This window comes from Cupriavidus sp. 2KB_3, from assembly GCF_052115685.1.
Taxonomy (GTDB): Bacteria; Pseudomonadota; Gammaproteobacteria; order Burkholderiales; family Burkholderiaceae; genus Cupriavidus; species Cupriavidus campinensis.
The window spans coordinates 282,402-338,498 of record NZ_JBFRHD010000001.1 but is presented as its reverse complement, the minus strand read 5'-3'; the positions used below and the strand labels follow the sequence as shown (position 1 = coordinate 338,498).

Annotated in this window: 56 protein-coding genes and 1 tRNA gene (2 of these 57 running past the window's edge); 18 read left to right on the top strand and 39 right to left on the bottom strand. The window is 65.3% G+C overall.

Annotated features, from left to right (window positions below; translation table 11 throughout):
* The 4 genes from AB4120_RS01605 to AB4120_RS01590 form a co-directional block, all read right to left on the bottom strand.
* Positions 1-145: the beginning of a sodium:proton antiporter gene (locus AB4120_RS01605; RefSeq protein WP_149137477.1), read on the bottom strand. Its footprint begins 1,295 nt before the window's first position; only the first 145 of its 1,440 coding nucleotides appear in the window; its start codon is at positions 143-145; its stop codon lies beyond the left edge, outside the window.
* A 122-nt stretch (positions 146-267) separates the two neighbouring features.
* Positions 268-954: a LutC/YkgG family protein gene (locus AB4120_RS01600; protein WP_441641776.1), complete on the bottom strand. Its 687-nt coding sequence runs from the start codon at positions 952-954 to the stop codon at positions 268-270.
* Positions 955-1,035: 81 nt separating this feature from the next.
* Positions 1,036-2,214: a nicotinate phosphoribosyltransferase gene (gene pncB / locus AB4120_RS01595; RefSeq protein ID WP_441641775.1), complete on the bottom strand. Its 1,179-nt coding sequence runs from the start codon at positions 2,212-2,214 to the stop codon at positions 1,036-1,038.
* 84 nt (positions 2,215-2,298) lie between these two features.
* Complete coding sequence (locus tag AB4120_RS01590) at positions 2,299-2,811, bottom strand: hypothetical protein (RefSeq protein ID WP_149135559.1); 513 nt, start codon at positions 2,809-2,811, stop codon at positions 2,299-2,301.
* Positions 2,812-3,189: 378 nt separating this feature from the next.
* Between AB4120_RS01590 and fdxA the strand changes: the two genes are divergently transcribed.
* From fdxA to rpsU, 4 genes are all read left to right on the top strand, one after another.
* The gene (gene fdxA, locus AB4120_RS01585; RefSeq protein WP_149137476.1) at positions 3,190-3,513 is read left to right on the top strand and encodes a ferredoxin FdxA; all 324 of its coding nucleotides are present in this window, start codon (positions 3,190-3,192) and stop codon (positions 3,511-3,513) included.
* A gap of 88 nt (positions 3,514-3,601) precedes the next feature.
* Positions 3,602-4,705, top strand: coding sequence for an NAD(P)/FAD-dependent oxidoreductase (locus tag AB4120_RS01580; protein WP_092290087.1), 1,104 nt, complete (start codon positions 3,602-3,604; stop codon positions 4,703-4,705).
* Between the two features lie 244 nt (positions 4,706-4,949).
* Positions 4,950-5,025 (top strand) — tRNA-Asn (locus tag AB4120_RS01575).
* 505 nt (positions 5,026-5,530) lie between these two features.
* The gene (rpsU, locus tag AB4120_RS01570; RefSeq protein WP_029044331.1) at positions 5,531-5,743 is read left to right on the top strand and encodes a 30S ribosomal protein S21; all 213 of its coding nucleotides are present in this window, start codon (positions 5,531-5,533) and stop codon (positions 5,741-5,743) included.
* 72 nt (positions 5,744-5,815) lie between these two features.
* Here rpsU and AB4120_RS01565 read toward each other — a convergent pair whose 3' ends face one another.
* Together AB4120_RS01565 and AB4120_RS01560 are read right to left on the bottom strand one after the other, a co-directional pair.
* Positions 5,816-6,433 (bottom strand): LysE family translocator, encoded by a 618-nt coding sequence (locus AB4120_RS01565; protein ID WP_149135557.1) that lies wholly within the window; start codon positions 6,431-6,433, stop codon positions 5,816-5,818.
* A gap of 23 nt (positions 6,434-6,456) precedes the next feature.
* Entirely contained in the window at positions 6,457-6,987 is a 531-nt protein-coding gene (locus AB4120_RS01560; protein ID WP_144199378.1) for a PaaI family thioesterase, read from the bottom strand.
* Between the two features lie 127 nt (positions 6,988-7,114).
* Between AB4120_RS01560 and nodI the strand changes: the two genes are divergently transcribed.
* Both nodI and AB4120_RS01550 read left to right on the top strand, forming a co-directional pair.
* Positions 7,115-8,008 carry a nodulation factor ABC transporter ATP-binding protein NodI gene (nodI, locus tag AB4120_RS01555; RefSeq protein ID WP_262389641.1) on the top strand — a complete coding sequence of 298 codons (894 nt, stop codon included), beginning with the start codon at positions 7,115-7,117 and terminating at the stop codon, positions 8,006-8,008.
* 1 nt (position 8,009) lies between these two features.
* The gene (locus AB4120_RS01550; RefSeq protein ID WP_441641774.1) at positions 8,010-8,864 is read left to right on the top strand and encodes an ABC transporter permease; all 855 of its coding nucleotides are present in this window, start codon (positions 8,010-8,012) and stop codon (positions 8,862-8,864) included.
* Between the two features lie 77 nt (positions 8,865-8,941).
* Here the strand turns inward: AB4120_RS01550 and AB4120_RS01545 are convergent, their stop codons facing one another.
* From AB4120_RS01545 to leuC, 17 genes are all read right to left on the bottom strand, one after another.
* Positions 8,942-10,150 (bottom strand): O-succinylhomoserine sulfhydrylase, encoded by a 1,209-nt coding sequence (locus AB4120_RS01545; RefSeq protein WP_441641773.1) that lies wholly within the window; start codon positions 10,148-10,150, stop codon positions 8,942-8,944.
* Positions 10,151-10,174: 24 nt separating this feature from the next.
* On the bottom strand, positions 10,175-11,704 hold the full coding sequence (gene purF / locus AB4120_RS01540; protein WP_144199386.1) for an amidophosphoribosyltransferase: 1,530 nt from the start codon (positions 11,702-11,704) through the stop codon (positions 10,175-10,177).
* 85 nt (positions 11,705-11,789) lie between these two features.
* Positions 11,790-12,287: a CvpA family protein gene (locus AB4120_RS01535; RefSeq protein WP_149135553.1), complete on the bottom strand. Its 498-nt coding sequence runs from the start codon at positions 12,285-12,287 to the stop codon at positions 11,790-11,792.
* Positions 12,288-12,334: 47 nt separating this feature from the next.
* Positions 12,335-13,090, bottom strand: coding sequence for an SPOR domain-containing protein (locus tag AB4120_RS01530; protein WP_441641772.1), 756 nt, complete (start codon positions 13,088-13,090; stop codon positions 12,335-12,337).
* A 50-nt stretch (positions 13,091-13,140) separates the two neighbouring features.
* Complete coding sequence (gene folC / locus AB4120_RS01525; protein ID WP_149135551.1) at positions 13,141-14,451, bottom strand: bifunctional tetrahydrofolate synthase/dihydrofolate synthase; 1,311 nt, start codon at positions 14,449-14,451, stop codon at positions 13,141-13,143.
* Positions 14,452-14,535: 84 nt separating this feature from the next.
* Complete coding sequence (accD, locus tag AB4120_RS01520) at positions 14,536-15,408, bottom strand: acetyl-CoA carboxylase, carboxyltransferase subunit beta (protein ID WP_149135550.1); 873 nt, start codon at positions 15,406-15,408, stop codon at positions 14,536-14,538.
* A gap of 193 nt (positions 15,409-15,601) precedes the next feature.
* Positions 15,602-16,399: a tryptophan synthase subunit alpha gene (gene trpA / locus AB4120_RS01515; protein WP_149135549.1), complete on the bottom strand. Its 798-nt coding sequence runs from the start codon at positions 16,397-16,399 to the stop codon at positions 15,602-15,604.
* 8 nt (positions 16,400-16,407) lie between these two features.
* A complete protein-coding gene (locus AB4120_RS01510) occupies positions 16,408-17,292 on the bottom strand; it encodes a DNA-methyltransferase (protein ID WP_144199396.1) in 885 nt (294 codons plus the stop codon).
* Positions 17,292-18,485, bottom strand: coding sequence for a tryptophan synthase subunit beta (gene trpB, locus AB4120_RS01505; protein ID WP_441641771.1), 1,194 nt, complete (start codon positions 18,483-18,485; stop codon positions 17,292-17,294). Before trpB ends, AB4120_RS01510 begins: the two co-directional genes overlap by 1 nt.
* Before the next feature lie 102 nt (positions 18,486-18,587).
* The gene (locus AB4120_RS01500; RefSeq protein WP_441641770.1) at positions 18,588-19,334 is read right to left on the bottom strand and encodes a phosphoribosylanthranilate isomerase; all 747 of its coding nucleotides are present in this window, start codon (positions 19,332-19,334) and stop codon (positions 18,588-18,590) included.
* On the bottom strand, positions 19,321-20,142 hold the full coding sequence (gene truA, locus AB4120_RS01495) for a tRNA pseudouridine(38-40) synthase TruA (RefSeq protein WP_149135548.1): 822 nt from the start codon (positions 20,140-20,142) through the stop codon (positions 19,321-19,323). Before truA ends, AB4120_RS01500 begins: the two co-directional genes overlap by 14 nt.
* Before the next feature lie 132 nt (positions 20,143-20,274).
* On the bottom strand, positions 20,275-23,118 hold the full coding sequence (locus AB4120_RS01490) for a FimV/HubP family polar landmark protein (RefSeq protein WP_441641769.1): 2,844 nt from the start codon (positions 23,116-23,118) through the stop codon (positions 20,275-20,277).
* Positions 23,119-23,399: 281 nt separating this feature from the next.
* Positions 23,400-24,536 carry an aspartate-semialdehyde dehydrogenase gene (gene asd, locus AB4120_RS01485; RefSeq protein ID WP_144199405.1) on the bottom strand — a complete coding sequence of 379 codons (1,137 nt, stop codon included), beginning with the start codon at positions 24,534-24,536 and terminating at the stop codon, positions 23,400-23,402.
* 288 nt (positions 24,537-24,824) lie between these two features.
* Positions 24,825-25,892, bottom strand: a complete 1,068-nt coding sequence (gene leuB, locus AB4120_RS01480; protein WP_144199407.1) for a 3-isopropylmalate dehydrogenase — start codon at positions 25,890-25,892, stop codon at positions 24,825-24,827.
* A 34-nt stretch (positions 25,893-25,926) separates the two neighbouring features.
* Positions 25,927-26,577, bottom strand: a complete 651-nt coding sequence (leuD, locus tag AB4120_RS01475; protein WP_144199409.1) for a 3-isopropylmalate dehydratase small subunit — start codon at positions 26,575-26,577, stop codon at positions 25,927-25,929.
* A 10-nt stretch (positions 26,578-26,587) separates the two neighbouring features.
* On the bottom strand, positions 26,588-26,719 hold the full coding sequence (locus AB4120_RS01470) for an entericidin A/B family lipoprotein (RefSeq protein ID WP_144199412.1): 132 nt from the start codon (positions 26,717-26,719) through the stop codon (positions 26,588-26,590).
* 47 nt (positions 26,720-26,766) lie between these two features.
* On the bottom strand, positions 26,767-28,176 hold the full coding sequence (leuC, locus tag AB4120_RS01465; RefSeq protein WP_149135546.1) for a 3-isopropylmalate dehydratase large subunit: 1,410 nt from the start codon (positions 28,174-28,176) through the stop codon (positions 26,767-26,769).
* A gap of 359 nt (positions 28,177-28,535) precedes the next feature.
* Between leuC and AB4120_RS01460 the strand changes: the two genes are divergently transcribed.
* The 4 genes from AB4120_RS01460 to AB4120_RS01445 are packed head-to-tail and all read left to right on the top strand — an operon-like array spanning position 28,536 to position 30,418.
* Positions 28,536-29,018 carry an Hcp family type VI secretion system effector gene (locus AB4120_RS01460; protein WP_149135545.1) on the top strand — a complete coding sequence of 161 codons (483 nt, stop codon included), beginning with the start codon at positions 28,536-28,538 and terminating at the stop codon, positions 29,016-29,018.
* Positions 29,019-29,031: 13 nt separating this feature from the next.
* Positions 29,032-29,646 (top strand): peptidoglycan recognition protein family protein, encoded by a 615-nt coding sequence (locus tag AB4120_RS01455; protein ID WP_149135544.1) that lies wholly within the window; start codon positions 29,032-29,034, stop codon positions 29,644-29,646.
* Entirely contained in the window at positions 29,640-30,068 is a 429-nt protein-coding gene (locus tag AB4120_RS01450; RefSeq protein WP_441641768.1) for a hypothetical protein, read from the top strand. Before AB4120_RS01455 ends, AB4120_RS01450 begins: the two co-directional genes overlap by 7 nt.
* On the top strand, positions 30,062-30,418 hold the full coding sequence (locus AB4120_RS01445; RefSeq protein WP_441641767.1) for a hypothetical protein: 357 nt from the start codon (positions 30,062-30,064) through the stop codon (positions 30,416-30,418). Before AB4120_RS01450 ends, AB4120_RS01445 begins: the two co-directional genes overlap by 7 nt.
* A gap of 49 nt (positions 30,419-30,467) precedes the next feature.
* Here the strand turns inward: AB4120_RS01445 and AB4120_RS01440 are convergent, their stop codons facing one another.
* The 12 genes from AB4120_RS01440 to AB4120_RS01385 all read right to left on the bottom strand — a co-directional run bounded on the left by AB4120_RS01440 (position 30,468) and on the right by AB4120_RS01385 (position 42,317).
* On the bottom strand, positions 30,468-31,169 hold the full coding sequence (locus AB4120_RS01440; RefSeq protein WP_092290155.1) for an ABC transporter ATP-binding protein: 702 nt from the start codon (positions 31,167-31,169) through the stop codon (positions 30,468-30,470).
* On the bottom strand, positions 31,169-31,936 hold the full coding sequence (gene livG / locus AB4120_RS01435) for a high-affinity branched-chain amino acid ABC transporter ATP-binding protein LivG (protein ID WP_144199418.1): 768 nt from the start codon (positions 31,934-31,936) through the stop codon (positions 31,169-31,171). The genes AB4120_RS01440 and livG overlap by 1 nt, the downstream gene beginning before the upstream one ends.
* Complete coding sequence (locus AB4120_RS01430; RefSeq protein ID WP_441641766.1) at positions 31,933-33,198, bottom strand: high-affinity branched-chain amino acid ABC transporter permease LivM; 1,266 nt, start codon at positions 33,196-33,198, stop codon at positions 31,933-31,935. The genes livG and AB4120_RS01430 overlap by 4 nt, the downstream gene beginning before the upstream one ends.
* Before the next feature lie 10 nt (positions 33,199-33,208).
* Positions 33,209-34,135 (bottom strand): high-affinity branched-chain amino acid ABC transporter permease LivH, encoded by a 927-nt coding sequence (gene livH, locus AB4120_RS01425; protein WP_144199422.1) that lies wholly within the window; start codon positions 34,133-34,135, stop codon positions 33,209-33,211.
* Positions 34,136-34,273: 138 nt separating this feature from the next.
* A complete protein-coding gene (locus tag AB4120_RS01420) occupies positions 34,274-35,401 on the bottom strand; it encodes a branched-chain amino acid ABC transporter substrate-binding protein (RefSeq protein WP_441641765.1) in 1,128 nt (375 codons plus the stop codon).
* A gap of 576 nt (positions 35,402-35,977) precedes the next feature.
* Positions 35,978-37,279, bottom strand: coding sequence for a citrate synthase (gene gltA / locus AB4120_RS01415; protein WP_144199426.1), 1,302 nt, complete (start codon positions 37,277-37,279; stop codon positions 35,978-35,980).
* Positions 37,280-37,321: 42 nt separating this feature from the next.
* Positions 37,322-37,603: an FAD assembly factor SdhE gene (locus tag AB4120_RS01410; protein ID WP_144199427.1), complete on the bottom strand. Its 282-nt coding sequence runs from the start codon at positions 37,601-37,603 to the stop codon at positions 37,322-37,324.
* 128 nt (positions 37,604-37,731) lie between these two features.
* The gene (locus tag AB4120_RS01405; protein WP_092290164.1) at positions 37,732-38,433 is read right to left on the bottom strand and encodes a succinate dehydrogenase iron-sulfur subunit; all 702 of its coding nucleotides are present in this window, start codon (positions 38,431-38,433) and stop codon (positions 37,732-37,734) included.
* Between the two features lie 34 nt (positions 38,434-38,467).
* The gene (gene sdhA / locus AB4120_RS01400; RefSeq protein WP_144199428.1) at positions 38,468-40,246 is read right to left on the bottom strand and encodes a succinate dehydrogenase flavoprotein subunit; all 1,779 of its coding nucleotides are present in this window, start codon (positions 40,244-40,246) and stop codon (positions 38,468-38,470) included.
* A gap of 3 nt (positions 40,247-40,249) precedes the next feature.
* On the bottom strand, positions 40,250-40,615 hold the full coding sequence (gene sdhD / locus AB4120_RS01395) for a succinate dehydrogenase, hydrophobic membrane anchor protein (protein ID WP_092290168.1): 366 nt from the start codon (positions 40,613-40,615) through the stop codon (positions 40,250-40,252).
* A gap of 11 nt (positions 40,616-40,626) precedes the next feature.
* Complete coding sequence (sdhC, locus tag AB4120_RS01390) at positions 40,627-41,037, bottom strand: succinate dehydrogenase, cytochrome b556 subunit (RefSeq protein ID WP_144199432.1); 411 nt, start codon at positions 41,035-41,037, stop codon at positions 40,627-40,629.
* Between the two features lie 434 nt (positions 41,038-41,471).
* The gene (locus AB4120_RS01385; RefSeq protein WP_149135542.1) at positions 41,472-42,317 is read right to left on the bottom strand and encodes a GntR family transcriptional regulator; all 846 of its coding nucleotides are present in this window, start codon (positions 42,315-42,317) and stop codon (positions 41,472-41,474) included.
* Positions 42,318-42,651: 334 nt separating this feature from the next.
* Here AB4120_RS01385 and AB4120_RS01380 point away from each other — a divergent pair, with 334 nt between their 5' ends.
* From AB4120_RS01380 to AB4120_RS01350, 7 genes are all read left to right on the top strand, one after another.
* Complete coding sequence (locus AB4120_RS01380) at positions 42,652-43,635, top strand: malate dehydrogenase (RefSeq protein ID WP_144199436.1); 984 nt, start codon at positions 42,652-42,654, stop codon at positions 43,633-43,635.
* Between the two features lie 128 nt (positions 43,636-43,763).
* Positions 43,764-44,744 (top strand): HpcH/HpaI aldolase/citrate lyase family protein, encoded by a 981-nt coding sequence (locus tag AB4120_RS01375; RefSeq protein ID WP_149135541.1) that lies wholly within the window; start codon positions 43,764-43,766, stop codon positions 44,742-44,744.
* 228 nt (positions 44,745-44,972) lie between these two features.
* Positions 44,973-45,515: a hypothetical protein gene (locus tag AB4120_RS01370; protein ID WP_149135540.1), complete on the top strand. Its 543-nt coding sequence runs from the start codon at positions 44,973-44,975 to the stop codon at positions 45,513-45,515.
* A 199-nt stretch (positions 45,516-45,714) separates the two neighbouring features.
* On the top strand, positions 45,715-48,420 hold the full coding sequence (gene acnA, locus AB4120_RS01365; protein WP_441641764.1) for an aconitate hydratase AcnA: 2,706 nt from the start codon (positions 45,715-45,717) through the stop codon (positions 48,418-48,420).
* 218 nt (positions 48,421-48,638) lie between these two features.
* Complete coding sequence (locus AB4120_RS01360) at positions 48,639-48,797, top strand: hypothetical protein (protein ID WP_186296886.1); 159 nt, start codon at positions 48,639-48,641, stop codon at positions 48,795-48,797.
* Between the two features lie 80 nt (positions 48,798-48,877).
* Positions 48,878-50,080: a DUF2863 family protein gene (locus tag AB4120_RS01355; RefSeq protein WP_144199444.1), complete on the top strand. Its 1,203-nt coding sequence runs from the start codon at positions 48,878-48,880 to the stop codon at positions 50,078-50,080.
* Between the two features lie 203 nt (positions 50,081-50,283).
* Positions 50,284-51,882, top strand: a complete 1,599-nt coding sequence (locus AB4120_RS01350) for an ABC transporter substrate-binding protein (RefSeq protein WP_149135538.1) — start codon at positions 50,284-50,286, stop codon at positions 51,880-51,882.
* Positions 51,883-51,903: 21 nt separating this feature from the next.
* On the opposite strand, the gene AB4120_RS01345 is transcribed toward AB4120_RS01350, so the two are convergent.
* Positions 51,904-52,806: a spermidine synthase gene (locus tag AB4120_RS01345; protein ID WP_149135537.1), complete on the bottom strand. Its 903-nt coding sequence runs from the start codon at positions 52,804-52,806 to the stop codon at positions 51,904-51,906.
* 40 nt (positions 52,807-52,846) lie between these two features.
* Positions 52,847-53,617: a tetratricopeptide repeat protein gene (locus tag AB4120_RS01340; RefSeq protein ID WP_149135536.1), complete on the bottom strand. Its 771-nt coding sequence runs from the start codon at positions 53,615-53,617 to the stop codon at positions 52,847-52,849.
* A gap of 158 nt (positions 53,618-53,775) precedes the next feature.
* Between AB4120_RS01340 and AB4120_RS01335 the strand changes: the two genes are divergently transcribed.
* Entirely contained in the window at positions 53,776-54,282 is a 507-nt protein-coding gene (locus AB4120_RS01335) for a hypothetical protein (protein ID WP_144199453.1), read from the top strand.
* A 53-nt stretch (positions 54,283-54,335) separates the two neighbouring features.
* Here the strand turns inward: AB4120_RS01335 and AB4120_RS01330 are convergent, their stop codons facing one another.
* On the bottom strand, positions 54,336-54,839 hold the full coding sequence (locus AB4120_RS01330; RefSeq protein ID WP_441641763.1) for a DNA-deoxyinosine glycosylase: 504 nt from the start codon (positions 54,837-54,839) through the stop codon (positions 54,336-54,338).
* A 66-nt stretch (positions 54,840-54,905) separates the two neighbouring features.
* A protein-coding gene (gene htpG / locus AB4120_RS01325) for a molecular chaperone HtpG (RefSeq protein WP_149135533.1) crosses the window boundary here: on the bottom strand, positions 54,906-56,097 show its 3' portion. 710 nt of this gene lie beyond the right edge of the window; the window shows 1,192 of its 1,902 coding nt (coding positions 711-1,902); its start codon lies beyond the right edge, outside the window; the stop codon is at positions 54,906-54,908.

The window sequence follows — 56,097 nt, the reverse complement described above, 5'->3', positions numbered from 1 at the left end:
GCAGGACACCGGCAAACGGCACGCCCCAGAGCGGCGACAGCGTGGCGCCATCGATCTCGGCGGCACCGGCCAGGGACGGAAACAGGGCAATGACCGCAAGCATCGCGGTGGACCACGGTGCCATGGCACGTCGTGCGCGTCGCATCATCGGGCAGTTTCTCCTCGTCTCGAAAGCGGCCAGTGTAAAGCAAACCCTTTTGAGACTGGTCTGAAAATGCTGCCGGAATAACCCGGAATGTGACGCCTGGCCGGGCCCGAGCCCAGCCCTCAGTCCTGGTCGACGAGGATCACGTGCACGCGGTACGGGCCGTGGGCGCCGAGGACGATGGTCTGTTCGATGTCGCCCGTGCGCGACGGGCCGCTGATGACATTGGTGGCGCGGGGCAGCTGGCCGTGCTCGGCACGCATGCGCGCGAAGGCTTCCTCCAGGTTCGCCACGATGCGCGAGACCGGCACCACGGCGATATGGGTCTCAGGCAGCAGCGCCGCCGAGGCAAAGGTTTGCGGCCCCGACAACAGCATCAGCGAGCCGGTCTCGGCAATCGCCACGAAGCAGCCGGTGATGCCGACGAGGTCGCCATGGTCATGATCGACCTGCGGATCGCGCGCCGGCGGCCGGCATGCCACGTCCAGCCCCTGTGCCTGCCACGGCAGGTCACCCAGGCTGTCCCACGCCACGGCGCGGCGCACGAGGCCCAGGCCGTCCAGATAGCGCGAGACGGCGCCCGGCACGTCGGCCAGCGTGGCCACGCGCTCCACGGTGGAGGCCATCTTTTGCGCCTGCAGGCTGAACGCCTCAACGCGATCGGCGGCGATGGCCGGCTGCGGGCCCTGCGGATGGCGTGCGAGATAGTCGTCCACGGCCTCGCGCTCGCCGGGAGTCACCGTGGCCCCCCTGCCCTGGGCGGCGCGGATGCGGGCGAAGATGCGGTCACGGGCGGCGTTGGTTTCCATGGCGTAAGGGGTCCGGTTCCTGAGGCTGGCCGATTATAGAAGGCCGCGCCGGCACGCGGGCGCCGCCGGGCGTGAATGTTGTTAAGCCGGGGGCTGAATCGCGAACACCTGGCGCAGGTAGGCCAGGTAGCCGGGGTCGTCGCACATGGTCTTCTCGGGCGTGTCCGAGAGCTTGGCCACGGGCTGGCCGTTGCATCGCACCATCTTGATGACGATCTGGAGCGGCGTGTAGCCGAGGTCGTTGGTCAGGTTGGTGCCCACGCCGAAGGCCAGCTTGCAGCGGCCGCGGAAGCGCTCGTACAGCTCGATGACCTTGGGGATGTTCAGCGCATCGCTGAAGATCAGCGTCTTGCCGCGCGGATCCACGCGGTGGGAGGCGTAATGCGCGAGCATGCGCTCGCCCCACTCGAGCGGATCGCCCGAATCGTGCCGCACGCCGTCGAACAGCTTGCAGAAGAAGAGGTCGAAATCGCGCAGGAAGGCATCGAATCCATAAGTATCGGACAGCGCGATGCCCAGGTCGCCGCGATATTCCTGCGCCCAGTTGTCCAGCGCGTAGACCTGTGAGTCGCGCAGGCGCGGGCCGAGCGCCTGGCAGGCCTGCAGGTACTCGTGGGCCATGGTGCCAAGCGGGGTCATGTTGTGCAGCCGCGCGAAGTGGACGTTGCTGGTACCGGCAAGCTGCGCGCCGAGGATGCCGCGCGCGGTCAGCAGCACCTCCTCCTGCCAGTCGCCCGAGAAACGCCGGCGGGTGCCGTAGTCGGCGATCACGCAGTCGGCGTAGGGCGCCGCCTTCAGCAGCGCGAGCTTGGCCTCCAGGCGCCGGCGGCCCTCGGCCAGGTCCGGTGCCGGCTGGGTGCGGCGGAAATAGACCTCGTTGACGATGGCCAGCAAGGGCACCTCGAACAGGATCGTATGGAGCCACGGGCCGCGGATCGTGATGTCGATCTCACCGCCACCCTTCTCGGACGGCGTGATCGCGACGTGCTTCTCGCTCAGGTGGAACAGGGCCAGGAAATCGACGAAATCGCTCTTGATGAAGCGCATGCTGCGCAGGTAGTCGAGCTCTTCCTCTGTGAAGCGCAGCTGGCAGAGGCTGGCGACTTCGGCGCGAATCTCGTCGATATACGGGGTCAGGTCAACGCCCGCGTTGCGGCACTTGAACCGGTACTCGACCTGGGCCTGCGGGAAGCGGTGCAGCACCACCTGCATCATCGTGAACTTGTACAGGTCGGTGTCTAGCAGGGAGCGGATGATCATAGCGTGGCGCAAACGGCATGCCGGAGACGAGGCCCACATGCTAACCGAAACTGGCCGAATGGCCAGGGATGGCCCGGGGATGGGCTAGCTGCCATCGAGCCAGCGCAGGTCGGACGGCACCCCCGGCTGCGCGCCCGACTGCAGGCACCAGAGTGGCGGCCCGCCGCCCTCGGCGCAGGTGACCAGCGTGGCCCGCGCGCGGCTGATGGCGGATGGCAGCGGATCGGCGAAATTGCCCGATGGCACCATGATCCGCTCCTGATAGACCTGCTGGCCGGCCCGGTCGAAGCGCAGCACCTGCACCTGCGCGCCCGGCGGCGGATGCAGCTCCGGCCCGCACGGCACCAGGCCCTCGCGGCTGCAGTTGGCCATGCTGTCGCCAGCCGGAGCCCGCACCACGCTGAAGCTGTCCCAGTCGAAGGCGGTTAGCGCGGCCAGTGCCACCGGCTGGTCGGTGCGCGCCCGCCATGCCACGAGCCGCGAGACAACGCTATCGGCCATATTGTTGCCCCGACCCGCGCCCATCGGCTGCGCGCCGGCGGCCGGCGCCAGCGAAATGGCGATCAGCAGGCAGGTCAGGCGGTGCGAAATGGGCATGGCGCGTCCCGGAAATCGAGCAAGAAGGCGAAAAAATGACCCGAAAGCCCCCGGGCCATACAGGGGAATACTAGTCCGTCGCGCGCCTTCCGTGGCGCAACAGGCGGCTGCCAGGGCGATTTTGGGCCGCTTTCGCCCGGCTTGCACCCAAAAGCACATAAAGAAATAAGAAAACTATCTGACCCGGCTATATAGACTCGCTATCCTTGCGGGAAGGCTCGGATACAATATCGGTCTTTGAAAGGCCACGGCCCCCGTGCGCCCCGACATCCACCGATTGACATGCGCGTGCGCGCGTGTCCGGCGGCCGGGCGCGGCGGCACCACAAGTGGCCTGAACTGTTTCCCATCGAAGACCGATCCGCTTTTTGGAACCGAAATGACTCACGTTGTCACCGAATCCTGCATCCGTTGCCGCTACACCGACTGCGTTGATGTGTGTCCGGTCGATTGTTTCCGCGAAGGCCCGAACTTCCTGGCCATCGACCCCGACGAATGCATCGACTGCGCCGTGTGTGTGGCCGAGTGCCCGGTCAACGCGATCTATGCCGAGGAAGACGTCCCCGGCGATCAGCAGAATTTTATTGATCTGAACGCCGAACTGGCCCGTTCGTGGCCGTCCATCACCAAGACCAAGGCCCCGCTGCCCGAGGCCGAGGAATGGAAGGACGCCACCGACAAGCTGCAATACCTGCAGCGCTGAAGCCTGCCGCCAACACAACAAGAAAGCCGTCCCCGCGCGCTTTCCGCAATACCGGGCACAGCGTGCCCACAAACGTATCAGGACGAATATGGACTTGAGCATTCCAAATCCCGTGGCCGACGCGACCCAGCAGGCCGGCGGCAATCCCGGCGGCCAGCCGCTGGAAATCGACGCGCTGATCGTTGGCGCCGGCCCCGTTGGCCTGTTCCAGGTCTTCGAACTGGGTCTGCTCGAAATCAAGGCGCACGTGATCGACTCGCTCAAGGTAGTGGGCGGCCAGTGCGTGGAGCTGTACCCGGACAAGCCCATCTATGACATCCCGGCCGTGCCCATCTGCACGGGCCAGGAGCTGACCGACAACCTGCTCAAGCAGATCGAGCCGTTCGAGCCCACGTTCCACCTGGGCCAGGAAGTCGCCGTCGTGGAGCGCCGCGAGGACGGCCGCTTCTTCGTCGAGACCTCGACCGGCACGCGCTTCATCACCAAGACCATCTTCATCGCCGCCGGCGTGGGTTCGTTCCAGCCGCGTACCGTGAAGGTGGAAGGCATCGACAAGTTCGACGGCAAGCAGCTGTTCTACCGCGTGAAGGATCCGAGCCGCTTCCACGGCCGTAACCTGGTCATCGTGGGCGGCGGTGATTCCGCGCTGGACTGGACGCTGGACCTGGTCGGCAAGGCCGAGTCGGTGGTGATGATCCACCGTCGCGACGGCTTCCGCGCCGCACCGGCATCGGTCGCCAAGATGAAGGAACTGTGCGAACAGATGGAGATGCAGTTCCTGGTGGGCCAGATCAGCGGCTACGAGGAGCGCGACGGCCTGATGACCGAAATCAAGGTCACGGGTGCCGATGGCGTCACGCGCCGCCTGCCGCTGGACGACCTGCTGGTGTTCTTCGGCCTGTCGCCGAAGCTCGGCCCGATCGCCGAGTGGGGCCTCGAGCTGGAGCGCAAGCAGATCAAGGTGGATACCGAGAAGTTCCAGACGAACATCCCGGGCATCTTTGCCGTGGGCGACATCAACACCTACCCGGGCAAGAAGAAGCTGATCCTGTCGGGCTTCCACGAGTGCGCGCTGGCCGCGTTCGGCGCTGCCCCGTACATCTTCCCCGAGAAGAAGATCCACATGCAGTACACGACGACTTCGCCGAAGCTGCACAAGATCCTCGGCGTGGAATCGCCGGTGTTCGACTAAGCTTGTCGATGTGCCGATGCAAAAAGACCGCCTTCGGGCGGTTTTTTTGTTTGCACAAATCCAAAAGCTCGCTATAATGCGGCCTCGCTGTCGAACACGACACGCAGCAAACGGCGGAAACGCCCGCTGCAGGCCGGATTCAAGGCGAACCAGAGTTTTTGCAGCAGGTTTCGATGGATAAGAAAACGTCGAAAAGTTGTTGACGAAACGAAGAGAAGCTGGTTATAATTTCTTTCTCAGCTGTTCCCCGATAGCTCAGTTGGTAGAGCGCCGGACTGTTAATCCGTAGGTCCCTGGTTCGAGCCCAGGTCGGGGAGCCAAGAAATACAGAAGCCAGCAGGTTAGCGCCTGCTGGCTTTTTTGTTTTCTGCTCACCACTCGCAACACCCTGCCGCGTCTGCGATCTTTTGGCGCGGGCCTTCGCGGCGCGTGGCCCCCCCCCTTTGCGGGCGCAGCGCCACCCTTGGCTTCGCACGGCCTATCGGGCACTTTTTCCCGCATTTTTCGCATATATGCGCCCCGTGCGCGCCTTGATCTTGACTCCAGGCTCGTATACCTGTAAAAGCTTACCGGCGTATCATTTGCGCAATATCCAAGGAAACAGGTATCCCGCCAAGTTTTTTACTACGTAGGAAAATTTGGCCCTTCACCCCTGACACTGGCAGTCCGGACCCCGGTCCAAGCTTGCAGGTTCGACGGGGGCGCACCTCGGCATTCGCCGCAGCGTGCAATACCACCGTCGCAGAAGGCTCCGGAGCCCCACGGCGACGACGTTTCCCCCTCGTATGAACCCGCCGCCCCGCGGCATTCCCTCAAAGGACTGAGTTGACTAAGATCGTTCTGAAACCGGGTGAACCCGTTGAAGTTGCAATGCGTCGTTTCCGTCGCGCCATTCTGCAGACTGGCCTGATCGTGGAACTGAAGAGCCGCACCGCCTACGAAAAGCCGACGACCGAGCGCAAGCGCAAGAAGAAGGCTGCCGAGTCGCGTCTGCGTAAGCGTCTGCGCATGCAAATGCTGCCGAAGAAGCTCTACTGATTCGCGCATTGCATAAAAAAACCGCCAGCATGCTGGCGGTTTTTTTTCGTCCCGGCTCACCCGATCAGGTCATCAGGTGCGCGTGGCGATCAGCGCGCCCGCCCCGATGAGTGTTATGCCCCCGGCACGTTGCACATTGGACTGCGCCCGGCGCGTGGTCAGCCGGCCGGCCAGCGAGCGCGCCAGCAGCGCGTAGACCATGGCGTTGGCGCTGGCCAGCACCACGAAGGTCGGGATCAGCACCGCTGCTTGCGGCCAGAATGCCTGATGCGCATCCAGGAACTGCGGCACGAATGCCACGAAGAACACGATGCTCTTCGGGTTCAACGCCGTCACGAGCCACGCCTTGGCAAAACGCTGTCCTGCGCTGCCCGCCTGCGCCGGCACGTCGAGCGCACTGGCGCGGCTGGCCGAACGCAACGCCTGCACGCCCAGATAGACCAGATAGGCCGCCCCGGCCCACTTCAGCGCCGTGAACAGTGTGGCCGAAGCCGCCAGCACGGCACCCAGGCCGGCCATCGACAGCGTGAAGGCCGTGAGATCCCCCGCCGCCACCCCTGCCACCGTGGCAAACGCACTGCGGCCCCGATGGGCGAGTGCATCGCCAATCACGAGCAGAATCGTTGGCCCCGGAATAATCAGCAGCACCAGGCTCGTCAGCGCGAACGCCAACCAGTGTTCAAACGTCATGGTGTTCTCCTCTTAGCTGTCATTCAGGCCGGCAGCGGGAACAGCAGGCATGTGGTGGTGGCGTAGGCGTAGAGCTTGCCCTGCGCGTCCGTGAGCCGCCCTTCAGCAATGCCGATCTGGTTGGTCAGGCTTACGACGTTGCCCTCCGCGCGCACGGGGCCGGTGTTGCTGGTCAGCGGGCGCACGTAGTTCACCTTAAGCTCCAGCGTCGTATAGCCCTTGCCGGCCGGCAACATGCTGTGTACGGCACATCCCACACAGGAATCAAGCAGCGTGGCCGCGTAGCCGCCATGCACGGTGCCAAGGGGATTGTAGTGCTCCGGCCCCGGGGTGCCCTGGAACACCACACGGCCCACCTCGAACGCCACCGGCAGGAAGCCGACCAGATTGCCGATGGGGATCCCCGGCAGCTTGCCGCTCAGGATATCGTCAAAGAACTCCGCCCCGGAGCGCGCGCGCAACTGGTCGCGCGTAATCAGCCCCACCGGCGCCAGTTGCGCACGCACACGCTCCTCGTCGGCCTGCCACTGGGCCAGCACGTCTTCCACGCTCATCTTGTCTCCCCTGTCATCGCGGGGAATTGGCCCCGCACTCCGGAACGATACCTGCAAACCGGCATAATGGCGGGATCGCACTCACCGGGCCTTCGCCTTGACTGCTGCCACCCCTCCCATCCTGCAGATGCGCAACGTGCGCAAGCTGTATGGCGACACGGTTGTCGTCGACAACCTCGACCTCGAAGTCCAGCGTGGCCAGTGTTTCGGCCTGCTCGGCCCCAATGGCGCCGGCAAGACCACCACGCTGCGCATGCTGTTGGGTCTCACCACGCCGGCCTCCGGCACGCTCATGCTGTGCGGGGAGCCGATTCCGCAGCGGGCACCGCAGGCGCGCATGCGCGTGGGCGTGGTGCCGCAGTTCGACAACCTCGACCCGGATTTTTCCGTGATCGAGAACCTGCGTATCTTCGGGCGATATTTCGGCCTGTCATCGGCCGAGATATCGCGGCGCGTGCCGATGCTGCTGGATTTTGCGCGGCTGGAGAACCGGGCCGACGCGCAGGTGCGTGACCTCTCCGGCGGCATGCGCCGCCGCCTGACCGTGGCGCGGGCCCTGATCAACGATCCGGACCTGCTGGTGATGGACGAGCCGACCACCGGCCTGGACCCGCAGGCGCGCCATCTGATCTGGGAGCGGCTGAAGTCCCTGATCGCGGCGGGCAAGACCATCCTGCTGACCACGCATTTCATGGAAGAAGCCGAGCGCCTTTGCAATCACCTTTGCGTGATCGACGGCGGCCGCAAGATTGCCGAAGGCAAGCCCCACGAACTCATCGACCGGGAGATCGGCTGCGACGTGGTGGAGATCTACGGCGACGAACTGGAGCCGCTGCGACACCGTGTGACGCCGCTGGCCGAACGGACCGAGATGCGGGGCGAGACGCTGTTCTGCTACGTGCGCGAACCGGGCCCGCTGCTGGCCGCGCTGCACGGCAATGGCAGCGTGCGCTACCTGCACCGGCCGGCCAACCTCGAGGACGTGTTCCTCAAGCTGACCGGCCGCGACATGAGAGACTGAAATGAGCGAACAGGACCCCCGCACGCCCGACGTGACGGCCAACGCGCCCCGCCCCGCCCCACCGCCCCGCCAGCACTATCCCCAGCCGCTGCTGCCGCGCAACGCGCGCAACTGGATGATGGTCTGGTATCGCAACTTCATGGTGTGGAAGAAGCTCGCCATCCCGTCGATGATCGGCAACCTGGCCGACCCCATGATCTACCTGTTCGGGCTCGGTCTGGGGCTGGGCCTGCTGGTCGGGGAGGTGCATGGGGTGTCGTATATCGCCTTCCTGGCAGCGGGCACCACGGCGTCGAGCGTGATGATGTCGGCGAGCTTCGAGTCGATGTACTCCGCGTTCTCGCGCATGCACGTGCAGCGCACGTGGGAGGCCATCATGCATGCCCCGCTGACGCTGGGTGACGTGGTGCTGGGCGAGATACTCTGGGCCGCCAGCAAGGCCGTGCTGTCCGGCGTGGCGATCATGCTGGTGGCGGGCGCGCTGGGCTATGCGCAGTTCCCGGGCGCGCTGGCGGCGCTGCCGGTGATCGTGCTGGCGGGCATCGCCTTCGCGAGCCTGGCGATGATCGTCACGGCGCTGGCACCAAGCTACGACTTCTTCATGTTCTACCAGACGCTGGTGATGACGCCGATGCTGTTGCTCTCGGGCGTGTTCTTCCCGCTCGAGCAATTGCCGGCCGGCGCCCAGGCCGCGACGCAGGTCTTGCCGCTGGCCCACGCGGTGGCGCTGATCCGCCCGCTGATGCTGGGCCGTCCGGTGGAACATGGGGGATTGCACTTGGCCGTGCTGGCGGTGTACGCCGTGGCCGCGCTGCTGGTGGCGCTGGTGCTGCTGAGGCGCAGGATGCTGCGCTGAGGTGCGGGATACGCCCTCTCCCGGCACCGGGAGAGGGGTAAAAACAAAACGATTTACTGGCTTACTGGCTTGCTGGCTTACTGGCCCAGACCGCGCAGCAGGTCGGCCTTGATGTCTACCACCGATTCCAGGCCCACGGCCAGGCGGATCAGCCCTTCGGTAATGCCCGCCGCCGCCTTCGCTTCCGGCGCCACGCGACCGTGCGTGGTGGTGTACGGATGCGTGATGGTCGTGCGCGTATCGCCCAGGTTGCCCGTGATCGAGCACACCTTCGTGCTGTCGATCACGCGCCAGGCATTGGCGCGCTGCTGCTCGGGCGTGGCGCCCTTCAGCTCGAACGAGACAATCGCCCCGCCGCCGCTCTGCTGGCGCATGGCGATGTCGTACTGCGGATGGGACTTCAACGCCGGGTGGTACACCTTGGCCACAGCCGGATGCGCCTCCAGGAACTCCGCCACCGCCAGCGCGCTCTGCGAATGCCGCTCCATGCGGATGGCCAGCGTCTCCATGCCCTTGAGCATCACCCACGCGTTGAACGCGGACAGCGTCGGGCCGGCCGTGCGCACGAACGGGAAGACCTTGCCCATGATGTAGTCGCGCTTGCCGACCACCGCGCCGCCCAGCACCCGCCCCTGTCCGTCGATGTGCTTGGTGGCCGAATGCACCACCACGTCCGCGCCGAACTTGATCGGCTGCTGCAGCGCCGGCGAGCAGAAGCAGTTGTCCACCACCAACAGCGCGCCCGCATTGTGGGCGATGTCGGCAATCGCCGCGATGTCCGAGACCTCGGTCAGCGGGTTCGACGGCGTTTCCAGGAAGAACAGCTTCGTGTTCGGCTTGACGGCGGCACGCCACGCGGACAGGTCGCCCGTGTCCACGTACGTCGTCTCCACGCCGAACTTGGCCAGGATTGTGTTGAACAGCGTCATGGTCGAGCCGAAGATCGACCGCGAGCTGACCAAGTGGTCACCCGATTGCAGCGACGCCAGCGCCACGGACAGGATCGCGCTCATGCCCGATGCCGTGGCCATGCACGCCTCGCCGCCTTCCAGCGCCGCCAGCCGCGACTGGAACATCGACACCGTGGGATTGGTGAAGCGCGAGTACGTGTAGCCCTCTTCCGAGTTGGCAAACCGCTCGGCCGCCTCGGCGGCGCTGTGGAAGCAGAAGCTCGAGGTCAGGTACATCGCCTCGGAATGCTCCATGAACTCGCTGCTGCGCAGCGTGCCGGCACGCACGCCGAGGGTATCGATGCCGAGGGACTCAGGTTGGAACGGTTCGCTCATGCTGCTGGCTGTCTTCTGATCGGATTATTCGTGGTTGCCCGAGCGCTGCAGGTGCAGTTGCGAGCGCTCCGTGTCGGCGTTCGTGCCGTCGCGGTCAGCCTGGCTGCGCGCGGTCTCCAGGCGCACCAGGTATTCCTCGTCGATATCGCCGGTGATGTAGCGGCCATCGAAGCACGAGGCGTCGAAGTCGCGCAGCGCCGGGTTGATGTCGCGCACGGCCTGCTTCATCGCTTCCACGTCCTGGTACACGAGCTTGTCGGCGCCAATCATCTGCGCCACTTCCTCGTCGGTGCGGCCGTGGGCCACCAGTTCGCTGCGCGTGGGCATGTCGATGCCGTACACGTTCGGGTACTTCACCGGCGGCGCTGCCGAGGCGAAGATCACCTTGTTGGCGCCGGCGTCGCGGGCCATCTGCACGATCTCGAACGAGGTGGTGCCCCGCACGATGGAATCGTCGACGATCAGCACGTTCTTGCCCTTGAACTCCACGCCCATGGCGTTGAGCTTCTGGCGCACCGACTTCTTGCGCACGGCCTGGCCCGGCATGATGAAGGTGCGGCCCACGTAGCGGTTCTTGAAGAAACCCTCGCGGTAGTCCACGCCGAGCGAGTTGGCTACCTGCATGGCGGCCGGACGGCTCGAGTCGGGAATCGGCATGACCACGTCGATGTCGCCGGTGGACACTTCGCGGCGGATCTTCTCGGCCAGGTAGTCACCCATGCGCAGGCGCGCGTCGTAGACGGGCACGCCATCGATGCACGAGTCCGGGCGGGCCAGGTACACGTACTCGAAGATACAGGGCGTCAGCACCGGGTTCTCGGCGCACTGCTTGCTGTAGAACTTGCCGTCCATGTCGATGAAGATGGCCTCGCCGGGCGCCACGTCGCGCTCCATGCGGTAGCCCATGCCTTCCAGCGCCACGGACTCCGACGCGATCAGGTATTCCTTGCCGGTCGGGGTGTCGATGCTGCCGATGCAGAGCGGGCGGATGCCGAACGGATCGCGCACGGCCAGCAGGCCGTAGCCGGCGATCTGGGCGGTGATCGCATAGGCGCCCTTCACGCGGCGATGCATGCCGGAGACGGCCTTGAAGATCGCCTCGGGGTCCAGGGACAGGCCGTCGCTGCCGCGCTGGAGTTCGTCGGCCAGCACGTTCAGCAGCACTTCGGTGTCCGAATGCGTGTTGATGTGGCGACGGTCGCGGCGGAACATTTCCTCGCGCAGCTGTTCCGAGTTGGTCAGGTTGCCGTTGTGGGCCAGGATGATGCCGTACGGCGCGCTCACGTAGAACGGCTGGGCTTCTTCCTCGCTCGAGGCGGAGCCGGCCGTCGGGTAGCGCACCTGGCCGATGCCGGACGTGCCCGGCAGGCCACGCATGTTGCGGGTGCGGAACACATCGCGCACGAGGCCGTTGGCCTTGTGCATGTGGAAGGTGCTGCCGTTGGCCGTGGCGATGCCGGCTGCATCCTGTCCGCGGTGTTGCAACAGCAGCAGGCTGTCATAGATCAATTGGTTGACAGGGCTGGTGGAAACCACGCCGACGATACCGCACATGCCGAACTCCCAGGAAAGGCAACTTTGATTCAGGGGGCGCGGTCCCGGCTGCACCCGGTTGGAGGGGACGGGACCCGCGTTGACTTCAGGTCTTTACATACTTGGCCAGGTCCGGCGGCAGCCATTGCCGCAGCTCGTCCATGGCCTGCATCACATAGGGGCGCGACACCGCGTCGCGCCAGAATTGTTCTTCCGGCAGCTTGGTGAGCCCGGCCAGCACCACGACCAGCATCACGATCAGCACGCCGCGCGCGAGGCCGAATACCAGCCCCAGTCCGCGATCCGCGGGCTTCAGGCCCGTGGTTTCCAGCAATTGGCCGAGGATGGCGCCGGCCAGTGCCGACACGATCCAGGTTCCGAAGAACACCGCCAGGAAGCCCAGCGCGCTCCGCGTAAGCTGCCCGCCGGGCAGCGATTCCGGCATCCACTGAGCCGCCATCGCGCCGAAGTGGTAGGCCAGCAGGAAGGCCACCACCCAGCCCACCAGGGCCAGCACCTCGCGGACCAGCCCGCGCAGGATGCCGATCAGGCCCGAGGCCACGAGGATGAAGGCAACACCGTAATCGAAAAAAGTAAAAGCCATGCGTCTGGCGCTTGTTCCTGGCAGATGACCCGTCAGATGGGGGCGATTTACAGTTCCACCACCTTGGAGGTCAGGCCCACGGCCTTGACCTTCTTGTCGGCCGCATCGGCGGCGTCACGATCGGTGAACGGGCCGGCGCGCAGCAGGATCCGCTCGCCATCGGCAAGCGTCTTTTTCTCAACATAGGCCGGCACCTTGCTGGCCTTCAGCTTGGCGAGCCAGTTCTTCGCACGCTCCTCGGACGAGAACGCGCCAATCAGGATCATGAACTTGCCGCTGCCGGTGGCCTTGTCAGCCGGCTTCTCGGCGGGCTTGGTCTCGGCGACCTTGGTATCGGGCCTGGCTTCTGGCTTGGCTTCGGGCTTGACCTCGGCACGCGGCTTGTCGGCCGTGGCGGGCGCGCTGACGAGTTCCTCGCCAGCATCCAGCGCGGCGTCATTGCGCGCCGCGGCTGGCGTGGGCGGCAGCGGATCGGCCTTGCGCGCCTCGACCTTCGGCTTCTGCGTGGCGCCCTGTCCGTTGGCCACCTTGACCGCCACGTCTTCCGAAACCGGACGCGGCTTGTGTTCGAAGACGATGGGCAGCACGATGACCGCCGCCACAAGCAGCACCACGGCGCCGATCAGGCGGCGCCGCGCGCGTTGCTTCTGCGGGAAGTCGGGGTCGAGGGTGTCGTCGGCGTATTCCTCGTTCAACCGGCGCGACGCGCCGACGCCGGCGCCCACATCCGCGCGCGTACGACGACCGCGCTCCGGTGCCGGGTCAGAGCCCTTGCGGGACGAGAACAGCGAAAGCAGGCCCATGGATGCCGATGCCTAGAGAGTGATTCGGTGCGATGTCATTCCGGCGGCGATCAATTCGCCTGCGTGGCGCGATACGCGAGCACGCCGGCCACCGTGTAGAACGACCCGAAGACCAGGATTCTATCATTCTCGGTCGCTCTCTCGATGGCATCGCGATACGCCAGTTCGGGACTGGAGAAGCACGCCGCCGTATTGTCGGGGCCTTCGCGGAAGCCGCCTGCCTCAAGCTGCTCGCGCAGGTCCGCCGCGCTGGCGGCGCGGTCGGTAGGCAGGTCGCAGAAGCACCAGTGGTCCACCTTGTCGGCCACATGGCGCAGCACGCCGGCAATGTCCTTGTCCGCCATCGCCCCGAACACCGCGTAGGTGTAGCGGAAGAAGCCCATGTTCTCGAGGTTCTGGCCCAGTGTGGCGGCTGCATGTGGATTATGCGCCACATCCAGTATCACCGCGGGGCGGCCCGGCATCACCTGGAACCGGCCTGGCAGTTCGACGAAGGCGAGCCCGTTGCGCACCTCCTGCGCGCTCACCGGCAGGCGCGGGCGCATGGCCTGCAGCGCCGCCAGCGCCGCAGAGGCGTTCAGCAACTGGTTGGCGCCGCGCAGCGCTGGATAGCCCAGGCCGTTCAGCTTGCGGTCCGGGCCAATCCAGTCCCACTGCTGGCGCTCCTGCCCCTTCGCCGCCTGATGGTGGAAATCGCGACCCACGAGCCACAATTCCGCGCCGATGGCCTCGGCATGGTCGATCAGCGATTTCGGCGGCATCGGGTCGCCGCAGATCGCCGGCACGTTCGGGCGGAAGATGCCCGCCTTCTCGAAGCCGATCTTCTCGCGCGTGTCCCCGAGGTACTGGGTGTGGTCGATGTCCACGCTGGTGATGACCGCACAGTCTGTATCGATCACATTCACCGCGTCGAGCCGGCCGCCGAGGCCCACCTCGAGGATCATGGCGTCCAGCCCGGCTGCCGCGAAGGCGTGGATGATGGCCAGCGTGGTGAATTCGAAGTAGGTCAGGCTGACCGGATCGGCAAAGCTCGTGCGGGCGCGCTCCACCGCTTCGAAGTGCGGCAGCAGCTGCGCGTCGGTGGCCATCTCCCCGTTGATGCGCGCGCGCTCGTTGAACGTGATCAGGTGTGGCGAGGTATGCATGCCCACCTTGTAGCCGGCCTCGAGCAGGATGCGCTCGAGGATCGCGCACGTCGAACCCTTGCCGTTGGTGCCGCCCACGGTGAAGACCACCGCGTCGATACGCAGGCCCAGCGCCTCCTTGACGCGCGTGATGCGGGTCAGGCCCATGTCGATGCCCACGGGGTGGGCGCTTTCCAGATGGGTCAGCCAGTCGGGGAGATTGTGGAAGATGGGCATGGGAAAACCAGATTCAAAACGGGAAAAACAAAATGGCGCGGGTGGGGGCACCCGCGCCATTGTCCTGCATTCGCACGAATCGTGTCAGGCTACCGCGTCCGCCGGTTGCTTCTGCAGCAGCGCCAGCAGTTGCGCCAGCTCGGCGCGCAGCTTGCGACGGTCGACGATCATGTCGATCGCGCCCTTCTGCAGCAGGAACTCGGCGCGCTGGAAGCCTTCCGGCAGCTTCTCGCGCACGGTCTGCTCGATCACGCGCGGGCCGGCAAAGCCGATCAGCGCCTTGGGCTCGGCAATCACCACGTCGCCCAGGAAGGCGAAGCTGGCGGAAACGCCGCCCATGGTCGGGTCGGTCAGCACACTGATGAACGGCAGCTTGGCGTTGGCCAGCTGGTTCAGCATGGCCGTGGTCTTGGCCATCTGCATCAGCGACAGCAGGCTTTCCTGCATGCGCGCACCGCCCGTGGCGGTAATGCAGATGAACGGCACCTTCTGCTCGAGCGCCGCCTGCGCGCCGCGCGCGAAGCGCTCGCCCACCACGGAGCCCATCGAACCGCCCATGAACTCGAACTCGAAGCAGCTCACCACCACCGGAATGGTGTGGATGGCACCGCCGATGACGACCATGGCATCGGTCTCGCCGGTGTCTTCCATGGCGGCCTTGATGCGGTCCGGGTACTTCTTGGTGTCCTTGAACTTCAGGGCGTCCACCGGCACGATTTCCTGACCGATCTCATAGCGGCCCTCGGCGTCCAGCAGCGCGTCCAGCCGCTCGCGCGAGCGGATGCGCATATGGTGGTCGCACTTCGGGCAGACGTGCAGATTGGCCTCGACGTCGGTCCGGTACAGCGTGGACTCGCACGCCGGGCACTTGACCCACAGCCCTTCCGGAATGCCCTTGCGGGTGGAGGGGTCGGTCTGTTGAATCTTGGGAGGCAGGAGTTTATCCAACCAGCTCATGAAAGCTCCTTTCGGATAGCCGCCGCCCGCGCGCCAGCCTGCATGCGCAGGCGCTGACGGTGGGACGGCAGGGAATCAGGCCGCGAATTTACCATGCCGGGCCGGTCTGGCCGAAGCAAATCGCATCGATTGTGATATATAGATCACAATCAAGCGATGCCGATGTCGGCATGGCGTCACGTTTTGCCGTCACTCAGGCGTCCAGGGCCTGCCGGATTTCGGCGATGAAGTCGCGCAGCGCGGTCACCGCCTGGTCCCGCGGAGCGTCTTCCAGCAGTTGCACCAGCCGGCTGCCGATCACCACGGCGTCCGCCACGCTGCCGATGGCGCGCGCGGTCTGGGCATCGCGGATGCCGAAGCCCACGCCTACCGGCAGGTTGGCGTGGCGCTTGATCAGCGGCAGGCGGCTCGCCACGCTGTCCAGGTCGATCGTGGCCGAGCCGGTCACGCCCTTGAGCGATACGTAATAAAGATAGCCGCTGGCGACCTTCGCCACCGCCTCGATGCGCGCATCGGTGGAGGTCGGCGCGAGCAGGAAGATGGGATCCATCTCATTGGCGCGCATCAGTGCGGCAAACGCCTCGCACTCCTCGGGCGGATAGTCGACCACGAGCACGCCGTCCACGCCGGCCGCGCGGGCGGCCTTGGCGAAGGCCTCGTCGCCCATCCGCTCGATCGGGTTGGCGTAGCCCATCAGCACGACGGGCGTGCTGGCGTCGGTTTTTCGGAATTCTGCGACCCAGGCGAGCACCTGCGTCAGCGTCACGCCCTGCGCGAGCGCCCGCTCGGACGCGCGCTGGATCACCGGGCCGTCGGCCATCGGGTCCGAGAACGGCACGCCGAGTTCGATCACATCGGCGCCGCCGGCCACCAGCGCGTGCATCAGGTCCACGGTCAGGCCGGGCGCCGGATCGCCGGCGGTGATGAACGGAATCAGGCCCTTCTTCTGCTGCGCGGCCAGGGCCGCGAAAGTCTTCTGGATGCGGGACATGTCAGGAATTAGATAAGGCGTTGGACGGCGGCGTCGGCTTCCGCGGCATCGTCATTGGCTGCGGGGGCGGCGGCGGGAACCGGATCTGGAACGGCGGGCGTGACCAGCGGAATGGCCGCCTCCACCCGCTGCCGCACCAGCTGCGCGTACTCAGGATTCATCTCATAGCCGACGAAGCGCCGGCCATGGCGCACGCAGGCCACGGCGGTGGTACCGCTGCCCGTGAACGGATCGAGCACGAGCCCGCCCGGCGGGCAGCTCGACAGCACCATCCGCTCCACGATCTCGAGCGGCTTCTGGGTCGGATGGTCGGCGCGCTCGGGGTCCTGGCGATGGATGCGGGACACGCTCCACAGGTCCTTCGGGTTGTACCCCACCTCGAGCCACTTCTTGCCCTCGAAGCGCGGCCGGCTGCGCGCCTTCTTGGTCTCGGCGTCGTACGGAATCCGTACCGGGTCGAGATCGAAGTAGTAGTCGCGCTGGCGGGCGAAGAAGCCGATGTTGTCATGCACCGATGAATACTTGCGGGTGGTGCCTCCCATGCTCGGCACGCGGCGGTCCCAGATGATCTCGTTGATCATGGTCAACCGTTGCTTGAGCATCACGAACAGCTCGGGCGAGTACTGCCACGTGCAGAACAGGTAGAGCGAGCCGCGCGGCGCGATTTTCGGCACGATGGCGTCCATCCACCGCTCGGACCATTCAAGGTAGGCCTGGCCCGAGAGGCGGTCGGAATCGTTGCCGTAGTCCTTGCCCAGCCCATAGGGTGGGTCAGCCACGACGAGATCGATGGAGCCGTCGGGGATCTTGGAGATCCCCTCCAGCACGTCTTCCTGGTAGAGCCGCAGCGCGGAGGAGTCCAGCAGGTCGGATTCGGGAGGCAGCACTTGCATCAGAGCTTCAGCCCCGCACGTTCGGCCACGGTGTGCATGTCCTTGTCGCCCCGGCCGGAGAGGTTCACCAGCAACAGCTTGTCCTTCGGCAGCGTCGGCGCCAGCTTGCACGCGTAGGCGATGGCATGGCTCGACTCCAGCGCCGGGATGATGCCCTCGATGCGGCAGCAGTCATGGAAGGCCTTGAGCGCCTCGTCGTCGGTGATCGGCACGTACTGCGCGCGGCCGATGTCCTTGAGCCATGCGTGCTCGGGGCCTACGCCGGGATAGTCCAGGCCAGCCGAAACCGAATGGGTCTCGATGATCTGGCCGTTGGCGTCCTGCAGCAGGTAGGTGCGGTTGCCGTGCAGCACGCCCGGCAAGCCGCCGGTCAGCGACGCCGCGTGGCGGCCCGTCTCCAGGCCGTCGCCGGCGGCTTCCACGCCGATCAGCTGCACATCGGGATAGTCGATATACGGGTAGAAGATGCCCATCGCATTGGAGCCACCGCCCACGCACGCGATGACCGCGTCCGGCTGGCGGCCTGCCAGCTCGGGCATCTGCACCTTGGCTTCCTCGCCGATCACGCACTGGAAGTCACGCACCATCATCGGATACGGGTGCGGGCCAGCCACGGTACCGATGATGTAGAACGTGGATTCCACGTTGGTCACCCAGTCGCGCATCGCTTCATTGAGTGCGTCCTTGAGCGTGCGCGAGCCGGACTCCACGGGCACGACGGTGGCGCCGAGCAGCTTCATGCGGTAGACGTTGGCGGCCTGGCGCTGCACGTCCTCGGCGCCCATGTAGACCACACATTCCATGCCGAAGCGCGCGGCAATCGTCGCCGTGGCCACGCCGTGCATGCCGGCGCCGGTTTCGGCGATCACGCGCTTCTTGCCCATCTTGCGGGCCAGAATCGCCTGGCCGATCACATTGTTGATCTTGTGCGCACCGGTGTGGTTCAGGTCTTCGCGCTTGAGGAAGATCTGGGCCCCGCCGAGCGTCTCGCTCCAGCGTTGCGCATGGTAGATCGGCGACGGGCGGCCGACGAAGTGCTTCAGCTCGCGCCGGTATTCGGCGTCGAACGCAGGATCGTTCTGGGATTGCGCATAGGCTTCGCGCAGCTCGTCCAGCGCGTGAACCAGCGTCTCGGAAACGAAGGTGCCGCCATAGGGGCCGAAATGGCCACGGGAATCGGGCAAGTCGTACATGTCCAGGCTCTCAGGATGGCGCACCGGCCCAGTTCGGGCAGGGGCGCGGAAATTCGGGGATGCGGCCGGCAGGCGGCGGGAACGGGTCCGGGAGGCCCCGGGTCACCCTGCTTCCGCCATGCGCACGGCACGCATGAACGCGGCAATGCGGGCGTGGTCCTTCACGCCCTTCGACGCCTCCACGCCGCTACTTACATCCACGGCATAGGGGCGCACGCGCTCAATCGCGCCAGCGACGTTTTGCGCGTTCAACCCACCACTCAAAACGATGCGAGGAGCGCCGTTTGCGTTCGGGCTGCCCTTGGGGGGCACGGAGGGTGCCGGCTGCGAGGTGGAAACCAGCGCCGGATCGGTCGGAAGCCATTGGCCGGGAATCAGGGTCCAGTCGAAGACGTGGCCGCCACCGCCATAGCCTTCCACGAAGGCATCGAGCAACAGGCCGGCGGCGTCACGGTATTGATCGGCGAATTCTACCAAATCGAGCCCCGGTCGAACACGGGCCGCGCGCACGAAAGGCAGCCGGCAGCGCCGGGCGATCTCCGCGCACTGCTCGGGGGTCTCGTCACCGTGGAACTGGAGTAACGTCAACGGCACCCGCTCGGACACGTGGGCCACTTCCTCGGCATCGGCATTGACGAACAGGCCGACCACCGAGACGAATGGCGCCACGCGCTCGGCCAGTGCCGCCGCGCGTGCCACGTCCACATAGCGCGGGCTGCCGGCGTAGCAGACCAGGCCGATGGCATCGGCACCGGCGTCCACGGCGGCGCGGACGTCGTCCTCGCGGGTCAGGCCGCAGATCTTGACGCGGGTGCGGGCGGGCATCTGGCTGAAATCAGGCGCCGTCATCGGTAAAGACTCCGTGGAAGAAGCTCGCGGACGGGTCCGCGGCGGGCAGCCGGTACGGCTCAGGATACTTTACGCCGGCCAGGTAGAGGCCGTCGGGCATGAAGGTTGGCGCAGCCTGGCGGCGGTCACGGCCAGCCAGCACCTCGGCCATCCAGCTGGCCGGATAGCGGCCCCGCCCGACCGCCACGAGGCAACCCATCAGGTTGCGCACCATGTGGTGCAGGAAGGCGCTGGCGCGGAAGCGCAGGAAGACCCAGTTGCCATCGGCCTTCAGCGTCACGTCGTACATTGTCTTGATGGGCGACTTGGCTTGGCACTCGGCGGCGCGGAAGGCCGAGAAATCGTGCTCGCCCAGCAGGCAGCTCGCGGCAGCGCGCATGGCGTCAACGTCGAGCTGCTGGCCCGGTGGCAGCATCAGGTAGCCGGCGCGGCCGTGCAGCATCGGCACGCGGTGCGGGCCGGTGTAGAGCGCGTAGTAATACTTGCGCTCGAACGCCAGGAAGCGCGCGTGGAAGCCCTCGTCCACCGGCTCAGCCCATTGCAGGGCCACCGACGGCGGCAGGAAGGCGTTGATGCCGCGCACCCAGGAAAACTTGTCGCGCGAGAGTTCGGTATCGAGATGAATCACCTGCCCGAGCGCATGCACGCCGGCATCGGTACGCCCCGCCACCGTGGTCAGCAGGCGAGTCCCCGCAAAACGCTCGATGGCGTCCTCCAGATGGTCCTGCACGGTATTGCGGTGCGGTTGCGACTGCCAGCCCGAGAAGGCCGATCCGTCGTAATGAAGCCCGATGGCGATGCGATTCATGGATCCCAAAAGAAAATGCGCCGGAAGGGACGCTTCCGGCGCATCGCTTCGGGCCGCAACGGCGTGGCGCCGTGCAAGCCCTCCATCATACCGGCCTTTGCAGGCCGTTTTCCGACGCGTGACCGCTTCCGGTCAGGCCACCTCGCGCAGCAGCGTGCGGGCTTCGGCCTGGAGCGGGTCTTGCGACTGATCCACCACTTCCTGGAGCAGCTCGCGGGCCCCTTCCTTGTCGCCGATCTCGATGTAGGCACGGGCCAGGTCGAGCTTGATCTGCATGTCGCGGCCGCCGTCCATGCCGTTGGCGGACAGGGTGCTGGCGGACACGCCGTGGGTGGTATCACCACCGCCCTCGGACGTCACGCGGGTCAGGTCGATCGGCTCGGCCAGACGGCCGTTCTGCAGCATCGTCGGCGCCGGCAGCGGCACCGAGTCGGCCAGCGGGTCGTTGTCCGCCGGCTTGCCGGCGCTGCCGGGGTTCAGGTCGAGCGAGATGCCCGACATGTCGAACTCCAGTGGGCGCGAACGCGTCGGGGTATCGAGTGCCGGCACCTCGGCCAGATGGCGGCTGTCCACGTGGGCCGGCATGTCGAGACCGGCATCGTGGCTTTCGTCGAGTACGTCATCCAGACGTGCCACCGGTTCCGCTTGGGATTCGCTACCGAATACCAGCGAGGCCGACTCCGGTGCCACGATGGGCTCCCCCGGCGCGGGCGCCGGGAAGGCGTCGAGCGGCAGCGCCAGGTCCGCCATGGCGGGCTCGCGCGGCGGCTGCTCGAGGTTGTGCGCGGGGTCCTGCGTGCGCCACTGGTCCGCGACCGGCGTGGTGGTATCCACTTCGGCCGTGGTGTCCGGCGTTACCGACAAATACAAGGCATTGCTCGAGTCCAGCTTGCGACCCATTTCGGCGGCCTGCAGCCAGTCCGCGCCTTGCCCGCCCGTCTGGGCGAACATTTCTTCTGCAATCACTCGGAAACCTTCCACATCCTGACGAGTGTTGTAAATCTCCAGCAGCTTCAGGCGAATGGCCTGACGCTCTGGGTTCTGTTGCAGCGCTTCGCGCAGGATTTCTTCTGCCTGCACGTCGCGCCCGTAGGCGATATACACCTCCGCCTCGGCGATCGGGTCCACCTCGGTGGCTTCCGGCGAGTTGTTGCCAATCCGGAAATCGGCGCCAAACACGCTGTGCTGCGAGGTATCCACGCTCTGGCCACCGGCGGTGCCGAACAGCGAATGGCCACCGGCCATCACCGTGCTTTCCTGCGAGAGGATGCTGTCGCCGAAGCCACCATTGTCGGCGGTCTTCTGCTTCTGGCGGCGGCGATAGACGGCGTAGCCGCCCAGCAGCGCGACCAGCAGGCCGGCGCCCGGCAGCAGCATCGGGTTGCCAAGCAGTTCGTCCAGGAACGAGGTTTCCGGCACCGGTGCGGGCTGCACGCGCGGCGCAGGCTTCTTCACGGCCACAGGGGCGGAAGCCGCGGCAGCCGGCGCGGGTGCGGCGGCGTCTGCCTGCGGTGCCGAAGCGGCGGCCGTTGCAGCCACAGCGGCTGCGGCCGGCGCGGCGGCATCGGCTGCGGAGGCCGGTGCAGCTGCCGTGGCGGCCGGAGCCGGCGTGGGCGTGGCCGTGCTCGTCGCGGCAGTCGCCGTGTCGGCCGGCTTGGCTGGCTCGGCGGGCACCACAGTCGGCGCGGTGCTGGCCGCCGGCGTGGCCGGCGCAGCAGCCGGGGCCGGAGCCGCCTTGGCCTGGTTCAGCTTGGCGATCTCGGCATTCTTCAGCTCCATCAGGCGCTGCATGTCCGTGACGTTCTTCTCGAGCTGGGCCAGCTTCGACTCGGCGTCCTTGAGCTTGCGCTGCGTGGCCACTTCGGCTTCGGCCTGGGCTTGCGCCTTGGCCTGCGCGGCGCGGTCCGCCTTGCTCAGCTTCAGTTCGTCGCGCGGACCAGCGGCAGGCACCGTGGTGTCCTGCACGCGCGCGGTCACGTTGCCGGACTGCTCGCGGCCCGAGCCCGCTTCCACGGACTTTGCGGCGGCGGCGGCGGCCAGACGGCTGCGATAGCTGTCGAAACCCTGCGTGCGCGCCACGACTTCGCGGCGGGCTTCGCGCGGGCTCACGGCCTGCGCCTGCTGGGCGCTCGGCACCTTCAACACCGCGCCGGACTTGATCCGGTTGATGTTGCCGCCGATGAATGCATTCGGATTATTCCGATACAGCGCGAGCAGCATCTGCTCGAGCGACACGTCCTGGCCTTGCGCGGCATCGCCCGCAATGCTGGACAGGGTGTCGCCGCGCTGAATCGTGTATGGCTCGCCGGCGGCGGCGCCGTCGGTCGATGCGGGGGCTGCCGGGGCCGACTGGGCGGCGCGGCGCGGCTGGCGCGGCGCCGGGGCCGGACGTGCGGGCTCCAACGAAGCGGCGGCCGGCACCGGCGCGGCGGGCCTGGCCGCCTGTGCGGGGGCCTCGGCCGGCGACGCATCGGGCGTGGCCGCCTGCACCACCGTGGTCGGGGCAAAGCTCTGGTTGGACTTCGCGCCCGCCGGATCGAGCAGGAACGTATAGGCCCGCGTCACCTTGCCGCTCGACCAGCTCATGTCGACGAGGATGTCGACGAACGGCTCGCTGATCGGCTGGTTGGAACGGACGGTTGCCACATAGCTGCCGTTGGGGCGCTGCTCCACCTGGAGCCGCACGCCGGAAACGGCCGGCAGGTACGTCAGCCCTGCCCTGGCATAGGCGGCCGGCGAGGCGAGCTTGACGTTGAGACTGTCCGCTTCCTCGGCCGAAACGCCGCTGATATCGATTTCAGCCTGGAGCGGTTGCCCCAGATTGGACTGTACCCGTAATTGTCCGAACCCCGCGGCGTACGCGGCCGGCTGCATCAGCAGCAAACCGAGAGCCGTGACGGCCAGCGTTGACCAGCGCTGACGGACAGTAGGCGCATCTTTCCGGCGATGTAGGCTCACACTCACCTCGTGCTCCATTTATGTTTCTAGTAGCGAAAAATAAACCCGACCCCAAATGCCTGGCTGGTGGGCGGACGGCCGGTGCGGACGAAAAACGTCGTGCCCGATTGTCTCACCCCTTCGCCGCAATGACGCGACGGTGACCCCTTGGCCAGGCGAATGCCGGCTGTATTGTGACGCAAGCCCGAGAAAAATAGGGGTCCGAACGTAACAACGCCGCGCTGGGGCGCGGCGTTGGCAGGAAAGCACCGGATTCTGTTGCCTCCCCGCAACGAATGCCGGGGAGACTCAGTACCTGCTTACTTCTCGATCAGAATGCGTAGCATACGCCGCAGCGGCTCGGCGGCGCCCCACAGCAGTTGGTCGCCCACCGTGAAGGCCGACAGGTACTCGCCGCCCATCTGCATCTTGCGCAGGCGACCCACCGGAATGCTCAGCGTGCCGGTCACGGCAGCCGGGGTCAGGTCGGTCATGCTCGCTTCGCGCGTGTTCGGCACTACCTTGGCCCAAGGGTTGTGGGCGGCCAGCATGCCTTCGATCTCATCCAGCGGCACATCCTTGCGCAGCTTGATGGTCAGCGCCTGCGAGTGGCAGCGCATGGCGCCAATCCGCACGCACAGGCCGTCCACGGCGATCGGGGTGGCCCCGGTCGCGCCCAGGAAGCCATCGCCACGACCCAGGATCTTGTTGGTCTCGGCGCCGCCCTTCCATTCTTCGCGCGACACGCCGTTGCCCAGATCCTTGTCGATCCAGGGAATCAGGTTGCCGGCCAGCGGCACGCCGAACTGCTTGGTTTCGTCCGCCGACAGGCCGTGCTGCGTGGCCAGGATGGTGCGGTCGATCTCGAGGATCGCCGAGGCGGGGTTGTCCAGCAGCGGCTTGACCGAGGCGTTCAGGGTGCCGAACTGCGTCAGCAGCTCGCGCATGTGCTGCGCGCCGCCGCCCGAGGCGGCCTGGTAAGTCATGGAGGTCATCCACTCGACCAGGTCGTTCTCGAACAGGCCGCCCAGGCCCATCAGCATGCAGCTGACCGTGCAGTTGCCGCCGATGAAGTTCTTGACGCCCTTCGAAAGCGCATCCTTGATCACGTCCTGGTTGACCGGGTCGAGCACGATGATCGCGTCGTCCTTCATGCGCAGCGAGGACGCCGCGTCAATCCAGTAGCCGTTCCAGCCGGCCGCGCGCAGGCGCGGGAAGACATCACTGGTGTAGTCGCCGCCCTGGGCGGTGAGCACCACGTCGCACTGCTTCAGTGCATCGATGTCATTGGCATCTTTCAGCGTGGTTTCGTTCTTCGCCATGGCCGGGGCCTTGCCGCCGGCGTTGGACGTGCTGAAGAAAACGGGCTCGATATGGTCGAAATCGCGCTCTTCCTGCATGCGTTGCATCAGGACGCTGCCGACCATTCCTCGCCAACCGACGAGACCTACAATCATGACTTACCTCGGATGTGATGAGTACTTCCCCGCCATTTTCCTCGCCCGGCGTACGCTGCGCGGGGAAGACGGGCAGGCACGACGAACGATCTTAGGGGATCGTTTTGGTAGTAATGGTTTTAATCGTCGCGGTATGGTCGCGCGAACCCACGCCGGCCGTGATCACGGCAGCGATGGCAGTAGCGAGGAACTGGGGAATTCGGACCATTCGCGGAGTCTACACGATTTTCTTGCGCCAACGGGGCCCGAAGGCCCCGTTTTTGGCACGAACTGGCAAAAAACGGCCGATTACAGCGCAGCCAGCACGGCTTCGCCCATCTCCCGCGTGCCGACCTGCTTGCAGCCCGGCGTGAGGATGTCGCCGGTGCGGTAGCCCTGAGCCAGCACCTTCTTGACGGCGTTCTCGATGCGGTCGGCCTGCTCGGCCTTGTTCAGCGAGTAACGCAGCATCATCGCGGCGGAGAGGATGGTGGCCAGCGGATTGGCCACGCCCTTGCCGGCGATGTCCGGCGCCGAGCCGTGCGACGGCTCGTACAGACCCTTGTTGTTGGCATCGAGCGACGCCGACGGCAGCATGCCGATGGAGCCGGTCAGCATTGCGGCTTCGTCGGACAGGATGTCGCCGAACATGTTGCCGGTGACGATCACGTCGAAGCTCTTCGGCGCCTTCACCAGCTGCATGGCCGCGTTGTCCACGTACATGTGCGACAGCTCGACGTCCGGATATTCCTTGCTGACATCGATCACGATGTCCTTCCAGAACTGGAAGGTCTCCAGCACGTTGGCCTTGTCCACGCTGCACAACTTCTTGCCGCGCTTGGCCGCTGCCTGGAACGCCACGTGGGCAATGCGGCGGATCTCGGGCTCGCTGTAGCGCATCGTATCGAAGGCTTCGCGGGCGCCCTTGAACAGGCCGTCCGGCGCCTCGCGCATGCCGCGCGGCTGGCCGAAGTAAATGTCGCCGTTCAGCTCGCGCACGATCAGGATGTCCAGGCCAGCCACCAGCTCGGGCTTCAGGCTCGAGGCGCCGGTCAACTCCGGATAGCAGATCGCCGGGCGGAAGTTCGCAAACAGCTGCAGGTGCTTGCGCAGGCCCAGGATGGCCTGCTCCGGGCGCAGCGGACGCTCCAGGCTGTCGTACTTCCAGTCGCCCACGGCGCCGAACAGGATGGCATCGGCCTCCTTGGCCAGCTTCAGCGTGTTCTCGGGCAGCGGATGGCCTTCGGCCTCGTAGCCGGCGCCGCCCACGGGCGCCGTTTCCAGTTCAAATTTCTCGTCGAGGGCGTTGAGCACCTTGACGGCTTCGGCAACGATCTCGGGACCAATGCCGTCACCCGGCAGGACTGCAATCTTCATCTGTCTTCCTGTATTGGAGGTGTGTCTCGGGCCGTCAGCCGACCAGGCGATTGCCCAGCCAGGGCATCTTCGTCAGGCGCTCGGCTTCGTACGCCTTGATCTTGTCCTTGTGGCGCAGCGTCAGCGCCACGTCGTCGAAGCCGTTCAGCATGCAGTACTTGCGGAACGGGGCGATGTCGAACGGATAGCTGTTGCCGCCCGCCGTGACCACCACCTGCTTGTCCAGGTCGATGGTCAGCTGGTAGCCCGGGAACGCGTTGGTCTCGTTGAACAGGTGGTCGACCTGGAGCGCCGTCAGCACCACCGGCAGCAGGCCGTTCTTGTAGCAGTTGTTGAAGAAGATGTCGGCAAAGCTCGGCGCGATGACGGCGCGGAAGCCGTATTGCGTGAGCGCCCACGGCGCGTGCTCGCGCGAGCTGCCGCAGCCGAAGTTGTTGCGCGCCAGCAGGATGCTCGCGCCCTGGTAGCGCGCCTGGTTCAGCACGAAGTCCGGGTTCAGCGGACGCTTGCTGTTGTCCTGGCCGGGCTGGCCAACGTCCTTGTAGCGCCATTCGTCGAACAGGTTCGGGCCGAAGCCCGTGCGCTTGATCGACTTCAGGAACTGCTTCGGAATGATGGCGTCGGTGTCGACGTTTTCGCGGTCCAGCGGCGCCACGAGGCCGCTGTGTACGGTGAACTTGTCCATGAGTATGTCCTTACTTGCGCGCCGCGTTCTCGAGGGAACGGCCGGCGGCCTGCGTGTCCTTGCCGAGGCCGGCCATCGTGTTGCAGCCAGCCAGTTGCAGCATGCCCAGGCATGCCAGGAACGTGATCACGATCTTTTTCATGTTCTGCTTATTCGATTAGCCGTGTACGGATGCCGTTGCGTAACGCTTCAGCCCAGCTTGCGGATGTCGACGAAATGCCCCTCGATGGCAGCGGCGGCGGCCATCGCCGGGCTGACCAGGTGGGTCCGGCCGCCGGCGCCCTGGCGACCTTCGAAGTTACGGTTCGAGGTGGACGCGCAGCGCTCGCCCGGCTCCAGCCGGTCGGCGTTCATCGCCAGGCACATCGAGCAGCCCGGCTCGCGCCATTCGAAGCCGGCGGCCTTGAAGACCTTGTCCAGCCCTTCGTGCTCGGCCTGCGCCTTCACCAGGCCCGAGCCCGGCACCACCATCGCCAGCTTCACATTGCCAGCGACCTTGCGCCCCAGCTTCTGCACCACCCAGGCGGCGGCGCGCATGTCCTCGATGCGGCTGTTGGTGCAGGAGCCGATAAACACCTTGTCGATCTGGATCGACTCCATCGGCACATTCGGCTGCAGGTTCATGTACTCGAGCGCGCGCTCCATGGCGTTGCGGCGGTTCGGGTCCTTTTCCTTCTCGGGATCGGGCACGCGGTCCTCGATGCTGACCACCATCTCGGGCGACGTGCCCCAGGTGACCTGCGGACGGATGTCCTCGCCGCGCAGCTCCACCACCTTGTCGAAGTGGGCGCCCGCGTCCGAATGCAGCGTGCGCCAGTAGGCCACGGCCTGGTCCCATTCCACGCCCTGCGGCGCGTACGGACGACCCTTCACGTATTCCAGTGTCACGTCATCCACGGCCACCAGGCCGGCGCGCGCGCCGGCTTCGATCGCCATGTTGCAGACGGTCATGCGGCCTTCCATCGTCAGGTCACGGATGGCGGACCCGGCGAACTCCATGGTGTAGCCCGTACCGCCGGCCGTGCCGATCTTGCCGATGATGGCCAGCACGATGTCCTTGGCGGTGCAGCCGCGCGGCAGCTTGCCTTCCACGCGGATCAGCATGTTCTTGGCCTTCTTGCCCAGCAGCGTCTGCGTGGCGAGCACGTGCTCCACCTCGGACGTGCCGATGCCATGCGCCAGCGCACCGAACGCGCCGTGCGTGCTGGTGTGCGAATCGCCGCAGACCACCGTCATGCCCGGCAGCGTGGCGCCCTGCTCCGGCCCGATCACGTGGACGATGCCCTGGCGGTGATCGTTCATCTTGAACTGGGTGATGCCGAAGGCGTCGCAGTTGGCGTCCAGCGTATCGACCTGGAGCTTCGAGACGGGGTCCGCGATGCCTTGCGTACGGTCCGTGGTCGGCACGTTGTGGTCGGACACCGCCAGGTTCGCGCTGATGCGCCAGACCGGACGCTCCGCCAGCTTCAGCCCCTCGAACGCCTGCGGGCTGGTCACTTCGTGCAGCAGGTGGCGATCGATGTAGAGCAGCGTCGTGCCGTCTTCCTCGACGTGGACGGTGTGGTCATCCCAGAGTTTGTCGTAGAGCGTCTTGGCCATGATGCAGGGGGGGGCAGACCGTCCGTCCGGGCAGGGACGGCGGAGGTCCGCGCAGTGGTTTGCAGGGATTGTTATTAACCGGATGCCTTCGCGGGTCGGCGCCGCTATTGTGCCGCGCCTCCGGCGTGGCCGGTGATTGCTTGACATCGCAAGCGATTATGCCACGCGGGGCTTCCTCAGGCGGTCAGACGCTATCGATAACCCGGCAGTCATTGACGAAAGGGGGATTTCGCGGTTGGCGAAAAGGGGTGGGTGGCGGCAAGTCCGGGGCGGCGGCGCCTTTCGAACTAGTCCTATAGATCACTTGGCGGGCGATCGATAGGCTCCCGGAGTACTTCTCACCTGAACGGGAGCATGCGATGGCGCAGGACATTTTCTTGAAGCTGACAGGAATCGAAGGCGAAGCGGCGGACGCCAGCCATTCGAAGGAAATCGAGGTTCTGACGTGGGAATGGTCGGTGAAGCAGCCATCGAACATGCACGCAGGAAGGGGCGGTGGCGCAGGCAAGGCGACCGTTGAGGACCTGACGTTCGAACACTATGTCGACCGCGCCACGCCCAATCTGGTTCAGTACTGCCTGACCGGGAAACATATCGGCAGCGCAGTGCTGACGATGCGCAAGGCGGGTGGCAAGCCGCTTGAGTTTCTTAGGATCACGATGGAGGACGTCCTGATCACGCAGGTGAAACCAGCTCACAACATCAATATGCGCGCGCCCCGGGAAGAAGTCAGCCTTTCATTCTCGCGAGTGAAGCAGGAATACGTCGTGCAGAACGCCTCCGGCGGCAGTGCCGGGACGGTCAGCATGGGTTATGACGTGAAGGCAAACAGGGCAATCTGACCGGGAGACACATATGTTCTTTATTGACAAGAATGGCCGGGTGGATGCCGAACGCGTCAAGATCAAGATCTTCCCGAACATTGAGCGGGGGCCGATGGACAGGGTTAATGGAATTATTGTTCACCAGACAGACGGCTCCACAACTGAAAGTACATTCAGCAGTTATCGAGCAAAAGGCGCGCTCGGCGCCCATTTCCTGATTGACAAGGACGGGACGGTATATCAAACAGCTTCGCTGAAGAAAATCACCAGACACGTGGGAAAGCTACAGTCTCGCTGCATTGTTACGCACAAATGCGCGCCGGCTGAATTGAAGCTGACCACTGCAATCCAACTTCAATATACAAAGCTATCGATACACGAACACAAAAAGCCTTGGCCCGAGCGCTACCCTTCCAGCGACGACTCCATCGGTATCGAAATCGTTGGGAAATCCGTGCCGATTGATCCAGCCAGTGACAGCAAGACCGCAAGAATCTACGAGAACGTCACCACCCAGCAAAATGCGTCGCTCCGCTGGCTCATCGCAGAACTGGTTGCAACGTTCAACGTTTCGACCGGAGAGATTTATCGACATCCTCAGGTCTCATACAAGAACCCAACCGAGGCGAGCACCGCAGTATGGTAAAGGTCGGACTGATCTGTGTCTCAATGATGGCCGCATTTTACGCATTACCCGTAACGGCCCAAGAGAGAACCGTAAAAAACGTCGTCATCAAGGAAACGGGCTTAACCTCGCACACTGACGACGCCAGCCTCACGGAAAACTGTAAGACCTTCAAGCCGACAGACAGCCAAGTGAAACGGTATTTCTCCAAGGCTTATCCGATAGAGAGCCGCATTCTGACGCACGAGCGTTATTCCCCATGCTTTGCGATCGGCGAGGTATCGTTCAGCGATAACACTTCCGGCAGATTTCGACTCTACTCAGGAGGGACAGCGACATTATTCTGGTTAGGAGGCAATACGGTCGACCTGCTCTACAAGAGCAACAAATGGCACGACCCTTTCGCTTGCGCATATGGTCTTAGCGACGAGCCGGAATGCTGACGGCCCAAGGCCGCGTGGAGCACTATCCGGACGCTCCCCAGCCGCATTGGATCGTATTCCCGCACATCGAACCTGGTGAACTGGCGCCACATGTCAGGCAAGGCGTAGCCGAACCATGGTTCGACCGGGAATGGAGGCCCTTCTGGACGTCGCTGACGCCGATACAACGGGATCTCTATCTAGACGGCTGGCAGGCCAGCCCTGAATGGCGAGAGGCAATTGCTCTTGTTTTCGAGTCCTTCTCGGAGCTCGATGTCGATCAAGACGCCAAGGAGTCCGAGGAATACCTGAGAGCGAATAGCTCACACCCAAAGAGGTGCTCGCTACTCAACCGACTCTTCAAGCGGTAAGCGATATATGGAGGGCAAAGCCTGGACTCCAAGCTCTGTCCACTCCCCCTCACCCACCCAAATACGCCGCCCGTATCCGGTCATTCGCCAGCAAATTCTCCCCGGTATCCGCCAGCACCACTTTCCCGGTTTCCAGCACGTAGCCCCGGTCGGCCACCTGCAGTGCCTTGTTGGCGTTCTGTTCGACCAGGAACACTGTGACACCTTCGTCACGAATGGTGCGGATGATGTCGAAGATCTGGGCGATGATCAGCGGGGCGAGGCCCAGTGTCGGCTCGTCCAGCAGCAGCAACCGGGGGCGGCTCATCAGGGCGCGGCCGATGGCCAGCATTTGCTGTTCGCCGCCGGACATCGTGCCTGCGCGCTGGCCCGAGCGCTGGTTCAGCCTCGGAAATAGCTTGAAAACGTGCTCGATGCCGGCCTCGATGTCGTGCCGGCTGGCGAAGAAGGCGCCCATCTTCAGGTTTTCCAGCACGGTCAGGCTCGGAAACACGCGGCGCCCTTCCGGCGAGATCGCCATGCCCATGCGCATGATCTCGTGGGTGTTGCGCTGCGTGATGTCCTGCCCCTCGAACGACACGCGGCCGCTCGAGGCGCGCGGCGAGCCGCACACGGTCATCATCAGCGTGGTCTTGCCCGCGCCGTTGCTGCCGATCAGCGTGACGATCTCGCCCTTGTTCACTTCGATCGATACGCCGCTCAGCGCCTCCACGGCGCCATAGTGGGTATGGACCTGTTCCAGCTTCAGCATCAGTCCTCTCCCAGGTAGGCCTTGATTACGCGCGGGTCGTTGCGCACTTCCTCGGGCTTGCCGATGACGATCGGCTTGCCGTGCTCCATCACGAGGATGCGGTCGGACACGCCCATGACGAGGCTCATGTCATGCTCGATCAACAGCACCGAAATGTTGAATTCGTGGCGCAATTTGTCGATCAATTGTTGCAGTTCGATCTTCTCCTGCGGATTCAGACCAGCGGCCGGCTCGTCGAGCATCAGCAGGCGCGGCTTGGTGATCATGCAGCGCGCGATCTCGAGCCGGCGCTGGTGCCCGTAGGACAGCGTGCCCGCCTCACGGTTGGCCACCGAGGTCAGACCCATGCGTTCCAGCCAGACGGCGGCCCGTTCCAGCGCCTCGCGCTCGGCGCGGCGGTAGGCCGGCGTGGCGAACAGCCCGCGCAGCAGGCCGGACTTGACCTGCAGGTGCTGCGCCACGAGCAGGTTCTCCACCACGGTCAGCGACCTGAACAGGCGAATATTCTGAAATGTACGCACCAGCCCGCGCCGCGCCACCTGGTGGCTCGGCAGGCCGGCGATGGCCTGGCCGTCCAGCGTGACCTCGCCGGCGGTGGGCTTGTAGAAGCCGCCCACGCAGTTGAACACCGTGGTCTTGCCGGCGCCGTTCGGGCCGATGATGGCGAAGACCTCGTCGCGACGCACATCGAAATCGATGCCGTCCACGGCCAGCAGCCCGCCAAAGCGCATCTGCAGGCCGGATACTTTCAGCATTTCCGCGCTCATTGCGGCAACTCCACGTGGGGACGGCTCGCGGGCAGCAGGCCCTGCGGACGCCACATCATCATCAGCACCATCACCAGGCCGAAAATCAGCATGCGGTATTCGGCAAAATCGCGCGCCACTTCGGGCAGCACCGTCAGCAGGATGGCCGCGAGGATCACGCCCAATTGTGAGCCCATGCCGCCCAGCACCACCACGGCCAGGATCAGCGCCGATTCGATGAACGTGAACGACTCCGGATTGACCAGCCCCTGGCGCGCCGCGAAAAACGCGCCGGCCAGCCCGGCGAACGAGGCGCCCAGCGTGAACGCCGACAGCTTGATGCGCGTGGGGTTCAGGCCCAGCGAGCGGCAGGCGATCTCATCGTCGCGCAGCGCCTCCCAGGCGCGGCCCATCGGCATGCGGATCAGGCGGCTCGTCACAAACAGGGTGAAGCCCACCAGCAGCAGTGCCAGCAGGTACAGGAAGATCACCATGTGCTGGCCGGTGTAGTCGAACCCGATCATCTCGTGGAACGTGCGCGTGCCTTCCACGCTCGCGCTGCGCGCCATCTCGATGCCGAACACGGTCGGCTTCGGAATGCCCGAGACGCCGTCCGGGCCGCCGGTCAGGCTGGTCAGGTTGTTCAGCAGCAGGCGGATGATTTCACCAAAGCCGAGCGTGACGATGGCCAGGTAGTCGCCGCGCAGCCGCAGCACCGGGAAGCCGAGCACGAAGCCGAACAGCGCCGACATGCCCGCAGCAATCGGCAGGCACTCCCAGAACGTGAACCCGAAGTACTGGTTGAGCAGCGCGTACGTGTAGCCGCCCACCGCGTAGAAGCCCACGTAGCCCAGATCGAGCAGACCGGCGAAGCCCACCACGATGTTCAGGCCCAGGCCGAGGATCACGTAGATCAGCGCGAGCGTGGCAACGTCCACCGCGCCGCGCGAGCCGAAGAACGGCCAGACCAGCCCCACCGCCAGCAGCACCCAGATCACCACGCGCTGCTGCTGCGCGCCCATCGCCGGCGCGGCCGGCAGCTTCACGGCGCTACGGGCCCGCGTTAGCAGCGGCTTGAGTAGCTGGAAGACGAAAACGGCTGCCACGGCGATCCAGACCGGCCGCCAGTGCGGCTCCAGCACCACCTTGTAGCCGTCCAGCTTCAGTTGCAGGCCCAGCACGGGAATGGTGAGGATGGCCGTCATCACAGCCGCCGTCACCGCGCCCTTCATCGTCTGCGCGACGGAATGCGATACAGATTTTTGGTACATCGCTTGTGTCATGGCGCCCTCCTCAGACCTTTTCCACATCCGGCTTGCCAAGCAGGCCGGTCGGACGGAACAGCAGCACCAGGACCAGCAGCCCAAACGCCACCACGTCCTTGTACTCGGCCGGCATATAGCCGGAGGCGAAGGTTTCGGCCAGGCCCAGCAGCACGCCGCCGAGCATCGCGCCCGGAATACTGCCGATGCCACCCAGCACGGCGGCCGTAAAGGCCTTGATGCCGGCGATAAAGCCGATGAACGGATTGAGCTTGCCGATGGTGAGCCCGATCAGCACGCCACCCACGGCGGCCAGCATCGCGCCGAGCACGAAGGTGAACGAGATCACGCGGTTCGTGTCGATGCCGAGCAGGTTGGCCATGCGCATGTCCTCCGCGCAGGCGCGGCAGGCGCGGCCCATGCGCGAATGGCCGATAAACAGCGTCAGCGCCACCATCAGCACCAGCGTCACGCCCACGATCAGCAGGCGCGAATAGGGCACGGTCACGACGAAGTCGCCGCCCATCTGAAATTCAATGGCGCCCGAGATCAGCACCGGCACGGACACGTCACGCGCGCCCTGCCCGATCTGGACGTAGTTCTGAAGAAAAATCGACATGCCGATGGCCGAGATCAGCGGCACCAGCCGCGGCCCGCCGCGCAAGGGGCGATACGCCACGCGCTCCACGGCAAAGCCATAGCAGCCAGTGACGGCCACGGCCACGATCAGCGCGGCGCCCAGCACCAGCGGCAGCGGGTAGCCGGCCTGCGCGCCGATGGCGGTCAGGGTGACGAGGCCCACGTAGGCGCCGATCATGTAGATCTCGCCGTGGGCAAAGTTGATCATGCCGATGATGCCGTAGACCATGGTGTAGCCAATGGCGATCAGCGCATAGATCGCACCCAGCGTCAGGCCGTTGACCAGCTGCTGGGTGAACTGTGGAAGGAATTCGTTCATGCGGAGGACCTTGTGGATCGGGAAGGCCGATGCGGCGTGCGGGCCGTCAGGATGTGACGATTATCCGACATCGAACCGATACCAAAACGCCCCGCTCCCGGTGCGGGAGCGAGGCGTTTCGCCAGAGTGGCGCCGGACTTAGTTGGCGGCGGTCTTCGTGGCGTCCTTGTGCCACGTGTAGACGACGAACTTGAAGGACTTCAGGTCGCCGCGCTCGTCGTACTCGACCTTGCCGATCGGCGTGGTGAACGCGTTCTTGTGCATGTACGCGGCCACCTTGGCCGGGTCCGTGCTCTTGGCGCCGGCGATGGCGTCGCCGATGATCTTCACGGCGGCGTAGGCGGGCATCTGGAACGGGCCGTTGGCGTCACGCTTCTTGTCGGCGAAGGCCTTCACCAGCGCGGCGTTGGCCGGGTCGGCCGAGAAGTCGGCCGGCAGCGTGACCAGCATGCCTTCCGACGACGGGCCGGCGATGGCCGTCACGTCCTTGTTGCCCACGCCCTCGGGGCCCATGAACGTCGCCTTCACGCCCTGCTCGCGCGCCTGGCGCAGCAGCAGGCCCATTTCCGGGTGATAGCCGCCGAAGTAGACGAAGTCCACGCCCTGCGACTTCAACTTCGTGATCACGGCGGAGTAGTCCGAGTCACCGGCGTTGATGCCTTCGAACACGGCCACGGGAATCTTGGCAGCTTCCAGATCCTTCTTCACCGACGAAGCGATGCCCTGGCCGTACGACTGCTTGTCGTGCAGCACGGCCACCTTCTTCGGCTTGACCTTGCCGATGATGTACTGGGCAGCGGCAGGACCCTGCTGGTCGTCACGGCCGATGGTGCGGAAGATGAACTTGCGCTTCTTGTTCTCGGTCAGCTGCGGCGCGGTGGCCGACGGCGTGACCATCACGATGCCTTCGTTCTCGTAGATGTCCGATGCCGGAATCGTCGAGCCGGAGCACACGTGGCCAATCACGAAGCGAATGTTCTGGCTCACGATCCTGTTGGCCACCGCCACGGCCTGCTTGGGCTCGCAGGCGTCGTCCATCAGCACCACTTCGAGCTTGTTACCGCCTGCACCGCCCGCGGCATTGATCTGTTCGATGGCGGTCAGGGCACCGGCCTTGACCATGTCGCCGTACTGGGCGACCGAGCCGCTCATGGGGCCGGCGATGGCGATCTTGACGGTTTCGGCGTGGGCCAGGCTGGCGGCAGTGAGGCCGGCGGTGGCAATCACGGCGGCCATGGCAGTGGACGTGAGACGGGACAGCGTCATCAGGAGCTCCTCGATTATGTGTAGGTCATTCCGGGCAGAGGTGGCATGACCTGCGCAATCGAACAACACCCGCGGGGAGAGCCGCCAGAGGTGGCGGAGGGAAGACCCGAAGCGGAAGACGGGCCTGCGATGAAGACGTGAAGCGATGCGGGGCCCGGCATGTGTCAGCGCCCCGGAAGCTCGTGGCGCCAAAAGTTCGGAAAGACAACGTTGATGCGTTCTCTATTGCGCAAGCGCTTCGCCTGCCCCGCCTTGCCGCGCGACGTGCCGGAAGGGTGGCCCGGCTGCCGGTGGCAAAAGCAGCCCGCATTATAGAGGGAAGTTGCAACCGGTTGGGGCGATAGTTCCCGACTTTGCCGAAAATCAGACAACAAATGCAGACTGTTGCAACCTTCCCATGGCAGGAATCGTCGCAAAAATGGTCTTTCACAACTGTTGTGCATAACCGCGACGATGACCCTCACGCGGCGGCGCACAACGCCCCGCAGGCGGAAAAACAAACGCCCCGGCAAGCCGGGGCGTTCGTGTTTGCTGCAGCGCAAGGCGGCCGGGCCGCCCTGCGTTTGCGCGGCGGGATCAGCGCTTGGCCATGTCCGGCACTTCGCGGGCGGCGGCGCCGTTGAACAGCTGGCGCGGACGGCCGATCTTGTACTCGGGGTCCGTGATCATCTCTTCCCACTGCGAGATCCAGCCCGGCGTACGTGCCAGGGCGAAGATGCAGGTGAACAGCGAGGTCGGGATGCCCAGCGCGCGCTGCACGATACCCGAGTAGAAGTCCACGTTCGGGTACAGCTTGCGGCTCACGAAGTACTCGTCTTCCAGCGCGATCTTTTCCAGTTCCATGGCGAGCTTGAACAGCGGGTCGTTGTGCAGGCCCAGTTCGTTCAGCACTTCATGGCAGGTTTCGCGCATCAGCTTGGCGCGCGGATCGTAGTTCTTGTACACGCGGTGGCCAAAGCCCATCAGGCGCACGCCCGAGTTCTTGTCCTTGACCTGCTTGATGAACTCGTTGATGTTGTCCACGCTGCCGATCTCTTCCAGCATCTTCAGCGCAGCTTCGTTGGCACCGCCGTGGGCCGGACCCCACAGGCAGGCCACGCCAGCGGCGATGGCGGCGAACGGGTTCGTGCCCGACGAGCCAGCCAGGCGCACCGTCGAGGTGGAGGCGTTCTGCTCGTGGTCGGCGTGCAGGATGAAGATGCGGTCCAGCGCGCGCTCGAGCACCGGGTTCACGGTGTACGGGGCGCACGGCGTGCCGAACATCATGCGCAGGAAGTTGCCCGAGTAGGACAGGTCGTTCTGCGGGTAGATGTACGGCTGGCCGATGTTGTACTTGTATGCCATGGCCACGAGGGTCGGCATCTTGGCGATCAGGCGAATGGCCGAGATCTCGCGCTGGTGCGGATCATCGATGTCCATCGCGTCGTGGTAGAACGCGCTCATCGCGCCCACGAGACCCGTCAGCACGGCCATCGGGTGGGCATCGCGGCGGAAGCCGCGCAGGAAGAATTGCAGCTGCTCGTGAACCATCGTGTGGTTCATCACGCTGTTGACGAACTCTTCCTTCTGCTTGGCGTTGGGCAGTTCGCCCTTCAGCAGCAGGTAGCAGGTTTCCAGGTGATCGCACTTGCCTGCCAGCTGCTCGATCGGATAGCCGCGGTACAGCAGTTCACCCTTGTCACCATCGATGTAGGTGATCTTGGAGTTGCACGACGCAGTCGACATGAACCCCGGGTCATAGGTGAACTTGCCGGTCTGTCCGTACAGCTTGCGAATGTCGATCACGTCGGGGCCAACGGTACCCTTGTAGATCGGCAGCTCAACGCTGGGGGAACCATCGGAAAACGATAGCGTGGCTTTCACATCGGACGGCGTCATGTCGGTTCCTTCTAATGCTGTGAATAATAGTGTTGACCAAACTCAGACCGAACGCAGCAGGTCGAGGACCCGATGCATCGGGGGCGTGTCGAGCTCACCGTCCAGCTCCTTGCGGGCAAGCAGCAGGTCCATCAACTCGTTGTCGCTGAGCTCGAACAGCTCGCCCAGCGATGCCACGTCCTCATCGGACAGGCTCTCCTCGTAACGGTTGAAGAAACGTTCGACGATGATGTCGTTCTCCAGGAGGCCGCGGCGGGCACGCCAGCGCAAACGGGCACGCTTATGCGGATCGGCCTGATGGGAGAAAGTGGTGGAAAGACTCATGGTCAGCCTTCTTGCGATCGGCGCGTCACCTGATATAGCTCACCAGGCTGACGCGCCGCTTACTTCAACTGCAGACTGCGATACTGCAGCCTCCCGCGTGGTGGCAGAAGGCAGTTTATACCGCTGGCTTATACCGCGCGGCGGACCATCAGTTCCTTGATCTTGCCGATGGCCTTGGTCGGATTGAGACCCTTCGGGCACACGTCGACGCAGTTCATGATGCTGTGGCAGCGGAACAGGCGGTACGGGTCGTTCAGGTTGTCCAGACGCTCGCCGGTAGCCTGGTCGCGGCTGTCCGCGATGAAGCGGTAGGCTTGCAGCAGGCCGGCCGGGCCGACGAACTTGTCCGGGTTCCACCAGAACGACGGGCACGACGTGGAGCAGCTCGCGCACAGGATGCACTCGTACAGGCCGTCCAGCTCGTCACGTTCCTGCGGCGACTGCAGACGTTCCTTCTCGGGCGGCGGCTCGTCGTTGATCAGAAACGGCTTGATCGAGTTGTACTGCTTGAAGAAGTTCGTCATGTCGACGATCAGGTCCCGCACCACCGGCAGGCCGGGCAGCGGACGCAGCACGATGCGGTCCGGCAGCTCGCGCATGTTCGTCAGGCAGGCCAGGCCGTTCTTGCCGTTGATGTTCATCGCGTCCGAACCGCACACGCCTTCACGGCACGAGCGGCGGAACGAGATGGTCTCGTCGAGCTTCTTCAGCTTGACCAGCGCATCGAGCAGCATGCGCTCGTGACCATCGAGTTCCACCTCGTAGGTCTGCATGCGGGGCGCGTCGTCCTTGTCCGGATCGTAGCGGTAGACTTCGAAAATACGCTTCATTTCTGTGGGTCCTGTTGTCTCTACGATGCGGGGCTCAGAAGGTACGGGCCTTCGGCGGAACCGATTCCACCGTCAGCGGCTCCATCTTCACCGGCTTGTAGTCGAGGCGGTTGCCTTCGCTGTAGAACAGCGTGTGCTTGAGCCAGTTGTTGTCGTCGCGGTTCGGGAAGTCGCTGTGGGCGTGGGCGCCACGCGATTCCTTGCGGGCCGCGGCCGAGATCATCGTCGCCTTGGCCACTTCCACCAGGTTCGACACTTCCAGGGCTTCCACCAGCGCGGTGTTGAAGACCTTGGACTTGTCCTTCAGGTGGATGTTGTTGGCACGCTCCGCCACTTCCAGGATGCGCTCGACGCCTTCGTCCATCAGCTTCTGCGTACGGAACACGCCGGCATGCGACTGCATGTTGCGACGGATGTCGTTGGCCACGTCCTGCGTGTACTCGCCCGACGACGAATTCTGCAGCTTGGCCAGGCGCGCCATGGCGCGGTCCGCGGCGTCAGCCGGCAGCGGCTTGTGTTCCTTCTGCTTGTTCGCGTTGGCAATGATGTGGTTGCCGGCCGCACGGCCGAACACCACCAGATCCAGCAGCGAGTTCGTGCCCAGGCGGTTGGCGCCGTGCACCGACACGCACGAGCATTCGCCGATCGCGTAGAAGCCGTTCACGATCTCGTTCGGGTTGCCGTTCTTCGGCACCACGACCTGACCGTGGAAGTTCGTCGGGATACCGCCCATCTGGTAGTGGATGGTCGGCACGACGGGGATCGGTTCCTTGATCGCGTCGACGTTGGCGAACTTCATGCCGATCTCGCGGATCGACGGCAGGCGCTTCATGATGGTCTCGGCACCGACGTGGGTCAGGTCGAGCAGCACGTAGTCGCCGTTCGGGCCGCAGCCACGGCCTTCCTTGATTTCCTGGTCCATCGAGCGCGACACGAAGTCACGCGGCGCCAGATCCTTCAGCGTCGGGGCATAGCGCTCCATGAAGCGCTCGCCATCCTTGTTACGCAGGATGCCGCCCTCGCCACGCACGCCTTCCGTGATCAGCACGCCCGCGCCGGCCACGCCGGTCGGGTGGAACTGCCAGAACTCCATGTCTTCCAGGGGTACGCCGGCACGCGCCGCCATGCCCAGGCCATCGCCCGTGTTGATGAAGGCGTTGGTGGAAGCCGCGTAGATCCGGCCCGCGCCGCCAGTGGCGAACAGGGTGGTCTTGGCTTCGAGGATGTAGACCTCGCCGGTTTCCATTTCCAGCGCGGTCACGCCCAGCACATCACCGTCTTCGTCGCGGATCAGGTCCAGCGCCATCCATTCGACGAAGAAATGCGTCTTGGCGCGCACATTGCGCTGGTACAGCGTGTGCAGCAGCGCGTGGCCGGTACGGTCAGCCGCGGCGCAGGCACGCTGCACGGGCTTCTCGCCGTAGTTGGCCGTGTGGCCGCCGAACGGACGCTGGTAGATCGTGCCATCGGCGTTACGGTCGAACGGCATGCCGAAGTGCTCGAGCTCATACACGACCTTCGGCGCTTCCCGGCACATGAACTCGATGGCGTCCTGGTCGCCCAGCCAGTCCGAGCCCTTGATGGTGTCGTAGAAGTGATAGTGCCAGTTGTCCTCGCTCATGTTGCCAAGCGAGGCACCGATGCCACCCTGCGCCGCCACGGTGTGCGAGCGGGTGGGGAAAACCTTCGACAGCACGGCCACGTTCAGGCCGGCTTCTGCGAGCTGGAGGGATGCGCGCATCCCGGCGCCGCCCGCCCCGACGATGACCACGTCAAACCGACGACGCGGCAATCCAGTCTTGACTGCGACCATTTATTACACCCTCCAGAGAATCTGAGCAGCGTAGCCCGCACAACCGACGAGCCACAGAATCGTAAGAACTTGCAGCACGAGGCGCACGGCCATCGGCTTCACATAGTCCATCCAGATGTCGCGCACACCGAACCAGGCGTGATACAGCAGCGAGAGGATGGTGAGGAACGTCAGGATCTTCATCCACTGGTTGGAGAAGAGACCTGCCCAGCCTTCGTACGACGGATTGCCGAAAGCCAGGTACACACCCGCCAGGATCACGGTGAACAGCACCATGATCACGGCGGTCACGCGCTGCGCCAGCCAGTCTTTCAGACCGTAGTGCGCACCGACAACAAGACGCTTGGGACCGATATTATTGTTTGCCACCTTGATTCTCCTCAGAACAGGCCGAATAGCTTCAGCCCGAAAATCAGGGTGAGCAGCAGGCTGACGACGAGCACCGCGATGGCCGACTTGGCGGACGTGGGCTTTGCCACGCCGACGTGTACGTCCAGCAGCAGGAAGCGGATGCCGGCGCAGAAGTGATGCAGGTAACCCCAGATCAGCGCCAGGATGACCAGTTTGACGAAGCCGTTGGACAGCAGTGCCGAGAACTTGGCGAAGCTCAGCTCGGACGTGACGCTCTGCTCAAACAGGTACAGAACGAACGGAAGGAGGAGGAACATCAATGCACCGCTGACGCGATGCAGGATGGATACCTTGCCGGCCCAGGGCAACCGATAGCGCGCGATCTGCGCAATACCGATATTCCGGAACTCCGGCCTGGCTTGTTTGACGGCTTCAGCCATGCGAGACCCCATTTGCGGTAGAAAAAAAACTGCAAAAGAACGAAAACTGCCATTGCTCCGGGTTTCACCGGATCGCTACGCGATTGCGCAGTGAGGCGACTCCGGGTACCTTGAAGGCACGGGACACACCCGCCTTCCGGTGCGCACCGGTTTGGATCCTGCGCGTGGGTAGCGCTGGATGCAAATGAATGCACTGGAGCAAATCCACATGATTTTAGCGCCTTTGTTGCGCGCCGCACCAATAATTTTCAGCTATCGCGCACCAACCCGGCGTGCCCGACAATCGCACGCAATTCTCCGCGCACCACACCGGATCGGACTTCTCCCCGGCGCATTCCTGACGATTCCATTCAATGGTCGCAACGGTCGGCACGGGTAATCCGCAGGCGCCGCAATAATCGCGCCCCTGACCCGGCGATCATCGCCACCATGCATTAACTCAAGTCATTCTGGTAATAGTGCCGCGTGGTCACATACAGCCCGCGGCGGACTTCCACCGGCCGGTCGCCATAGGTGAACGACACCCGCTCCACCGACAGCAGCGGCGTACCCGGGGCCACGGACAGCAGTTCGGCCGCCGTATTATCGGCAGATACCGCCCGAATCTTTTCCGTGGCGCGGATCATGCGCGTGCCGAACTCGGCCTCGAACAACGCGTACATCGGGCCCTTCCACTCGTTGAGCTTCTCGGCTGTCAGTCCTTTGAAATTGGTGCCCAGCAGCCAGATCTCGTCCAGCACCGTGGCTTCATTCGAAAACGTCAGCACGCGGCGGATCTGCACGACGCTGTCGCCGGTGCGGATATCCAGCAGCCGCGCGATCTCGGCCGGCGCGCGCAGGCGCTTGCACTCCAGCACGCGGCTCGCGCCATAGTGCGGCTCGCCCTCGTCGGGCACTAGCCGCAGGAAACGGAACTTGACCACGTCCTCGTAGTGCGTGGTCACGAAAGTGCCCTTGCCCTGCCGGCGCGCCACCAGGTTCTCGGCGGCCAGTTCGTCGATGGCCTTGCGCACCGTGCCCTGGCTGACCTTGTAGCGCGCGGCCAGGTCCATCTCGCTCGGGATCATCTCGCCCGGTTTCCATTCGCCGGACTGCAGGCTCTGGGTAATCAGGGCCTTGATCTGCTGGTAGAGCGGACTGAACGTGGGCGAGGGATTGGCCGGGCCGGCGGCCGGCGCATTGGCGGCGGGCGGCTGCGCCCCGGCACCGCTCTGAGGGGTGCCAGATTCCGGCGCGCCGTTGCCGGCTGCGGCGGACAGGGACGTGGGCAGGGATGACATAGCCCGGATTTCACCACAAAATCGAGAATCGCGTCCAGCACGCTATGAAATGTCTTATGTCTTATATAAGACATATAAATTGACAGTCACGGAGGGCCGTCCTACACTCGCGCAGTCCGCGCCGCCGCCCCCGGCCGCCATCCCCCGCGAGACCCGGCTTCGGGCATCGCGGCACCGTTCGGGATGCGGCGCACCACATAGCAGTAGTAGACTTACGCCTTGTCGCCCTCGACGCGGCGGACGCCAGCCTGCCCCGTGGCGACACGCGACGCGCCCGCCCCATGCGGCAGGCGCCACTGACCGGTTACCCCTCTTTTCGTTTGGAGATTTACTCATGGCTAAAGCCCCAATGCGCGTCGCAGTGACCGGCGCCGCTGGCCAGATCGGCTATTCCCTGCTGTTCCGCATCGCCAACGGCGACATGCTCGGCAAAGACCAGCCGGTCATCCTCCAACTGCTCGACCTCCCGCAAGCCCAGGCCGCCGTCAAGGGCGTGGTGATGGAACTGGAAGACTGCGCGTTCCCGCTGCTGGCTGGCGTGGTCATCACCGATGACCCCAAGGTTGCCTTCAAGGACGCCGATGTGGCCCTGCTGGTTGGCGCCCGTCCCCGTAGCAAGGGCATGGAACGCAAGGACCTGCTCGAAGCCAACGCCCAGATCTTCACGGTGCAGGGCAAGGCGCTCGACGAAGTGGCAAGCCGCAACGTCAAGGTGCTGGTGGTGGGCAACCCGGCCAACACCAACGCCTACATCGCCATGAAGTCGGCCCCGAGCCTGCCGCGCGAGAACTTCACCGCGATGCTGCGCCTGGACCACAACCGTGCGCTGTCGCAGATCGCCGCCAAGACCGGCAAGCCGGTGTCGTCGATCGAGAAGATGTTCGTGTGGGGCAACCACAGCCCGACCATGTACGCCGACTACCGCTACGCCACCGTGGACGGCAAGAGCGTCAAGGACATGATCAACGACCCGGTCTGGAACAACGACGTGTTCCTGCCGACCGTCGGCAAGCGCGGCGCCGCCATCATCGAGGCGCGCGGCCTGTCGTCGGCTGCCTCGGCCGCCAACGCCGCCATCGACCACGTGCACGACTGGGTGCTGGGCTCGAACGGCAAGGTCGTCACGATGGGTATCCCGTCGAACGGCGAATACGGCATCCCGGCCGACACCATGTTCGGCTACCCGGTGACCACGGCCAACGGCAAGTATGAAATCGTGAAGGGTCTGGAGATCGACGCCTACAGCCAGGAAAAGATCAACATCACCCTGAAGGAACTGGAAGAAGAAAAGGCCGGCGTGCAGCATCTGCTGGGCTGATCCTCCGGAGCTTCCCGCGCATGACGAACCGGGGTCCCGCATCGATGCAACAATCGGCGCGGACCCCGGTTTTTTCATGGGCGCGGGCTTTGTCTCGTCAATTACCCCCCACTCCATAAGTATTCAACGTGCATCCTTCCGAGGTCTTGTTCCAGGGCGAAGCCATCCCGGTCCAGTTGCCGGTGTGTGACCACTATGCCGGCAGCGAAAAGCTCATGCGCAAGTCGCTGGCCCTGCAGCAAGAGCTTGGGCCCGTGTTCGACATCACGTTCGATTGCGAGGACGGCGCCGCCGTCGGCCTCGAGCGCGAGCACGCCACGCTGTGCGCCCAGCTGATCAACAGCCCCGAGAACGTCCACAACCGCGTGGGCGTGCGCATCCACGACCCCGCCCACCCGCACTGGCGCGAGGACATCGACATCCTGGTGGCCGCCGCCGGCGCGCGCCTGGCCTATGTGGTGGTCCCGAAGGTGACCGATGTAGTGGAAGTCGCCCGCGTGACCGACCACGTCAACCATGTGGCGCGCAGTGCCGGCATTGCCCGGCACATCCCGATCCATGTGCTGATTGAGACACATGCAGCACTTGAACAGGTCTTCGACATCGCCGCGCTGGTTCAGGTGGAGTGCCTCAGCTTCGGGCTGATGGACTTCGTCTCCGCCCACCACGGCGCCATTCCTGGCGATGCGATGCGCTCGCCGGGCCAGTTCGAATATCCGCTGATCCGCCGCGCCATGCTCGAGATCTCGGCGGCCTGCCATCGCCACGGCAAGGTGCCGTCGCACAACGTCAGCACCGACGTGCAGCATCCGCAGCGTGCCGGCGACGACGCCAGCCGCGCCCGCGCCGAGTTCGGCTACCTGCGCAAGTGGAGCATCCATCCGGGCCAGATCGCCCCGATCGTGGCCGCTTTCCGCCCCACCGATACCGAGATCGGCGCGGCGAGCGAGATCCTGCTGGCGGCCCATGAGAACAACTGGGCCCCGATCCGCCATGACGGCCAGCTGCACGACCGCGCCAGCTACCGGTATTACTGGGCGCTGCTGCAACGCGCCCACGCCACCGGCACCAGCCTGCCGGCGGCAGCGGCCGAGCTGTTCTTCGACTGAATGGCGGCCCGGGTGACGCCTCCGCGCGCGGATACTGCCCTTTTCCGGCCCGAAGTGCCCCATGGCAAACCAGACATTTCCGATTGTGTAACCAATAGATGACGGACTTCGCCCTGTCAGGCAAATCGTAGAGAATAGCGGCGGAAAGTTGCCGGGCCGCCCACGGGCACCCGGCCCCGCCCAATACTAGAGCCCCCCAGTAATCATTCAAATCCGGAAGGAATACCCATGAAAAAGATCGTGCTCGCCTCCTTGCTCGGCGCCCTCTCGCTGACCGTCGCCTCCACCGCCATGGCTCAGGAACCCGCCAAGAAGCCGGCTGCGACCAAGAAAGCGCCCGCCAAGTCCAGCAAGAAGGCCACGACCACCGCCGCAGCCCCGGTCACGCCGTCCGGCGAGAAGTGGCAGTGCGAGCTGGGCAATGTCATCTATATCAATGGCAACATGCTGCGCGACGAAGTGCTGACCGTGCACTGGCAAGGCCGTGACTACCGCCTGCCGCGCCAGTCCACCGTGACCGGCGCCGACCGCTACTTCGACCAGCAATCGGGCCTCGACCTCGTCGTGATCCCGAGCAAGGCCATGCTGTTCAACAAGAACATGGGCCAGCGCCTGGCCGACGAATGCCAAAGCGCCGACATGCTGGCCGGTGGCTCGGCCCCGACCCAGGCCGGCGCCCTGCGCGCGCCGGTGGCCACGCCGCTGCTGGTGGCCCCGGCTACTACCGAAGCCCAGCCCGCCCCCGCTGCCCAGGTCACCCCGAAGCAGTAAAGTCGTAAATTTGCGATCATTGCGGTACTTCGCGCGGCGCCTCGCCGCGTGGCAGTTGAGTTTGTTGTCACGGTGCGCGTCCGGGGAGTCTCCGGCCGCGCCGCGTCAAGGCGGCGGAACCCTCTCGTGCACCGGGGTCTGAAGAAGAAGAAAGTTTAGAAAATCGCGTCCCGCGTCATCCCTCGATTGGAGTCAGGCAATGCCCCACAATCTCAATAACACTCTCAAGGAATTCAAGCTCGGCACCGGCGGCCGCGGCCAGTACTATTCCCTGCCGCAGTTGGGCAAGGCGCTGGGCGTGAAGATCGAACGGCTGCCGATCTCCATCCGGCTGGTACTGGAATCGGTGCTGCGCAACTGCGACGGCAAGAAGGTGACCGAGGAACACGTGCGGCAACTGGCCCACTGGAAGCCGCGCGCTGACCGCGTGGACGAAATTCCCTTCGTGGTGGCGCGTGTGGTGCTGCAGGACTTCACGGGCGTGCCGCTGCTGGCCGACCTGGCCGCGATGCGCAACGTGGCCGAGAAGATGGGCAAGAACCCCAAGAAGATCGAGCCGCTGGTTCCGGTGGATCTGGTGGTGGACCACTCGGTCCAGATCGACCATTTCCGCGAGAAGAAGGCGCTCGACCTGAACATGCAGCTGGAATTCAAGCGCAACAACGAGCGCTACCAGTTCATGAAGTGGGGCATGCAGGCCTTCGACACCTTCGGCGTGGTGCAGCCGGGCTTCGGCATCGTCCACCAGGTGAACCTGGAATACCTGGCGCGCGGCGTGCACAAGAAGGACGGTGTCTACTATCCGGACACGCTCGTTGGCACCGACTCGCATACCACGATGATCAACGGCATCGGCGTGGTGGGCTGGGGCGTGGGTGGTATCGAGGCCGAAGCCGGCATGCTTGGCCAGCCGGTGTACTTCCTGACGCCTGACGTGGTCGGCGTGGAACTGAAAGGCCGCCTGCGCGAGGGCGTGACCGCCACCGACCTGGTGCTGACCATCACCGAAATGCTGCGCCGCGAGAAGGTCGTGGGCAAGTTTGTCGAGTTCTTCGGCGAAGGCACCGCCAGCCTGACCACCCCGGACCGCGCCACCATCGGCAACATGGCGCCCGAGTACGGCGCCACGATGGGCTTTTTCCCGGTGGACGAGAAGACCATCGACTATTTCAAGGGCACGGGCCGCACCGACGAGGAAATCGCCGCGTTCGAGGGCTACTTCCGCGCCCAGGAGATGTTCGGCGTGCCGATGGCCGGCGATATCGACTACAGCACCACGCTGACGCTGGACCTGGGCACGGTGGCGCCGTCGCTGGCGGGCCCCAAGCGCCCGCAGGACCGCATCGAGATCGGCAACGTCAAGAGCACCTTCGCCTCGCTGTTCTCCAAGCCCGTGGCCGAGAACGGCTTCAACAAGGACCCCGACGACCTGAACCGCGAGTACACCAACGCCGACGGCGTGAAGGTGAAGAGCGGCGACGTGCTGATCGCCGCCATCACGTCGTGCACGAACACCTCCAACCCGAGCGTGCTGCTGGCCGCCGGCCTGCTGGCCAAGAAGGCGGTGGAAGCCGGCCTGACCGTGGCGCCGCACATCAAGACGTCGCTGGCCCCGGGCAGCCGCGTGGTCACCGAGTACCTGACCGCCACGGGCCTGCTGCCGTACCTGGAGAAGCTTGGCTTCGGCGTGACGGCCTACGGCTGCACCACCTGCATCGGCAATGCGGGCGACCTGACCCCGGCGCTGAACGAGGCCATCGTCCAGAACGACATCGTCGCGGCCGCCGTGCTGTCGGGTAACCGCAACTTCGAGGCCCGCATCCACCCGAACATCCGCGCCAACTTCCTCGCCTCGCCGCCGTTGGTGGTGGCCTACGCCATCGCCGGCAACGTCACCCGCGACCTGATGACCGAACCGGTGGGCAAGGGCAAGAACGGCAAGGACATCTGGCTGGGCGATATCTGGCCGTCGTCCGAGGAAATCCACGCGCTGCTGAAGTTCGCGATGAATGCCAAGGTATTCAAGACGAACTACGAGCAGGTCAAGAAGCCGAGCAAGCTGTGGGCCAACATCAAGGGCACCACGGGGCAGGTCTACGACTGGCCGACTTCCACCTACATCGCCGAACCGCCGTTCTTCCAGGACTTCGAGCTCGAGCCCAAGGCGGTCTCGGCCAGCGTGCGCGGCGCGCGGGCGCTGGGCGTGTTCGGCGATTCCGTGACAACCGACCACATCTCCCCGGCCGGCTCGATCAAGGACACCTCGCCGGCGGGCAAGTACCTGCTCGCGCACGGCGTGCTGAAGGCGGACTTCAACAGCTACGGCTCGCGCCGCGGCAACCATGAGGTGATGATGCGCGGCACGTTCGCCAACGTGCGGATCAAGAACCTGATGATTCCGCCCAAGGCCGACGGCTCCCGCGTGGAAGGCGGCCTGACGCTGCACCAGCCCACCGGCGAGCAGATGTCGATCTACGACGCCGCCATGAAGTACATCGCCGAGGGCACGCCCACGGTGGTGATCGGCGGCGAGGAATACGGCACGGGTTCCTCGCGCGACTGGGCGGCCAAGGGCACGCAACTGCTCGGCGTGAAGGCCGTGGTGGCGCGCAGCTTCGAGCGGATCCACCGTTCGAACCTGGTCGGCATGGGCGTGCTGCCCCTGCAGTTCAAGGGCGGCGACAGCGCGCAGTCGCTCGGCATCATCGGCAACGAGACCTTCGACGTGGAAGGCATCGAGGGCGACCTGAAGCCGCAGCAGGATGTGGTGCTGGTGATCCATCGCGCCAACGGCGATACGCAGCGCGTGCCGGTGCTGCTGCGCATCGACACCCCGATCGAGGTGGACTATTACAACCACGGCGGCATCCTGCCGTTCGTGCTGCGCCAGCTGCTGGCCGCGTAAGCGGTCCCGGCCCAGGCCAGGAAGTGACAACGGCGCACCCCACGGTGCGCCGTTTTTCTGGCGGGCGGCGCGCCGCCGGGCCAGCTTGCGGGTTATCCCCGATCCGGCGCGTAAGTTCCACGCAAGGCTGCACTGCCAGACTGGCCCCTACGCAATTCGGCGTTCATCCCTATAAGCGGGCGCGGCCAAGGCACGCCCCCGCACCGACTGGAGACACCATGGTCAAGATCCTCATCGCTTTCATCGTCGTCGCCGGCGCCGCCCTGTATCTGCTGACGAAGGGTGGCGGCGACGTCTCCATGGGCGGCGAGCAGCACGGTGTCGAGACCCACGCCCCGGCCGCCACCGAGACCCCGGCAGCGCCCGCACAGAAATAAGACGGGAACGCCGCGGGGCGCTGTGTTTGTCAACGCAGCGAGTAGAATACCGTTTTACGTAAAACGGACGGTCTTCACATATGGCAGGTTTTCGCCCCAAGTCTTCCCCCCGACTCTCGCCCGATGCCGAGCGACTGGTGGCCGACGCGCTTGCGCTCGACGCCTCGGGCAGCCGCATGGAGGACGGGTATTGGGAGCGGCGGCTGTCGCAGCGCCTGGGCCGCCTCCTGAAGAACGGCAGCCAGACCGCCCTCGACGCCGCGCTCGAACACCTGTTCAAGCACAATGCGGATGCCTCCGACGTGCTGGCCGAGCAGGCCGAGACGCTGGCCGAGTCTGCCACGCTAGAGATCGACGGCGTGCGTCACGACGCCCTGCTGATCGCCGCCCCGATCCTGGCCCATACCCGCTACGCGATTCCGTCCGGCGCGCTCAAGCCCGAGCTGGCCCAGACGCTGGCCGTGCACCTGCAGGCCCACGTGCTGGCCACGCAGACCCAGGTGGCGCTGTCGCCGTACCTGTACAGCATCGACCAGCTCCCGCGCACCCATAGCGACACCTTCGCGCTGACCCACAAGCTCGCCTCGGCGGCGCTGGCCGGGACGGTGCCCAAGGTGGACCTGCGCGACCTGCCCGAGACCGCCCCGATCCTGGCCGATCCGCGCTACCTGCTGGCCGTGGTGGTGGCGCCGCACGAAGGCGCCCTGTTCCGCTGGCAGGAAGATGCCAAGGAGCACCACGCCGAGCGCTCCACCTGCCTGGAGCAATGGCGCCAGCAGGTGCAGCCGTCCGTGGCCGTGCTGCTGCCGGGCTGCGAGTTCGAACTGCTGCTGCCCGATGCCTTCTTCCTGTCGTGCCGCGAATCGGACAAGAGCATCCGCCCGCTGACCGTGCGCGCCGCCGTGAACTACCTGTGCGGCACGCTGGATGTGCCCGCCGGCCAGTTGGCGGCCGTGGTGGCCTCGTTCGGCGAGGAAGTGGTCGAGGAATACCGCGTCGGCTTCACCATGCGCGGCGAGAAGGACGTGATCTACGGCATCGTCTGGCCCGTCTATGGCCGCGAGGCCGGCGAGGTCGATGCCGAGGAGAAAGGCAACCCGCTCGAGCAGATCTGCGAGGAGCTGCGCAACGCCGGCGTGGAGGAGATCTTCCGCCACGCCGCGCTGTTCGACCCCGAGTACTGCGAGGACTGCGGCACGCCGCTCTATGCGGACCGTTCGGGCGAGATTGTCCACGCCGAACTGCCCGAGGACGCGCCGACCCAGCAGCCGCTGTTCCACTGAGCCGGCTCGACGAAAGCAAAAAACCCGCGCAAGCGGGTTTTTTTTATCGGCGCGACGGGGCGGAAGGCGTCGCAGCCAAAAAGTGCCGAAAACACATCATTGTCTTGCCATCGCCTGGGAAGCCCCCCAACCCGCGCAGGCATGTACGTTTGACGGCACAATGCATGACATTCCATCCCCGCACGACCCCGAGGAGCCTGTCGATGAAAGCAAGCCATCGTTCCGCCAAGATCCGCCATGCCTTGCTGGGCGCCCTGCTCTCCGTAGCGGTATCCGCCGGGCTGCCGGTAAGCGCCGCGCACGCCGAGGACCTGCGCATCGGCCTGGCTGCCGATGTCACCTCGATGGACCCGCACTGGAACAACGCGGGCCCGAACAACGCCATCGCGCTGCATATCTTCGAGTCGCTGGTGTTCATGGACAAGAACGCGCGCTACATCCCCGGGCTGGCGCTGTCGTGGAAGCCGGTGAACGCCATCACGTGGGAGATCAAGCTGCGCCCGAACGTGAAGTGGCATGACGGCACGCCGTTCACGAGCGAGGACGTCAAGGCGTCGCTGGAACGGCCCGACAAGCTGACCAACAGCCCCGGCTCGTTCACCAGCTACACCAAGCCGATCGCCCGCATCGACACGCCAGACCCGCTCACCGTGCGCCTGACCATGAGCGTGCCGAACTACGCCAACCTCGCCAACGACCTGAACAGCGTGCCGATCATGCCGAAGAAGGTGGCCGCCACGCTGACCCAGGCCGATTTCGACTCGGGCAAGGCGATGATCGGCACCGGGCCGTTCAAGTTCGTGCGCTTCGCGCGCGGGCAGGAAATCGTGATGGCGAAGAACCCCGACTACTGGGGGCCGAAGGTGGACTGGGACCGCGCGGTGTTCCGCATACTGACCGACAACGGCGCACGCAGCGCGGCGCTGCTGGCCGGTGACGTGGACGTGATCGAGAGCGTGCCCTCGGCAGACGTGGCCAAACTTAAGCAAAATCCGAAGTTCAAGATCGAGCAGACGGTGTCCTGGCGCACCATCTTCTGGCAGATGGACCAGTCGCGCGACAACTCGCCGTTCGTGACCGACAAGGCTGGCAAGCCGCTCGCCAGGAACCCGTTCAAGGACGCCCGCGTGCGGGCCGCCGTGAGCCACGCGCTGAACCGGGACGCCATCGTCAGCCGCATCATGGAGGGGCTGGCGGTGCCGGCCTCGTCCATCGTCTCGCCGCAGATCTTCGGCCATCCGGGCACCAGGCCGGATGCCTACGACGTGGAGGGCGCCAAGAAGCTGCTGGCCCAGGCCGGCTACCCGGACGGCTTCGCCCTGACGCTGCACGCCACCAACAACCGCTACCTCAACGACGCCCAGGTGGCACAGGCCACGGCCAGCATGCTGACCCGCATCGGCATCCAGACCAAGGTGGAGACCCTGCCCGTGGCGGCCTACTTCACGCGCGCGCGCCAGGGCGAGTTCTCGTTCCAGATGCTGGGATGGGGCTCGGCGGCAGCCGACGTGGCGCTGCGCTCGATTACCGGCACGCCAAACCCGAAGACCGGCTATGGCACCTGGAACTGGGGCAAGTACAGCAATCCGCAGTTGGACAAGCTGATCGAGACGTCACTGACCACGGTCAGCAGCGACAAGGCGCGCGAGGAGAACGCCCGCGCCGCAGCGAAGGTCGCGCTGGCGGACCACGCCATCATCCCCTCGCACAGCCAGCTGGCGATGTGGGCGATGCGCAAGGGCCTGCGCTACGAGGCCCGTACCGACGAGTGGTCGCTGGCGCAGTTCTTCCACAAGGAATGACCGTTTTCTCTCGGAAAACGCTCAGATCACCAGCCGCTCTTCCTGATTGGCATTGGCCGCGCGCAGCTTCTTGACCCAGTCCCGGGCGGGCAGGTTCGTCGCGGCTTCCACCACGTCTGCGCGCGCTTCCAGCGTTTCCCAGGACACGTCGATGGCCGGCCCGTTGAACGCCATGGCGATGATGTTGCCGTCGTGCACCTCCGGGAAGACCAGCACGCGGTTGTCGAAGGCATCGCAGATCCGCACGATGTTCTTCGGAAAGCTCTCGTGGTCGCCGAACAGGTTGATCGTCATCACGCCGGGCGTCTTCAGCACGCGGCGGCAGGCGCGGTAGAACGCCGTGGTGTCCAGCACCGGGCCCCGCGCGGTGGCGTCGTAGAGGTCCACCTGGAGGGTATCGACGGCCGCCGTGCTGGCGCTGTCCATCACGAAGTCCCAGGCGTCCTGCTCGCGCACGGTCAGGCGCGCATCGTCCTCACGCAGGCCAAACATGCTGCGGCCGGCCACGATCACGGCCGGGTTCAGCTCCACCGCCGTCACCTTGGCGCGGGCGAACTGGCGATGGCAGAACTTGGTCAGCGCGGCAGCCCCGAGGCCCAGCTGCACCACGTGGAAGTCATCGACCGAGGGCGACTGGAACAGCAGCCAGGCCATCATCTGCTGCGCGTATTCAAGCTCGATGGCGTCCGGCTTGCGCAGGCGCATCGCGCCCTGGACCCATTCGGTGCCGAAATGCAGGTAGCGCACGCCATCCATCTCGGAGAACGTCACCGGCGCAAAGCGCGGTTTCATGCGCGCTTCGTGGCGGGGGTCCTGCCGGGAGTCCTGCCGGGCGTTCAGGTTGCCGCGCGATGCATCACGGTGTTCACGGGCGGGACGGCGCGAGGCCACGGCCTCGATCGATTTGCGTTTCAGAAGGGTCATGGCAGAGAGCAAGGCGCCGAGGGCGCGGATCATGGGCGAATCACTGGCCCAGCGCCGCCTGGGCGCGCTGGAGCCATTCGCGATTGTGTTCGCGGGCATGGCGCGGCCAGTGGCGCGCGTCATGGACGATATCGGCATAGAGCACTTTCGCGCGCTCGCGGTCGGCGGCATCGGGCTGGGCCGCCAGCCAGTCGGCAAACAGGCAGCGCGGCGCGGCATCGCTGGCGCTGGTCAGGGCCTGCTCGAACGCGGCCCGCGTGCCCGGCGCGCCGGTGGCGGCCAGTGCCTGGGCGTACAGCAGCGACGGCGTGGCCTGCTCGCGCGCCTGCGGGTGGTGCGAGAACAGCGTCTCCAGCGTGGCCTGCGCGGGCGCGGGCTGGCCGGTGGCCACCTGGGCGCGCGCCAGCCCTTCCAGCAGGGCCGGATCGGACGCGAACGGGCCGTTGGCAGCCGCCTGGTAGTGCGTCAGCGCCTCGGCCGGCTGGCCGGCATCGAGCAATGCGGCGCCCAGGCGCATGCGGTGGTCCACGGTGGGCGCCCGGTCGAAGGCGTCGCGGGCCTCCCGCACGGCACGGTTCGGATCCACGATCTGCCGGATCGCCCGCCCCGCCGCCCGCGCCCCGCGCGTCTGGCGCAGGCTGGGCAGGTAGACCGCGAAGAAATAGACCACGCTGCCGAGCCCCGGAAACAGGAACAGCAGCAGGAGCCAGTACATATTCTGGTGCGTGCGCACCGCATGCACCGCAAAGAAGATGGCGACGATGACATGCAGGCCGATACCGCCAATACCGCCAAGGCCGAGACTGGACATAGGAATTTACCGAATTGGGAGGCCGGCCCGCCGCGCGGGCGGGCCATGGCCGCGATTGTGACAGAAGTGACTGGCGGTGAGACTTGTCCGGTACGCCTAAAGTTTTGCTGATTTGCGCCGAAGAAGGAGTGGGCTCTCTCCCGATCGGAACCACGCACATGACAACAATCAGCAGCGTTACCCCTCAGATCGTCACCGCCAGTGACGCCAACGTAACCAACACCCGCCGCTTTACCGCGCCGGCTGACGACGCGGCGCAAGCCGCCGCCGCCAGCAGCACGGAAGCCGGGGACTCGGCCGCCTCTACGTCCTCGGCCAGCGCCAGCGGCACCATCCAGGGCCCGGCCGGCGCCGGCCGCGTGGGCGGTGCTGGTGCCGCCAGCGGCAGCGCGGCCAGCAGCGAAGACAGCGATTCGGCGGTCATCAAGGCGCTGAAGCAGCAGATCGAAGCGCTGCAGAAGCAACTGGCCGCCCAGATGCAGCAGCTCCAGGCCGCGCAGAACAGCGGCGCGGACGACAGCACCAAGGCCAGCACCGTGGCCGCGCTGCAGGCCGGCGTGACGTCCACCTCGGCGTCGCTCCAGCAGGCCGTCGCCAAGCTGGCCGAAGCCATTCAGCAGGCCGCCGGCAGCAGCACCGGGAACATCGTCAACACGACGGCCTGAGCGGCGTCGCCCCTAGTCATCGAAAGAAGACGCCCCACGCCTGGCTGGGCGATTCAGTCCAGCCAGGCGCGCAAGGCCAGCCACGCGACCCGCTTCTGCGCATACGCGAGCGTATAGGCCGGACTGCTCGACGGCAGCCGCAGGATCGCATGGCGGTCGCCATGCTCCCCCAGCGCCCCCAGCGCCTTCCCCCCGATCTTCGCCGCCGTGCCACCGTTGAAGGCAATCGCCCGCAGGCCAGGCAGCGTGCCGATCAGCCCGATCAGGTCATTCCCGGCATGGTCGCGGATATTGCTGTCGAGGCTGCCATCGCGCCGCGCCTCGGCCACCACGTCCCACAGCCCCACGCCATGCCCCTGCAGCGCTTGCAGGCGGCCAGGGTAGTCCAGCCCGACCAGATCGACCCCGAGCACATCGCCCATCAGATGCCAGAAGCGGTTCTGCTTGTGCGCGTAATACTGGCTCTGGGCGAGCGAGACCTCGCCCGGCAGGCTGCCAAGCACGAGGATGCGGGTGCGGGAATCGACGACCGGAGGGAAACAGCGTTTGGTGGTCATCTTGGGAGGATCTTCGCGGGCGGGCGGCCCCTCCCCCSCAGGCGGGAGCGGGGCCGCAAACCGGCCTCAGGCCAGCAGGCGGTTCACGCGTTGCACGTAGGTGGCGGGGTCTTCGAGCATGCCGCCCTCGGCCAGCAGGGCCTGGTCGAACAGGACGCTCACGCGGTCGGCGAAAGCTTCGTCGCCAGCCACGTCGCGCAGCTTCCTGACCAGCGCGTGCTCGGGGTTCAGCTCCAGGATCGGCTGGGCGTCGGGCGCCTTCTGGCCGGCCTGCTTGAGCAGGCGTTGCAGGTAGCCGCTCATGTCGCCGTCGTCCGACACCAGGCACGAGGCCGATTCGGTCAGGCGCAGCGTCACGCGCACGTCCTTGGCCTTGCCTTCCAGCACGCCCTTGGCACGTTCGACCACGTCCTTCCAGTCGGTTTCAGCCTTCTCCTGCTCGGCCTTCTCCGCCTCGTCGGCCAGCGCGCCCAGATCCAGGTCGCCACGGGCCACGGACACCAGTTCCTTGCCGTCGAACTCGTGCAGGTAGGACAGCATCCACTCGTCCACGCGCTCGGTCAGCAGCAGCACCTCGATGCCCTTCTTGCGGAAGACTTCCAGATGCGGGCTCGACTTGGCGGCGACCCAGGTGTCGGCGGTCACGTAGTAGACCTTGTCCTGCCCTTCCTTCATGCGGCTCACGTAGTCGCCCAGCGAGACCGACTGCTCGGCCGTGTCGCCGTGGGTGGACGCGAAGCGCAGCAGCTTGGCGATGCGCTCGGCATTGGCCTGGTCCTCGCCCATGCCTTCCTTGAGCACCTGGCCGAACTGCTCCCAGAAGGTCTTGTACTTGGCGCGATCGGCTTCGTCCTCGCTGTCCGCCAGCGATTCGAGCATCGACAGCACGCGCTTGGTGCTGCCCTCGCGGATCGCACGCACATCGCGGCTCTCCTGCAGCAACTCGCGCGAGACGTTCAGCGGCAGGTCCGCCGAATCCACCACGCCCTTGACCCAGCGCAGGTAAGACGGCAGCAGCTGGTCTGCGTCGTCCATGATGAACACGCGCTTCACGTACAGCTTCAGGCCGGCCTTGTGGTTGCGGTCCCACAGGTCGAACGGGGCGCGCGCCGGGATGAACAGCAGCTGGGTGTACTCGCTGCGGCCTTCCACGCGGTTGTGGGTCCAGGTCAGCGGGGCTTCCTGGTCATGGGCGATGTGCTGGTAGAACGCCTGGTACTGCTCGTCGGTGATGTCGGACTTGGCGCGCGTCCACAGC

Coding starts and splice junctions, on each gene's coding strand:
- AB4120_RS01600 (WP_441641776.1), bottom strand. CDS start 954: ATGGAAACCAACGCCGCCCGTGACCGCATCTTCGCCCGCATCCGCGCC.
- pncB (WP_441641775.1), bottom strand. CDS start 2,214: ATGATCATCCGCTCCCTGCTAGACACCGACCTGTACAAGTTCACGATG.
- AB4120_RS01590 (WP_149135559.1), bottom strand. CDS start 2,811: ATGCCCATTTCGCACCGCCTGACCTGCCTGCTGATCGCCATTTCGCTG.
- fdxA (WP_149137476.1), top strand. CDS start 3,190: ATGACTCACGTTGTCACCGAATCCTGCATCCGTTGCCGCTACACCGAC.
- AB4120_RS01580 (WP_092290087.1), top strand. CDS start 3,602: ATGGACTTGAGCATTCCAAATCCCGTGGCCGACGCGACCCAGCAGGCC.
- AB4120_RS01565 (WP_149135557.1), bottom strand. CDS start 6,433: ATGACGTTTGAACACTGGTTGGCGTTCGCGCTGACGAGCCTGGTGCTG.
- AB4120_RS01560 (WP_144199378.1), bottom strand. CDS start 6,987: ATGAGCGTGGAAGACGTGCTGGCCCAGTGGCAGGCCGACGAGGAGCGT.
- nodI (WP_262389641.1), top strand. CDS start 7,115: ATGCGCAACGTGCGCAAGCTGTATGGCGACACGGTTGTCGTCGACAAC.
- AB4120_RS01550 (WP_441641774.1), top strand. CDS start 8,010: ATGAGCGAACAGGACCCCCGCACGCCCGACGTGACGGCCAACGCGCCC.
- AB4120_RS01545 (WP_441641773.1), bottom strand. CDS start 10,150: ATGAGCGAACCGTTCCAACCTGAGTCCCTCGGCATCGATACCCTCGGC.
- purF (WP_144199386.1), bottom strand. CDS start 11,704: ATGTGCGGTATCGTCGGCGTGGTTTCCACCAGCCCTGTCAACCAATTG.
- AB4120_RS01535 (WP_149135553.1), bottom strand. CDS start 12,287: ATGGCTTTTACTTTTTTCGATTACGGTGTTGCCTTCATCCTCGTGGCC.
- AB4120_RS01530 (WP_441641772.1), bottom strand. CDS start 13,090: ATGGGCCTGCTTTCGCTGTTCTCGTCCCGCAAGGGCTCTGACCCGGCA.
- folC (WP_149135551.1), bottom strand. CDS start 14,451: ATGCCCATCTTCCACAATCTCCCCGACTGGCTGACCCATCTGGAAAGC.
- accD (WP_149135550.1), bottom strand. CDS start 15,408: ATGAGCTGGTTGGATAAACTCCTGCCTCCCAAGATTCAACAGACCGAC.
- trpA (WP_149135549.1), bottom strand. CDS start 16,399: ATGTCCCGCATCCAGAAGACTTTCGCGGCCCTGGCCGCGCAGCAGAAG.
- AB4120_RS01510 (WP_144199396.1), bottom strand. CDS start 17,292: ATGCAAGTGCTGCCTCCCGAATCCGACCTGCTGGACTCCTCCGCGCTG.
- trpB (WP_441641771.1), bottom strand. CDS start 18,485: ATGTACGACTTGCCCGATTCCCGTGGCCATTTCGGCCCCTATGGCGGC.
- AB4120_RS01500 (WP_441641770.1), bottom strand. CDS start 19,334: ATGACGGCGCCTGATTTCAGCCAGATGCCCGCCCGCACCCGCGTCAAG.
- truA (WP_149135548.1), bottom strand. CDS start 20,142: ATGAATCGCATCGCCATCGGGCTTCATTACGACGGATCGGCCTTCTCG.
- AB4120_RS01490 (WP_441641769.1), bottom strand. CDS start 23,118: ATGGAGCACGAGGTGAGTGTGAGCCTACATCGCCGGAAAGATGCGCCT.
- asd (WP_144199405.1), bottom strand. CDS start 24,536: ATGATTGTAGGTCTCGTCGGTTGGCGAGGAATGGTCGGCAGCGTCCTG.
- leuB (WP_144199407.1), bottom strand. CDS start 25,892: ATGAAGATTGCAGTCCTGCCGGGTGACGGCATTGGTCCCGAGATCGTT.
- leuD (WP_144199409.1), bottom strand. CDS start 26,577: ATGGACAAGTTCACCGTACACAGCGGCCTCGTGGCGCCGCTGGACCGC.
- AB4120_RS01470 (WP_144199412.1), bottom strand. CDS start 26,719: ATGAAAAAGATCGTGATCACGTTCCTGGCATGCCTGGGCATGCTGCAA.
- leuC (WP_149135546.1), bottom strand. CDS start 28,176: ATGGCCAAGACGCTCTACGACAAACTCTGGGATGACCACACCGTCCAC.
- AB4120_RS01460 (WP_149135545.1), top strand. CDS start 28,536: ATGGCGCAGGACATTTTCTTGAAGCTGACAGGAATCGAAGGCGAAGCG.
- AB4120_RS01455 (WP_149135544.1), top strand. CDS start 29,032: ATGTTCTTTATTGACAAGAATGGCCGGGTGGATGCCGAACGCGTCAAG.
- AB4120_RS01450 (WP_441641768.1), top strand. CDS start 29,640: ATGGTAAAGGTCGGACTGATCTGTGTCTCAATGATGGCCGCATTTTAC.
- AB4120_RS01445 (WP_441641767.1), top strand. CDS start 30,062: ATGCTGACGGCCCAAGGCCGCGTGGAGCACTATCCGGACGCTCCCCAG.
- AB4120_RS01440 (WP_092290155.1), bottom strand. CDS start 31,169: ATGCTGAAGCTGGAACAGGTCCATACCCACTATGGCGCCGTGGAGGCG.
- livG (WP_144199418.1), bottom strand. CDS start 31,936: ATGAGCGCGGAAATGCTGAAAGTATCCGGCCTGCAGATGCGCTTTGGC.
- AB4120_RS01430 (WP_441641766.1), bottom strand. CDS start 33,198: ATGACACAAGCGATGTACCAAAAATCTGTATCGCATTCCGTCGCGCAG.
- livH (WP_144199422.1), bottom strand. CDS start 34,135: ATGAACGAATTCCTTCCACAGTTCACCCAGCAGCTGGTCAACGGCCTG.
- AB4120_RS01420 (WP_441641765.1), bottom strand. CDS start 35,401: ATGACGCTGTCCCGTCTCACGTCCACTGCCATGGCCGCCGTGATTGCC.
- gltA (WP_144199426.1), bottom strand. CDS start 37,279: ATGACGCCGTCCGATGTGAAAGCCACGCTATCGTTTTCCGATGGTTCC.
- AB4120_RS01410 (WP_144199427.1), bottom strand. CDS start 37,603: ATGAGTCTTTCCACCACTTTCTCCCATCAGGCCGATCCGCATAAGCGT.
- AB4120_RS01405 (WP_092290164.1), bottom strand. CDS start 38,433: ATGAAGCGTATTTTCGAAGTCTACCGCTACGATCCGGACAAGGACGAC.
- sdhA (WP_144199428.1), bottom strand. CDS start 40,246: ATGGTCGCAGTCAAGACTGGATTGCCGCGTCGTCGGTTTGACGTGGTC.
- sdhC (WP_144199432.1), bottom strand. CDS start 41,037: ATGGCTGAAGCCGTCAAACAAGCCAGGCCGGAGTTCCGGAATATCGGT.
- AB4120_RS01385 (WP_149135542.1), bottom strand. CDS start 42,317: ATGTCATCCCTGCCCACGTCCCTGTCCGCCGCAGCCGGCAACGGCGCG.
- AB4120_RS01380 (WP_144199436.1), top strand. CDS start 42,652: ATGGCTAAAGCCCCAATGCGCGTCGCAGTGACCGGCGCCGCTGGCCAG.
- AB4120_RS01370 (WP_149135540.1), top strand. CDS start 44,973: ATGAAAAAGATCGTGCTCGCCTCCTTGCTCGGCGCCCTCTCGCTGACC.
- acnA (WP_441641764.1), top strand. CDS start 45,715: ATGCCCCACAATCTCAATAACACTCTCAAGGAATTCAAGCTCGGCACC.
- AB4120_RS01360 (WP_186296886.1), top strand. CDS start 48,639: ATGGTCAAGATCCTCATCGCTTTCATCGTCGTCGCCGGCGCCGCCCTG.
- AB4120_RS01355 (WP_144199444.1), top strand. CDS start 48,878: ATGGCAGGTTTTCGCCCCAAGTCTTCCCCCCGACTCTCGCCCGATGCC.
- AB4120_RS01350 (WP_149135538.1), top strand. CDS start 50,284: ATGAAAGCAAGCCATCGTTCCGCCAAGATCCGCCATGCCTTGCTGGGC.
- AB4120_RS01345 (WP_149135537.1), bottom strand. CDS start 52,806: ATGACCCTTCTGAAACGCAAATCGATCGAGGCCGTGGCCTCGCGCCGT.
- AB4120_RS01340 (WP_149135536.1), bottom strand. CDS start 53,617: ATGTCCAGTCTCGGCCTTGGCGGTATTGGCGGTATCGGCCTGCATGTC.
- AB4120_RS01335 (WP_144199453.1), top strand. CDS start 53,776: ATGACAACAATCAGCAGCGTTACCCCTCAGATCGTCACCGCCAGTGAC.
- AB4120_RS01330 (WP_441641763.1), bottom strand. CDS start 54,839: ATGACCACCAAACGCTGTTTCCCTCCGGTCGTCGATTCCCGCACCCGC.